At 75.1% G+C, this 57,671-nt stretch carries 37 protein-coding genes (1 of these 37 running past the window's edge); 20 read left to right on the top strand and 17 right to left on the bottom strand.

What is annotated here, in order from left to right; translation table 11 throughout:
* The 5 genes from ACFXHB_RS20835 to sigK all read right to left on the bottom strand — a co-directional run.
* Window positions 1–948 carry the 5' portion of a class I SAM-dependent methyltransferase gene (locus tag ACFXHB_RS20835; RefSeq protein WP_380576068.1) on the bottom strand. Its footprint begins 477 nt before the window's first position, so 948 of the gene's 1,425 nt are visible here — the first part of the coding sequence; the start codon lies at window positions 946–948; its stop codon lies beyond the left edge, outside the window.
* Window positions 945–1,751 carry a DUF1365 domain-containing protein gene (locus ACFXHB_RS20830; protein WP_380576105.1) on the bottom strand — a complete coding sequence of 269 codons (807 nt, stop codon included), beginning with the start codon at window positions 1,749–1,751 and terminating at the stop codon, window positions 945–947. Before ACFXHB_RS20830 ends, ACFXHB_RS20835 begins: the two co-directional genes overlap by 4 nt.
* Window positions 1,752–1,807: 56 nt before the next feature.
* Window positions 1,808–3,070 (bottom strand): NAD(P)/FAD-dependent oxidoreductase, encoded by a 1,263-nt coding sequence (locus ACFXHB_RS20825; RefSeq protein ID WP_380576104.1) that lies wholly within the window; start codon window positions 3,068–3,070, stop codon window positions 1,808–1,810.
* 250 nt (window positions 3,071–3,320) lie between these two features.
* On the bottom strand, window positions 3,321–4,076 hold the full coding sequence (locus tag ACFXHB_RS20820; protein WP_380576067.1) for an anti-sigma factor domain-containing protein: 756 nt from the start codon (window positions 4,074–4,076) through the stop codon (window positions 3,321–3,323).
* Window positions 4,073–4,657: an ECF RNA polymerase sigma factor SigK gene (sigK, locus tag ACFXHB_RS20815; protein WP_380576066.1), complete on the bottom strand. Its 585-nt coding sequence runs from the start codon at window positions 4,655–4,657 to the stop codon at window positions 4,073–4,075. The genes ACFXHB_RS20820 and sigK overlap by 4 nt, the downstream gene beginning before the upstream one ends.
* A 515-nt stretch (window positions 4,658–5,172) precedes the next feature.
* Between sigK and ACFXHB_RS20810 the strand changes: the two genes are divergently transcribed.
* The gene (locus tag ACFXHB_RS20810) at window positions 5,173–6,705 is read left to right on the top strand and encodes an SDR family oxidoreductase (protein ID WP_380576065.1); all 1,533 of its coding nucleotides are present in this window, start codon (window positions 5,173–5,175) and stop codon (window positions 6,703–6,705) included.
* Between the two features lie 52 nt (window positions 6,706–6,757).
* A complete protein-coding gene (locus ACFXHB_RS20805) occupies window positions 6,758–8,779 on the top strand; it encodes a hypothetical protein (protein ID WP_380576064.1) in 2,022 nt (673 codons plus the stop codon).
* A gap of 142 nt (window positions 8,780–8,921) precedes the next feature.
* Here the strand turns inward: ACFXHB_RS20805 and ACFXHB_RS20800 are convergent, their stop codons facing one another.
* Window positions 8,922–9,713, bottom strand: a complete 792-nt coding sequence (locus tag ACFXHB_RS20800) for an arylmalonate decarboxylase (protein ID WP_380576063.1) — start codon at window positions 9,711–9,713, stop codon at window positions 8,922–8,924.
* A 256-nt stretch (window positions 9,714–9,969) separates the two neighbouring features.
* Between ACFXHB_RS20800 and ACFXHB_RS20795 the strand changes: the two genes are divergently transcribed.
* Together ACFXHB_RS20795 and ACFXHB_RS20790 are read left to right on the top strand one after the other, a co-directional pair.
* Window positions 9,970–11,340, top strand: a complete 1,371-nt coding sequence (locus tag ACFXHB_RS20795) for an NtaA/DmoA family FMN-dependent monooxygenase (protein ID WP_380576062.1) — start codon at window positions 9,970–9,972, stop codon at window positions 11,338–11,340.
* Entirely contained in the window at window positions 11,337–12,557 is a 1,221-nt protein-coding gene (locus tag ACFXHB_RS20790; protein ID WP_380576061.1) for an LLM class flavin-dependent oxidoreductase, read from the top strand. The genes ACFXHB_RS20795 and ACFXHB_RS20790 overlap by 4 nt, the downstream gene beginning before the upstream one ends.
* A gap of 132 nt (window positions 12,558–12,689) precedes the next feature.
* On the opposite strand, the gene ACFXHB_RS20785 is transcribed toward ACFXHB_RS20790, so the two are convergent.
* Window positions 12,690–16,250: a BTAD domain-containing putative transcriptional regulator gene (locus ACFXHB_RS20785; protein ID WP_380576060.1), complete on the bottom strand. Its 3,561-nt coding sequence runs from the start codon at window positions 16,248–16,250 to the stop codon at window positions 12,690–12,692.
* A gap of 166 nt (window positions 16,251–16,416) precedes the next feature.
* On the opposite strand from ACFXHB_RS20785, the gene ACFXHB_RS20780 reads away from it, so the two are divergent.
* The 3 genes from ACFXHB_RS20780 (at window position 16,417) to ACFXHB_RS20770 (ending at window position 19,696) form a co-directional block, all read left to right on the top strand.
* Window positions 16,417–16,953, top strand: a complete 537-nt coding sequence (locus ACFXHB_RS20780) for an SDR family oxidoreductase (protein WP_380576059.1) — start codon at window positions 16,417–16,419, stop codon at window positions 16,951–16,953.
* 104 nt (window positions 16,954–17,057) lie between these two features.
* Window positions 17,058–18,302, top strand: a complete 1,245-nt coding sequence (locus tag ACFXHB_RS20775; protein WP_380576058.1) for an MFS transporter — start codon at window positions 17,058–17,060, stop codon at window positions 18,300–18,302.
* 539 nt (window positions 18,303–18,841) lie between these two features.
* Window positions 18,842–19,696: a winged helix-turn-helix domain-containing protein gene (locus ACFXHB_RS20770; protein WP_380576057.1), complete on the top strand. Its 855-nt coding sequence runs from the start codon at window positions 18,842–18,844 to the stop codon at window positions 19,694–19,696.
* Here the strand turns inward: ACFXHB_RS20770 and ACFXHB_RS20765 are convergent.
* Window positions 19,606–20,856 carry an FAD-dependent monooxygenase gene (locus tag ACFXHB_RS20765; protein ID WP_380576056.1) on the bottom strand — a complete coding sequence of 417 codons (1,251 nt, stop codon included), beginning with the start codon at window positions 20,854–20,856 and terminating at the stop codon, window positions 19,606–19,608. The genes ACFXHB_RS20770 and ACFXHB_RS20765 overlap by 91 nt on opposite strands.
* Before the next feature lie 125 nt (window positions 20,857–20,981).
* On the opposite strand from ACFXHB_RS20765, the gene ACFXHB_RS20760 reads away from it, so the two are divergent.
* Window positions 20,982–21,794, top strand: coding sequence for a TetR/AcrR family transcriptional regulator (locus tag ACFXHB_RS20760; protein ID WP_380576055.1), 813 nt, complete (start codon window positions 20,982–20,984; stop codon window positions 21,792–21,794).
* Between the two features lie 135 nt (window positions 21,795–21,929).
* Here the strand turns inward: ACFXHB_RS20760 and ACFXHB_RS20755 are convergent, their stop codons facing one another.
* The 4 genes from ACFXHB_RS20755 to ACFXHB_RS20740 all read right to left on the bottom strand — a co-directional run bounded on the left by ACFXHB_RS20755 (window position 21,930) and on the right by ACFXHB_RS20740 (window position 26,142).
* Window positions 21,930–22,472 carry a MarR family transcriptional regulator gene (locus ACFXHB_RS20755; protein WP_380576054.1) on the bottom strand — a complete coding sequence of 181 codons (543 nt, stop codon included), beginning with the start codon at window positions 22,470–22,472 and terminating at the stop codon, window positions 21,930–21,932.
* Between the two features lie 64 nt (window positions 22,473–22,536).
* Window positions 22,537–24,666 carry an MMPL family transporter gene (locus ACFXHB_RS20750; protein ID WP_380576053.1) on the bottom strand — a complete coding sequence of 710 codons (2,130 nt, stop codon included), beginning with the start codon at window positions 24,664–24,666 and terminating at the stop codon, window positions 22,537–22,539.
* 113 nt (window positions 24,667–24,779) lie between these two features.
* On the bottom strand, window positions 24,780–25,169 hold the full coding sequence (locus ACFXHB_RS20745; RefSeq protein ID WP_380576052.1) for a hypothetical protein: 390 nt from the start codon (window positions 25,167–25,169) through the stop codon (window positions 24,780–24,782).
* Between the two features lie 199 nt (window positions 25,170–25,368).
* The gene (locus tag ACFXHB_RS20740; protein ID WP_380576051.1) at window positions 25,369–26,142 is read right to left on the bottom strand and encodes a DUF2306 domain-containing protein; all 774 of its coding nucleotides are present in this window, start codon (window positions 26,140–26,142) and stop codon (window positions 25,369–25,371) included.
* Between the two features lie 317 nt (window positions 26,143–26,459).
* Here ACFXHB_RS20740 and ACFXHB_RS20735 point away from each other — a divergent pair, with 317 nt between their 5' ends.
* Both ACFXHB_RS20735 and ACFXHB_RS20730 read left to right on the top strand, forming a co-directional pair.
* A complete protein-coding gene (locus tag ACFXHB_RS20735; protein ID WP_380576050.1) occupies window positions 26,460–27,584 on the top strand; it encodes a sensor histidine kinase in 1,125 nt (374 codons plus the stop codon).
* Between the two features lie 230 nt (window positions 27,585–27,814).
* The gene (locus ACFXHB_RS20730; RefSeq protein WP_380576103.1) at window positions 27,815–28,462 is read left to right on the top strand and encodes a response regulator; all 648 of its coding nucleotides are present in this window, start codon (window positions 27,815–27,817) and stop codon (window positions 28,460–28,462) included.
* 190 nt (window positions 28,463–28,652) lie between these two features.
* On the opposite strand, the gene ACFXHB_RS20725 is transcribed toward ACFXHB_RS20730, so the two are convergent.
* A complete protein-coding gene (locus ACFXHB_RS20725; protein WP_380576049.1) occupies window positions 28,653–31,775 on the bottom strand; it encodes a phosphocholine-specific phospholipase C in 3,123 nt (1,040 codons plus the stop codon).
* Window positions 31,776–32,348: 573 nt separating this feature from the next.
* Between ACFXHB_RS20725 and ACFXHB_RS20720 the strand changes: the two genes are divergently transcribed.
* The 3 genes from ACFXHB_RS20720 (at window position 32,349) to ACFXHB_RS20710 (ending at window position 44,629) form a co-directional block, all read left to right on the top strand.
* Window positions 32,349–35,645 carry an amino acid adenylation domain-containing protein gene (locus tag ACFXHB_RS20720; protein ID WP_380576048.1) on the top strand — a complete coding sequence of 1,099 codons (3,297 nt, stop codon included), beginning with the start codon at window positions 32,349–32,351 and terminating at the stop codon, window positions 35,643–35,645.
* Window positions 35,646–35,744: 99 nt separating this feature from the next.
* Complete coding sequence (locus tag ACFXHB_RS20715) at window positions 35,745–41,456, top strand: amino acid adenylation domain-containing protein (protein WP_380576047.1); 5,712 nt, start codon at window positions 35,745–35,747, stop codon at window positions 41,454–41,456.
* Window positions 41,453–44,629, top strand: a complete 3,177-nt coding sequence (locus ACFXHB_RS20710; protein ID WP_380576046.1) for an amino acid adenylation domain-containing protein — start codon at window positions 41,453–41,455, stop codon at window positions 44,627–44,629. Before ACFXHB_RS20715 ends, ACFXHB_RS20710 begins: the two co-directional genes overlap by 4 nt.
* A gap of 94 nt (window positions 44,630–44,723) precedes the next feature.
* On the opposite strand, the gene ACFXHB_RS20705 is transcribed toward ACFXHB_RS20710, so the two are convergent.
* Both ACFXHB_RS20705 and ACFXHB_RS20700 read right to left on the bottom strand, forming a co-directional pair.
* Window positions 44,724–45,431 (bottom strand): DUF3152 domain-containing protein, encoded by a 708-nt coding sequence (locus tag ACFXHB_RS20705; RefSeq protein ID WP_380576045.1) that lies wholly within the window; start codon window positions 45,429–45,431, stop codon window positions 44,724–44,726.
* 423 nt (window positions 45,432–45,854) lie between these two features.
* Entirely contained in the window at window positions 45,855–49,088 is a 3,234-nt protein-coding gene (locus ACFXHB_RS20700) for an AMP-binding protein (RefSeq protein ID WP_380576044.1), read from the bottom strand.
* A gap of 107 nt (window positions 49,089–49,195) precedes the next feature.
* On the opposite strand from ACFXHB_RS20700, the gene ACFXHB_RS20695 reads away from it, so the two are divergent.
* From ACFXHB_RS20695 to ACFXHB_RS20665, 7 genes are all read left to right on the top strand, one after another.
* Window positions 49,196–50,464 (top strand): ABC transporter substrate-binding protein, encoded by a 1,269-nt coding sequence (locus ACFXHB_RS20695; RefSeq protein WP_380576043.1) that lies wholly within the window; start codon window positions 49,196–49,198, stop codon window positions 50,462–50,464.
* Complete coding sequence (locus ACFXHB_RS20690) at window positions 50,461–51,384, top strand: carbohydrate ABC transporter permease (RefSeq protein WP_380576042.1); 924 nt, start codon at window positions 50,461–50,463, stop codon at window positions 51,382–51,384. Before ACFXHB_RS20695 ends, ACFXHB_RS20690 begins: the two co-directional genes overlap by 4 nt.
* The gene (locus ACFXHB_RS20685) at window positions 51,381–52,214 is read left to right on the top strand and encodes a carbohydrate ABC transporter permease (protein ID WP_380576041.1); all 834 of its coding nucleotides are present in this window, start codon (window positions 51,381–51,383) and stop codon (window positions 52,212–52,214) included. The genes ACFXHB_RS20690 and ACFXHB_RS20685 overlap by 4 nt, the downstream gene beginning before the upstream one ends.
* Window positions 52,215–52,263: 49 nt before the next feature.
* Window positions 52,264–53,436 carry an ABC transporter ATP-binding protein gene (locus tag ACFXHB_RS20680; RefSeq protein WP_380576040.1) on the top strand — a complete coding sequence of 391 codons (1,173 nt, stop codon included), beginning with the start codon at window positions 52,264–52,266 and terminating at the stop codon, window positions 53,434–53,436.
* A 125-nt stretch (window positions 53,437–53,561) separates the two neighbouring features.
* On the top strand, window positions 53,562–53,831 hold the full coding sequence (locus ACFXHB_RS20675) for a GlsB/YeaQ/YmgE family stress response membrane protein (RefSeq protein WP_380576039.1): 270 nt from the start codon (window positions 53,562–53,564) through the stop codon (window positions 53,829–53,831).
* Window positions 53,832–54,000: 169 nt separating this feature from the next.
* A complete protein-coding gene (locus ACFXHB_RS20670) occupies window positions 54,001–54,741 on the top strand; it encodes a polyprenol monophosphomannose synthase (RefSeq protein ID WP_380576038.1) in 741 nt (246 codons plus the stop codon).
* 95 nt (window positions 54,742–54,836) lie between these two features.
* Complete coding sequence (locus ACFXHB_RS20665; protein ID WP_380576037.1) at window positions 54,837–56,093, top strand: aromatic acid exporter family protein; 1,257 nt, start codon at window positions 54,837–54,839, stop codon at window positions 56,091–56,093.
* 38 nt (window positions 56,094–56,131) lie between these two features.
* Here the strand turns inward: ACFXHB_RS20665 and ACFXHB_RS20660 are convergent, their stop codons facing one another.
* Together ACFXHB_RS20660 and ACFXHB_RS20655 are read right to left on the bottom strand one after the other, a co-directional pair.
* A complete protein-coding gene (locus ACFXHB_RS20660; protein WP_380576036.1) occupies window positions 56,132–56,605 on the bottom strand; it encodes a VOC family protein in 474 nt (157 codons plus the stop codon).
* 121 nt (window positions 56,606–56,726) lie between these two features.
* Window positions 56,727–57,671: phospholipase domain-containing protein (locus tag ACFXHB_RS20655; protein ID WP_380576035.1), on the bottom strand; the 945-nt coding region annotated here is incomplete at its 5' end.

The following is a 57,671-nucleotide window of genomic DNA, read 5'->3' as shown; positions in this document are numbered from 1 at the left end:
CTGCCCGACCGCCTCGATCATCTCGACGCTGACCACGGCGTCGTACTGACCCCGGACCTGCCGGTAGTCGCAGAGCCGGACGTCGACCGCCCCGGCGTGGCCGGCGTCGGCGATCCGGCGGCGGGCGAGGGCCAGTTGCTCCTCGGACAGGGTGAGGCTGACAACGGTCGCGCCCCGGTCGGCGGCCCGCAGCGCCAGTTCGCCCCAGCCGGTGCCGATCTCCAGCACCCGGCTGCCGGGGCCGACCGCGGCCAGGTCGAGCAGCCGGTCGATCTTGCGGCGCTGCGCGGTGGCGAGGGTGGACCACTCGGCCTGCGGCGAGCCGTCCGGGCCGAGCGGGAAGATCGCCGAGGAGTAGGTCATGGTCGGGTCGAGGAAGAGTCCGAAGAGCTCGTTGGACAGGTCGTAGTGCCGCCGGATGTTGCGCTGCGCGTTCTCGACGGTGCCCAGGTCGGTGGCGGGGGGCCTGCGGAGGAGCAGCGGGCGCAGCCGGGCCGTGCCCGCCGGGACGAGCGTCTGGGGTGCGGTGGCGAGCGCCGTCAGCAGCCCCACGAGGTCGGGCGCGTCCCAGTCGCCGGCCTGGTAGGCCTCGCCGAAGCCGATCAGGCCGCCGGCGCCGACCCGGTGCCGGAAGGCGTCCGGCCGGTGCAGCCGCAGGACCGGCGCGTCCGTGACCGGGCCCTCCGTGACCGGCGCGTCGGGCAGGCCGCCGTCGGACAGGTGGCCGTCGGGCCGGCCGTCGCCCGGGAGGCGACTGTCGGGCCGCTCGACCCGCAGGCCGCGCTGCCGCGCCGCACGACGCAGCAGCAGACCGGCGGCGGCCGCCCGGACCGGCACGCGCGGCACCGCGGCCACGTCCGGCCAGCGCACCGGGTCGACCTCGGGTACGGCCGGTACCACGGGTACGACGGGTGACGCGGTGACGGGGGTTCGGGTGGGTGCGGTCACGGCTGGTGGACCTCTCTCCGGGAACGGGGACGGCCGAAGCGGAGCAGGCCGAGGGGGTGGCGGCCGCGGCGGGGCCGGACCGGACGGACGTGGCCTGCGCGGGGCTGGACGGGCAGCCCGCGCAGCAGCAGCCGGATGCCCTGGTAGCGGATGTGCGCGCTGACCGCGAGCGTGGAGAACGGGTGGCGCAGCACCGCGCGCAGCAGGCCGAGCGCCGAGGCCGGCGCGCGCACCCCGTGCACGGTGGCGGTGAACTCCCGCCCGCCCGTGCGCTCCAGTCCGACGGTCAGGTCGAGCCGGTCGCCGGGCTCGGGCAGCGTCATCCGGTACTCGCCGTCCACCGGGAAGAACGGCGAGACGTAGAACTCCTTGGCGGTGCGCGCCCGGCCCCGGTGGTCCGGGAGCAGCAGGTAGCGGTGGTCACCGCCGTAGGTGTTGTGCACCTCGGCGACCGTGCAGACCGGGCGGCCCGCCCGGTCGTGGCACCAGTAGACGGTGAGCGGGTTGAACACGTGGCCGAACGAGCGGGCCTGGGTCAGCATCAGGACCCGGCCTCCGTCGAGGTCGACGCCGTGTCCGCGGAGGTAGGCATCGAGGTTGCCGCGCAGCCCGGCCCCGGGAGCCCCGGGGTGGTCGGCCGCGCGGAACCGGGCCAGCGGGCGCAACGGACGGGGCAGGCGGGGCAGGTGGTCGAGGTCGACCAGCCACAGGTAGCCGCGGTGCTCGAAGGTGTGCCGGAGCGGGACGGTCCGGACGTGGGTGATCCGGCACTCGTACAGCGCGGCGCCCCATGGCCCGGGCAGCTCGCCCGCGCCCGGGGCGCGGGCCGCGTCGTTCGGTACGGCCGGCGCGGTCCCGGTCACGACGCCCTCGCCCCGAGCAGGGTCCGGGCGGCGGCCAGCCCGGAGCGGCAACCGTCCTCGTGGAACCCCCAGCCCTGGTAGGCCCCCGCGTAGGCGGTCCGTCCGGTGGCGAGTTCGGGCAGCCGGCGTTGGGCGGCCACCGCCTCCAGGGTGTAGACCGGGTGCTCGTAGACCGTGCGGGAGACCACCTGTGCCTCGGGCACCGGCCGGTGCCGGTCCTCGTTGAGGGTGACGACGTAGTCCTCGCGGGTGCCGAGGCCGAGCAGCCGGTTGAGGTGGTAGCTGACCCGGACGCCTTCGGCGGCGCCGTGGCAGTCGGTCATCCGGTAGTTCCAGGACGCGCGGGCCCAGACGGCGCTCGGGAGGTGCCCGGCGTCGTGATGGAGCACGGTGGGGTTGCGCGAGTAGGTGAACGCGCCGAGGATCTCGCGTTCGGCCGGCGTCGGGTCGGCGAGCAGGCGCAACGCCTGGTCGGCGTGGGTCGCGACGACCACCGCCTCGGCCCGGTGGCGCTGCCCGTCCTCGGTGATCACCGTGACACCGTCGGGGTGACGGCGCACCGCCCGGACCGGCGCGGCGCGGTGCACCACGGCGATCCGCTCGGCGATCCGCTCCACGTAGGTGCGGGAGCCGCCGACCACGGTGCGCCAGGTCGGTGAGCCGGTGACGCTGAGCAGGCCGTGGTTGTTCAGGAAGGCGAACAGGTGGCGGGCCGGGTACTCCCCGGCGAGGTCCGGGGCGCAGGACCAGACGGCGGAGACCAGCGGGGTCATGAAGTGACCGATGAAGTACGCGGTGAACCCGCCCTCCCGCAGGAACTCGCCCAGGGTCTGGTCACGGCCCGACGGGTCGGCGAGCAGTCGGCGGGCCCGGCGGTGGAACAGCGGGATCTCCGCCAGCATCCGCAGGTAGGGGCCGCGCAGCAGGCTGCCCGGTCTGGCGAGCAGCCCGGCCGGACCGCGCGAGCCGGCGTACTCCAGCCCGCAGCCCTCGCAGCTCACCGACATGCTCATGTCGCTCTCCCGGGTCTCGACACCGAGCTCGGCGAACAACCGGGTCAGTTCCGGGTAGGTGCGCCGGTTGTGGACCAGGAATCCGGTGTCGAGCGGGACGGTCCGACCGTCGGAGGCGGTGACCACCTGGGTGTGCGCGTGGCCGCCGAGCCGGGCGTCGGCCTCGAACAGCTCGACGTGGGCGCCTGCCCGGGTCAGCTCGTGGGCGGCCGTCAGGCCGGCGACCCCGGCCCCCACCACGGCGATCCGCCGGCCGCCGTCGGCCGGCCGCCTCGGACGGCCGACCGCCGCCGCGGTGGAGACTGCGCTGGACGTGTCCACAGGTCTTCCCCTCCAGGTCGCGCGCCCGGCCGGGTGCCGGACGTCGCTCGCGTGCACTGGTGGTTCGTAGCCACCGGCGGAGCGGATTGGACCTTCGGACGGAGTCGTGGACGGCGCGGTCGGGGCCCGCCGTCCGGGCGGCGTGGTGCCGTCCGGGCGGCGGGCCGCGGGCCGGTCAGGTGAACGGCAGCAGCAGCACGGGCGTGCCGCTGGGGTGCGGAGAGCCGCCGGCCGGTTCCACGGTGACCCCGATGCCCGCGGCGCCGTCGAGCGGGCCGTCGAGCAGCAGCGAACCGTGGGTGCCCGGCATCAGCCCGGCCGGGCGCATCGTCCCGGCGTCGTTGAACCAGATCTCGTAGGTCTTGCCGGCCGGCAGTGCCGGCATCCCGGCGGCCAGGAACCCGGCCTGCCCCTTGCTCTCCGACCAGACCACGGTGCCGACCCCGGAGCCGGCGGTGGTCTTCGCGGTGGCGGTCCTGGCGTCGGGGGCGGTGAGCAGCGTCCCGAGGTCGGCCTGCTGCTGTTGCAGTCGGGCGGCCTGCGAACGCGCCTGCTCGGCCCGGTCGTGCTGCTGGACGGCGAGACCGCCGAGCGCCGCGGCGACGGCGACCGAGGCCGCGAGGGCGAACTTCGGCCAGCGGCGCCGCCACCGCCCCGGCCGCCCGGGGTCGCCGTCCGGCTCGGCGCCGGCCTGCGGTGCGAGCTGACGGACGGAGGCGATGCCGCCCAGCACGCGCGCGCGCAGCTCGGGGGGCGGGGTGACGGTCTCGGCGGCGCCGAGCCGGGCCAGCGTGGCGGCGAACTCGGCCACCTCCTGGGCGCAGGCCGGGCACTGGGCGAGGTGGCGCTCGAACGCCTCCCGCTCGGCCGCGGGCAGGGCGTGGGCCGCGTACGCGCCGGTGAGCGTGTGCAGGTCCGCCGCGACGGTCATGACGCCACCCCCAGGCAGTCGCGCAGCCGGATGAGGCCGTCCCTCATCCGGGTCTTGATCGTGCCGAGCGGGGTGGCGAGCAGGTCCGCCACCTCCGGGTAGGAGAAACCCCGGTAGTACGCGAGCGTGACCGACTCCCGCTGCAGCTCGGTGAGCATCCGCAGGCACCGCCTGACCTGCTCCCGCTCCAGCCGGCCCTCGACCTGCTCGGCGACCTCGTCGAAGACCGGGGCGTAGGCCTTGGCCGCGGCCCGCTGGTCGCGGTCGGCCGCGGCCTGCGCGGCCCGGACCCGGTCCACGGCCCGCCGGTGGGCCATGGTCAGCACCCAGGCCAGCACCTCGCCGCGGTCCGGCCGGTACCGCGCGGCGGTGCGCCAGACCTCCAGCATGACCTCCTGGGTGACCTCCTCCGACTGCGCCGGGTCGCGCAGCACCCGCCGGACCAGGCCGAGCACCTGCCCCGCCACGGCGTCGTAGAGGGCGGCGAAGGCGTCCTGGTCACCGAACGCCGTCCTGGCCATCAGTTCCTTGAGATCCGGTCGGCGCCGCTGCGGGCCGGCCAGGTGTACGACGGTACTCACCTGGTCACCTTCCCACGGTGGTCGGCGCGGGCGACCGGCCCGGAAGGACGGGCGGGTGGCCTGCCCGGCGGGCAGTTCCTTGGCATACGGGTCCTCCGGTGCCCGGCGCGATCGGTCCGCGGCGGGCTGTCGTACGGGTGTCGGCATCGTCTGTTCGGAGCGGACGGGCCGGCGGATTGCCGCGATCCGCGGACTGCCGCGGATCCGTGCGGACCTCCGCTCCCGGGGGCGGCCGGTGCGGGACGGCGCTGCCGGGCGCGGACCGGTGCTGCCGGTGCGGGACGGCGCCGCCGGGGTGGACGGCGCGGGACGGCGCCGCCGCGAGACCGGGTGCTGTGGCGACCCGGGCGGCGGGCGGCCAAGCTGACGGAGAGGGCGGCGACGGCGGGACCGGCGGAGACCGCGACCGGCCGGCCGCCCCGGCCGGTGACACCCGGACCGGGCCCCGGGGCCGTGACCTCCCCGGGCGGTGGCGCCGAGCCCCGCGACCGCACCCGACGCTCCCTGGAGGCGCCATGGCCGGACCGAGCACCCCCGAATCCCCGCTGCGCTGCCTGGTCACGGGCGCCACCGGCTACATCGGCGGCCGGCTCGTCCCGGAGCTGCTGGCCGCCGGGCACTCCGTCCGCTGCCTGGTCCGCGACCCGGGGCGGCTGCGCGACCACCCCTGGCGGCCCGAGGTCGAGGCCACCGCCGGGGACGTCACCCGGCCCGACTCGCTGGCCGGGGCGTTCGCCGGCATCGACGTCGCCTACTACCTGGTCCACTCGCTGGGCACCGGCCCCGACTTCGAGGCGACCGACCGGGCCGCCGCGCGGGCCTTCGGCGAAGCGGCGGCCCGCGAGGGCGTGCGCCGGATCGTCTACCTGGGCGGCATCAACCCGGCCGGGGTCCCGGCCGCCGAGCTCTCCCCGCACCTGCGCTCCCGCGCCGAGGTCGGCCGGCAGCTGCGGGCGGGCGGGGTGCCGACCGCCGAACTGCGGGCGGCGGTGATCATCGGATCCGGGTCCGCCTCCTTCGAGATGCTCCGCTACCTCACCGAACGGCTGCCCGTGATGGTCACGCCGAACTGGGTCGGCACCAGGATCCAGCCGATCGCCGTCCGGGACGTGCTGCACTACCTCACCGCGGCGGCGCGGCTGCCGCCGGACGTGGACCGGGCCTTCGACATCGGCGGCCCCGACATCCTCACCTACCGCGAGATGATGGAGCGCTACGCCGCCGTCGCCGAACTGCCGCGCCGCCTGATCGTGGCCGTGCCGGTGCTCACCCCCCGGCTCTCCAGCCACTGGGTGGGCCTGGTGACGCCCGTCCCCAACCCGCTCGCCCGCCCGCTGGTGGAGTCACTGCGGCACGAGGTGGTCTGCGGCGAGCACGACCTCGCCCGGTACGTGCCCGACCCACCCGGCGGCCTGACCGGCTTCGACCGGGCGGTGCGCCTGGCGCTGCGGCGGATCAGGGACGCCGAGGTGGCCACCCGCTGGTCCTCCGCCAGCCTGCCCGGCGCGCCGAGCGACCCGCTGCCCACCGACCCGGACTGGGCCGGCGGCAGCCTCTACCAGGATGTCCGGGAGCGCCGGGTGGCCGCGCCGCCGGAGGCGCTCTGGCAGGTGGTGGAGGGCATCGGCGGCGAGAACGGCTGGTACTCCTTCCCGCTCGCCTGGGCCCTGCGCGGCCGGCTCGACCGGCTGGCCGGCGGCGTCGGACTGCGCCGGGGCCGACGCGACCCGGCGAGGCTGCGGGTCGGCGACTCGCTGGACTTCTGGCGGGTGGAGGAGATCGAGCCCGGACGGCTGCTGCGGCTGCGCGCCGAGATGCGGCTGCCCGGTCTGGCCTGGCTGGAGCTGTCGGTCACCCCGGACGGCCTCGGCGGCAGCCGCTACCGGCAGCGGGCACTGTTCCACCCGCACGGGCTGGCCGGCCACGCGTACTGGTGGTCGGTGGCGCCGTTCCACGCCTTCGTCTTCGGCGGGATGGTCCGCCGGATCACCGAGCGCGCCGCCGCCGAATCGCGGAACTCCGCCCCGAACGGCGCAACCATCACATGATCGACTCGTTGGACCGTCCGCCACCACACACAGCCGGCTCCGGGAGGACTCGTTGGCAGGACGGATAGACGGCGGAGCACCGCCCCGGGGCGCGACGGCGCGCCCGGTGGCCCGCGCCGAGGCGACCCTGGTGCGCCACTACCGGCGACTGGTCCGGCTGGCCTACCTGGCCCTGCCGGCCGACCGGGACCGGCACAGCCGGGTGCTCGCCGCGCACGCCGCCGTCCAGCGCGCCCTGCCGTCCCGCTGGACCCGGCGGGAGGAGCCGGCGGGCGTCGACGAGGACCCGCTGTACGCCGCCCTGCGGCTGCGGGTGCTGCGGACCGCCCTGCACCCCCGGCCCGCCGACCGGCTGCTGACACCCCGGGTCTGGGGACTGCGGCTGTTCACCCCCGGCGGTGGTGAACGGGACGCGGCGCTGGACCGGGAACTGACCGCCCTGGACCCGGCCACCCGGTCGGCGTTCGCCCTGCTGGCCGTGGAGGAACTGACGCCCGGACAGGCCGCCGACGTGCTGCGGCAGGCCGGTGTGACCGCGCCCGACCGGGCCGTCACCGAGGCCGCGAAGCTCTCCGTCGGGCCCGAGCCGGGCCTGCCCGCCTTCGACCCGTGCGCGGTGCGCGTCCAGCCGACCGACCTGTTGCGCCGCCGCCGGGCCTTCGGCGCCTCGCTCGTGGTGGCCGCCCTCGCGCTCACCACGACGGCCGCCGTGCTGGCCGGTTCGGGCGCTCCGGCCCCGGCCGGGGCGCCCACCCGTCCGCTCGCCGCCCCGCCCAGCGGGACGGCGCCCGACCCGGCCGGGCTGCTCCGGGCGGCCCCGGACCAGTGGCAGCACACCGCCCGGATCGACTTCCTCGCCTGGCCCGCCCGGGGCGACCGGCGCGACGACACCGCCCTGCTCGGCCGGGCGCTCGCCGCCTGGGCCCGCCCCGGTCCGCGGACAGCGGCCGAACCCGGCACCGGAACGACCCCGCCGCAGAGCCCGGCCCACCTGCTGTTCGCGGGCACGGTCGACGGCGCGGCCGTGGTGGTGCTGTACGACGGCGCGAGGCTCGCCCGCTGGACCGACGGGCCCGGCGGCGGGCTGGACCTCGCCCGCGCCGACGACTCCTCCGTCACCACCGCCGGCGCGGTGGTCCTGCACCGCCAGGGGGCCACCGCCCGCTATCTGCTCGCGCCCTGGATCGACGCGGCCGAGACGCGTCGGCTCGACCAGCCCGACGCGCCCGCGAAACCCCTGGACCGGGTGGACGGCGTGACGGCCCCGACACCGGGTGCGGCGCCGGGTGCCGGCCCGTTGGGCTCCCCGGGCTCCGGTTCGCCCGGTACGCCCGGTTCGCGCTTGCCCGGTACGAGTCCGCCCACTACGAGTCCGCCCGGCACGAGTTCACCAGGTACGAGTCCGCCCGCTTCGAACTTCCCGGGCGCGTTCGCGGACTGCCAGGGCGCCACGGTGCTCCAGTTGCGCTCCTCCCCCGCCATCGCGGAGAAGCACGCCTTCCTGCTGGCCGACCTCGGCGGGCTCGTCCCCGCCCACCTCAGCTACACGCCACCCCCGGACCGCACCCAGCCGGCCCGGCAGCCCCGCGAGGCGGTCGGCCCGGACGCGCTGGCGGCCTGGGCACGCGCCGGCTGCGCGGTGCCGGACGGCAGCCCCGGCGTCAAGCAGCTCAACCTCTGGGCCTTCGCCGTCCAGCAGTTGCCGCAGAACGCGGGCGCGGCGTCCTGGGTGTGCCTGCGCGCCGACCGCTGGAACGGCGAGGGCAGCGCCGCGACCGCCGTGCTGCTGCCGAACGCCCGGGGCCCGCAGCGCACGGGCGGCGGTCCGGGCCGGGCGTGCAGCCGGTTCGAGCAGGACACGGTGGGGTGGACGTGGTGGCGCTCGCCGCAGGGCACGGAGTTCCTGCTGGCGGCGGGGAGTCGGCGGGTCGCCCGGATCGCCGTCAAGGGACCGGACTGGACGGCCGACCGGCCCACGCCCGACCACACCCTGGCCGTCGAGCGGCCCACCCGGGCCGCCGTCGCGCTGGAGGCGGTGCTGGACGGCGGGGCCCGGATCACTCCGCTGCGGTGACGGCGGGGCGGGGGCCAGGGGAGGACAGCCGGAGGAGACGGCCCGGTGGGGACGCCCGGGTGGTGAGCACCGCCCCGGGCCGCCCGGCACGGCGTGGACGGCCCGGGGCGTGACGGGGGGGTCAGGCCGTCTCCCTCGCCGGTCAGGCCGCCCAGCGGCCCCGGACGTCCAGGCGCCGCAGCAGCGGATGCACCTCACCGGTGGGCCCTGGACCGGTCCGCTGACCCGTCACCCGCCGCGCCCACCAGGCGGACGCCAGGTTCGAGGAGAGCAGCGGGCGGCCGCTGCTGTCCTCCCGCGCGAGCTCGGCGAGTGCGGCGAGCGTGCCCATGCCGGTACCGGTGAACAGCAGCGCGGAGTCGTCGGGCAGGCGGTACTCCTGCTGGTAGACGCGTATTCGCTCCCTGATCCGGCCGGGGGTCACCTCGTACGGGTCGAAGTGGTCGGCCCCGTCCGGGGTCTGCCCGGCCGGGACGAGGACGACGCCGTCCACGGTGAGCCCGGCGCGCTCCCAGAAGGCCCGGGAGGTGTCGGTGAGCCACCGCTGGTAGGGCGAGACAAGGGTGAGCCGGCTGACCCCGAGCTCCTCGCAGGCGGCCAGGATCGCCTGGGTCGAGGAGGTGACGGGAAAGCCGAAGCGGTTCGACATCTCCTCGCACAGCGCGAGGTCGCCCTCCGGGTCGAGCAGGTAGTGCGAGGCGCTGCAGGCCACCACGGCCGCGTCCAGGCGCATCGCGCCGAAGCCCTCGATGGTGTCGGGCAGGACCCGGTTGTAGGTCTCCAGCATCTCCCTCAGTCCCACACCCGGGGTGGTGGGGAAGCGGGAGGTGTACACGTGGGTGGCGGCACCGATCAGCCGGTTGAACTCCGGCTCCGCCGTGGGGTTCTCCGGGGGGACGACAACTCCGAGTCTGGGCAGTGAGAAGAGATCCATGGCCGCACAGTAGGCCGAGCTCCGTGACGGGGGACAGATCCGCCGACATGAAGAGACAGAGCACTCACAGATGCTTTGCACACTGTTCCCTTTGTTGACACTCCTTGACACTCCCCCACAGATCCCTGACCCGAATCCCCTTGTTTCCCCTAGGGGTTCGGTGAAGTCTGGTGATCAAATCCGCCCCGTGGACCGGACCGCAGACGCGTGGCCACGCGGCCGACCTCCCCTGGTTTCCCCTGAAGGAGCGCGCTCCGTGCCCGCAGCCGCAGAACACGCCGGAAAGAAGCAGGTGCACCTCGCCGTGCAGCTGCCGGCCATCCACAACGTCACCGTCTGGACGGACCCCCGCTCCGAGAGCCAGATCGCGATCGACTCGTTCATCCGGCTCGCCCGGACAGCGGAACGCGGCAAGTTCGACTTCTTCTTCCTCGCCGAAGGACTCCGGCTGCGCGAACACAAGGGCCAGGTATACGACTTGGACGTGGTCGGCCGCCCGGAGAACCTGACCGTGCTCGCCGCGCTCGCCGCGGTCACCGACCGGATCGGCCTCGCCGCCACCCTCAACACCACCTTCAACGAGCCCTACGAGGTGGCCCGCCGGCTGGCGAGCCTGGACCTGCTCAGCGGCGGGCGGTCGGCCTGGAACGTGGTCACCAGCTACGACGCGTTCACCGGGGAGAACTTCCGCCGCGGCGGCTTCCTCGCCGAGGCCGACCGCTACACCCGAGCGGCCGAATTCCTGCAGACCACACGCGAGTTGTGGGACAGCTGGGCCGAGGGCGACGTGCGCGCCGACGCGGCCGACGGCCAGTTCGTCCGCCCCGGTGCCGGGACCTTCGCCCACCGGGGTACGCATTTCGACATCGCGGGCCGGTTCACCACCCCGCGGGGCCCGCAGGGGCATCCGGTCATCATCCAGGCCGGGGAGTCGGACGTGGGCCGGGAGTTCGCCGCCTCCGACGCGGAGATCATCTTCAGCAAGTACAACCAGCCCGAGGACGCCCGGGCCTTCTACCGGGACGTCAAGTCCCGGCTGGCCAAGTACGGCCGCCGTCCGGAGGACCTGAAGATCCTGCCCACCGCGACGGCGGTGGTGGCCGACACGGACGAGGAGGCCACCGCGTACGCCGACGAGATCACCCGCGCCCAGGTCAGCCCGCAGACCGCGATCGCCCACCTGGAGGGCGTGTGGGGCCGGGACCTCTCCGCCTACGACCCGGACGGACCGCTGCCCGACATCGACCCGGAGCCCGAGGCACACCTGCTGAAGGGGCACTCGGTGTTCCGCAAGGGTCGCGAGGAGACCGCGCGGCGGTGGCGCAGGATCGCCGAGGAACGGAACCTGAGCATCCGTGAGTTGATGATCCACGTCCACGGCGGACAGAACTTCGTCGGCAGCCCGCGCACCGTCGCCGACACCATCGACCGCTTCGTGCAGGAGGACGCGGCCGACGGCTTCATCCTGGTACCGCTGCTGACACCCGACGGCCTGGACGACTTCGTGGACCGGGTGGTCCCGATCCTCCAGGAGAAGGGCGTGTTCCGCGAGGACTACACCGGGACGACGCTCCGCGACCACCTGGGCCTCACCCTGGGCCCCGGCTCCCCGAAGGAGACCTCGTGACCGCCACCCCTTCCGACGCCCCGCTGCACCTGGCCGTCGCCCTCGACGGCGCGGGCTGGCACCCGGCCGCCTGGCGGGCCCCGGACGCCCGTCCGTCGGAGCTGTTCACGCCCGACTACTGGGCGGACCTGGTGACCGAGGCCGAGCGCGGCCTGCTCGACTTCGTCACCCTGGAGGACGGCCTCGGCCTGCAGTCCGCCCCCTTCCACCGGCCGGACGAGCGCACCGACCAGGTCCGGGGCAGCATCGACGCCGTCCTGCTGGCCGCCCGGCTCGCGCCGCTGACCGAGCGCGTCGGCCTGGTGCCGACCACGAACGTCACCCACACCGAGCCGTTCCACCTCGCGATCGGCATCGCGACCCTCGACTACGCCGCCCGGGGCCGGGCCGGCTGGCGGCCGCAGATCGCCTCCCGCGCCGCCGACGCCGACCACTTCGGCCGCCGCAAGACCCCCCAACTCACCGACGACGACATCCGCGACCCCGAGCTGATCGCCAAGCGGCTCCGCCCGCTCTTCGCCGAGGCCGCCGACGTGGTCGAGGTGGCGCGGCGACTGTGGGACAGCTGGGAGGACGACGCGGAGATCCGGGACGCGGCCACCGGCCGGTTCATCGACCGCGACAAGCTGCACCACATCGACTTCGAGGGACCGCACTTCAGCGTCCGGGGACCGTCGATCACCCCGCGCCCGCCGCAGGGCCAGCCGCTGGTGGCCAGCCTGGCCCACGCCTCGACGCCGTACGAGTTCGCGGCCCGCGCCTCCGACCTCGTCTTCGTCACCCCGCACGACCGGCCCGGTGTCGAGCGGATCCTGGCCCAGGTCGACGAGGCCGTCGTCGCCACCGGCCGCGACCTGCGGGCCCGGCCGCTCAGGCGGTTCGCCGACCTGATCGTCCTGCTCGACGACAGCCCGGCCGCCGCCGCCGACCGCAAGGCCCGCCTGGACGACCTCGCCGGCGCCGAACTCGCCTCGGACGCGGCCGTCTTCGTCGGCACCGCGGCCGGTCTGGCCGACCTGCTGCTCGACTGGCGCTCCGCCGGCCTCGACGGTTTCCGGCTCCGCCCGGCCGCCCTGCCGCACGACCTGAACGCGATCACCCGCGCCCTGGTCCCCGAGTTGCAGCGTCGCGGCGCCTTCCGCACCGCGTACACGGCGACGACGCTGCGCGGGCACCTGGGGCTGGAGCGACCCGCGAACCGGTACGCGCGGGCCTGAGCAGGCCGGGCGCCCGCCCTTGCCCGGTCCGGGCGCCCGGCCGTACGACCGCACGCGGTCGCGTTCGACCTGATCACCCTCGACCGCTCGGCGGCTTCTCGCCCGGCCGGCCGGCGGCGCGTGGCACCGATGTCACCCACCGCCGGCCGGCCGAGGACCTGCCGGTTGAGGACCTGCCGGTTGAGGACCCGCCAGGTGAGGACCCGCCGGTCCGGAGTCCACCGGCCGCGTTCCCGCCGGTGAAGGGATCTGCCGGCCGAGGACCCGGCCCGCGCGGTGCACCGCCTCCGTCGCGGTGAGCCGCCCGCCCCGCTCGAACGCGTCCGTGAAGCGGGCCTCCCCCAGGGCCGCCCGGGCCGCCGCCGCGATCCGGTCCGTGTCTCCGCGCTCGGCCGCCGGCAACGGCGCGCCCACCCCTCGACGCGCCGCGTCCGCCGCGCCGAGCAGCAGCGCCCCGCACTCGGCGCCGGCCCGCCCGACACTCCCCCGGCCAGCGACGACGGCCGCGCCGGCCAGACCCTCCAGCGAGAGGGCCAGCGCACGCGGCTCGTCGAGGGAGCAGGCGACCGCCCAACCGCGCAGCTGGCGATCGGCCGCCAGCTCGGCGTCACCCCGGAGTTCGGCGACGAAGCCGAGTTCCGCGAGCAGCAGATGGTCACCCGCCTCCGAGGACACCTCGGCGTAGCCGTCGCGGATGTGCAGCAGGTGGGCCTCGGCGGCGTCCAGGTCGCCGGAGCGGCGCGCGCCGAGCGCGAGGCCCATCTCGGAGTGGATCTCCCCGTACTTGTAGCCCTGTTCGGCCGCGATCCGGCGGGCCCGCTCGTGCAGATCGCGGCCCCGGTCCCAGTCATGGGCCAGCAGGGCGAGCCGGCCGAGCCCGGACAGCCGCGCCGACACCTCGGCCTCCAGCCCCAACTCCCGCGCGATGTTCAGCCCTTCACGTTGACGGCGGGCCGCCTCCGCGTACTCCCCCTTGATCTCCGCGAGCGCGGCCAGCGGCGAGACCGTCTGCAACTCTCCCCATCCGTCGCCCAGTTCACGGAAGAGGGTGGCGCTGCGCAGGCCGTCACGGCCGAGTCCGGCGAGATCGCCGCGCACCAGGGCGAGCGTGGCCCGGAGACCGAGCGCGGCGGCGGTGCCCCACTGGTCGCCCTCCTCGGCGAAGACCGCCAGGGCGCGGGTGTTCAACTCCTCGCCCTCGGCCGCCTCGCCCGCGCTGAACAAGCCGTACGCGCAGAGCCACAGCGCGCGGGCCCGGCGCACCGGGTCGGGTACCGCGCCGGCCGACGCCACCGTGCGGGCCAGCGCCCGCGCCTCCGCAGGGTCGCCGGTGAGGAGCGCGAACGCCCCGTGCAGGAGGGCGAGTTCGGAGGTGGGCCGGGGCGCGGCGGCGAGCGCCGCGGCCAGACTGCGACGCCCCTCGGTGAGCCGGCCGCGCAGCAGCCACCACCAGGCCAGGGCGGTGGCCAGGCGCACCGCCTCACCGCCGTCCCCCTCCGGTGTCCGGCGGACCGCCTCGTCGAGGGCCGCGCGGAGGTTGCCCGCCTCGGCGTCCAGCCGGGCGAGCCAGGACCGCTGGCCCGCACCGCGCAGTTGGGGCTCGGCGCGTTCGGCGAGGGCGAGGTAGTAGCGCAGATGACGGCCGCGAACGGCGGCCAGGTCCGCCATCTCGTGCAGCCGCTCGGTGGCGTACACGGCGACGGACTCCAGGAGGCGGTAGCGCCGGCCGGTGGGCTGGTCCACCACGACCACGAGGGACCGGTCGACCAGCCGCGTCACCAGGTCGAGGACCTCGTCGCGGGTCACACCGTCGCCCGCGCAGGTGGCCTCCGCGGCGTCCAGGTCGCAGCCGTCGCTGTGCACCGCCAGCCGGCGCAGCACGATCCGCTCGGGTGCGCTGAGCAGCTCCCAGCTCCAGTCGATCACGGCGCGCAGGGTCTGCTGACGGGCGGGCGCGCCGCGCCGGCGGGAGCTCAGCAACCGGAACCGGTCGCCCAGTCGCATCGCCAACTCCCGTACTCCCAGCGTGCGTACACGGGTGGCGGCGAGTTCGAGGGCGAGCGGGATGCCGTCGAGCCGGCGGCAGATCTCGGCGACGGCCGCTCGGTCGGCGAGGTCGCCCCGGCCCGGGTCCCGGGGGAAGCCGGGATCGTGGGCGGCGGCGCGCTCGTTGAACAGCCGCACGGCGTCGTCGGTCGCCAGCGGCTCGACCAGGAAGACGGCCTCGCCGGTCAGTCCCAGCGGCTCCTGGCTGGTGGCCAGCACCCGCAGGCCGGGTGCGGTCCGCAGCAGCAACGCGGCGAGGTCCGCGGCCGCGTCGACGACGTGCTCGCAGTTGTCCAGGACCAGCAGGGTACGGCGCTCCCGCAGCGCGGCGGCGAGCCGGTGGGCGGGCGAGGCCGCGCCCGCGCCACCGCCCGTGCCCGGTGGTGCGGCGGGGGCGTCGTCCCGGATGCCGAGCGTGCCGGCGACGACCTGGGCCAGGTCGGCGGCGGTGCCACCGCGGACTCCCGCGAACTCCACGAGCCTGATCCCGTCGGGCCGGCCGCCGGCCGGGCCGCGCTCCGCCATCGCCGTGGCGGCCGCCACGGCCAGCCGCGTCTTGCCGACGCCGCCGGCGCCCGCGAGGGTCACCAGGCGGTTATCGTCCAGGAGCCCGGACACCCGGGTGACGGCCTGGTCCCGGCCGATGAGGCGGGTCAGCGGTACGGGCAGGTTCGAGTACTCGCCGGCACCCGGGGGGACGGCCGTACTGTCCGCGGCACCGCCGGAGGGCAGCCCGGGGCGCGGGGCGACGGGGGTCGACGGGGCGGCAGGGACCGGCCGGCTCGGAGCCTCCCCGGGCGCGGGGGGTGCGGCGAGGCCGGCGGGCTCGGCGGGCGTGGCGGGCTCGGCGGGCACGATCCGGGCCGGTGCGGCGGTGCGAGCGGAACCGAGGCCGTCGCCCAGGCCGTCGCCCAGGCCGGGATCCTGGCGCAGGACGGCCCGGTGCAGGGCGGTCAGGGCGGGCGCGGGGTCGACCCCCAGCTCCTCGGCGAGCCGGGAGCGGAGGTCCTCGTAGCCGGCGAGGGCCTCGCTCTGGCGGCCCGCGAGGTAGAGGGCCCGCATCTGGACCGCGCGCAGCCGCTCGCGCAGCGGGTGCCTGGCGACGAGGGCGGCCAGTTCCCCGGCCAGGAGCGCGTGGTCACCGGCGAGGAGCCGCGCCTCCGCCTGCTCCTCCAGGACGGCGAGCCGCTGCTCGGCGAGGCCGCACGCCGCCGCCCGGACGAACTCCTCGTCGGCGAAGTCCGCGTACGCCGGCCCCCGCCACAGGTCGAGGGCCTCGGTGAGGAGCGCCGCGCGGGCACCCGGGTCGCCGACGGCGCCGGCCCCGGCCACCAGGCCGCCGAAACGGTCGGCGTCCACCTCGTGGGCGGCCCGGTCCAGCCGCAGGCGGTACCCCGCGCCCTGGCGCAGCACGCGGTCCCGGCCGAGCACCCGCCGCAGCTGGGAGACCTTGCCCTGGAGCGCGCCCTCGGGCCTGCCGGGCGGTTCGTCGCCCCACAGGTCCTGGATGAGGCGGTCGGTGGAGACCGGGCCGCCGCCGTGCGCCAGCAGGTCCGCGAGCAGAGCCCGGACCTTGACCTCGGGGACGGTGATCTCCTCGCCGTCGTCGCCCCACACCACGAGTGGTCCCAGTACCCCAAACCGCATGTCGGCCACCGTATCGCGCCCCGGGGGCGCGGGCCCGGCCCGGGGGATCTTCGACGGGCCGTCAGCCGACCCTCAGCGGACCGGCAGCGGATCCGCAGTGCCCCGGAAGCGCCCTCGGGCACTGTCGGAACCACCGAATCGCCGAGCGGCGGAAGGAGTGACCGGCATGACCAGGTACGCGGGCCGCAGGGCCGTCGTCCTCGGCCAGGACCCCGACATCGGCCTGGCCATCGCCAAACGGCTGGTGGAGGGCGGAGCGCTCGTCCTGCTGGCCGCCCGGACCGCCGGGGAACGCGCCCGGGCCAGGACCGAGCTGGGCTCCACCGCCACCGTCGTCGAGCGCGCCGAGGACGGCGCTACCGGCATCGACGACACCGACCTGCTGTTCGCCGACGCCGTGGCCGGGGTCCGCCCGCTGCTCCCGTACCTCCGGGACGGCGGCGCGGTGGTGCTCACCGCGCCGGCGCCGTCCGCCGCCGCCGTGCGCACGCTCGCCGCCGAGCTGGTCCCGCGCGGCATCCGGGTCAACGCGGTGGCGCCCGGCTGTATCGAGGCGGTGCCCGCGGGCACCGCGCCGCTGCCGCCGCTCGGCCGGCTCGGCTCCGCCGAGGAGGTGGCCCGCGCCGCGCTCTTCCTGGCCACCGAGGCGACGTTCACGACCGGCGCCCGGCTCCCCGTCGACGGCGGTCTGGCCCACTCCTGACCGCCGCGCCCGAACCCACCGGGCCCGGCCGACCCCCGGGGCCGTCCACCGGCCACCGCTTCGCACCACCCGTCCCTTCCCCTGGAACCTCCGGAGCACGCCCCATGAGCACCTCACCCGACATCACCGACGCTCCCGGCTCGGAGACCCGCTCCTCGCCGCCCGCGGCGGCGGGTGGCGAGGAACCGCAGAAGCTTCCGCTGCTCGCCCTGATCGCCCTCGCCACCGCCGTCTTCATCACCAGCCTCACCGAGACCCTGCCTGCCGGCCTGCTGCCCTCGATGAGCTCGGACCTCCGGGTGAGCGAGTCCGCGACCGGCCAGACGGTCACGATCTACGCGATCGGTACCGCCCTGACCGCGATCCCACTGGCCTCGGCCACCGCCGGCTGGCGGCGCAAGCGCCTGCTCCTGACGTCCATGGCCGGCTTCGCCGTGGCCAACACCGTCACGGCGGTGTCGTCGGTCTACGGTCTGACCATGGTCGCGCGGTTCGTCGCGGGTGTCGCCGCCGGTCTGGCCTGGGCCCTGCTCGCCGGCTACGCCCGGCGGATGGCTCCCCCCGCGCTCCAGGGCAAGGCGATCGCCATCGCGATGGCCGGCATCCCGGTCGCCCTCTCGCTCGGTGTGCCCGCCGGGACCTTCCTGGGCACCCAGACCGACTGGCGGGTGCCGTTCTTCGCGATGACCGGGCTGACCGTCCTGCTGCTGGTCTGGATCTCCGCGACCGTGCCGGACTACCCCGGCCAGCAGGCGGGCGAGCGGCCGAAGATGCTGCGGGCGCTGAGCGTGCCCGGCGTGACGCCGGTGCTGTTCGTGACGCTGGTCTTCGTCCTGGCGCACACCGTCCTGTACGCCTACATCGCCTCCTTCCTCGACGACCACGGCCTGGGTGACAGCACCGACCTGGTACTGCTCGTCTTCGGGGCGGCCTCGCTCGCGAGCATCTGGATCGTCGGCTCGCAGATCCACGCCAAGCTGCGCTCCCTCACGGTCGCCAGCACGCTGCTCGTCGCCGCGGCGGCGCTGCTGCTCGCGGTGCTCGCCGACAGCACGGCCCTGGTGTACGTCGCGTCCGCCCTGTGGGGCCTGGGCTGGGGCGGCATTCCGACCCTGCTCCAGACGGCGGTGGCCGACGCGGGCGGTGACCAGGCCGACGCGGCCCAGACCATGCTGGTGACGCTGTGGAACGTGGCGATGGCCGCGGGCGGCGTCATCGGCGGTGTCCTGCTCGACGTGAGCGGGAGCGACTCCTTCCCCTGGACGGTGCTCCTTCTCCTGCTGCCGGTGCTCGTGGTGGTCCTGACCTCCCGTAGCCACGGCTTCCCCGCCAAGCGCCCCACGGCGTAACGCGGTTCGGGTTGGTGACGGACCGTCACCAACCCCCCGGAACGGCCACCGAAGGCAACCTGACCCCCGGGCCTTCGGTGGCCTCCCGGCGTTCTCCGCCGTGTTGTCCCCCGGTGCTTTCCCCGCCGCGTTCTCCCCCGGCGTTCCCCGGCCCGGATCCCTGCCGCGCAGTCCGCATGTCGGACGGCGCGGCAGAGTTCATGAAGTGTTGACACGGGTGCCGGAACGCCCGTCCGCACCCGCCCCGCGCTGCCACCCCCACCGGCGACGGCAGCGCTCTGACCTGCGGCCGAAGGCTCCGAGGACCCGATCGGACCGTTCGGAGCCGCACAGCCGGCCAGCGCCGGCGGATCCATGGCGAGAGCGTTTCCGGAGGATGTCTTCGCAGGTCGGAACCGGAATCCGGCCGACCGGCCCGATCCGGTGACGTTCTCACCGGAAGCGGTACTTTGACATTCGAACGGCGCCCGGGTGCGGCTCGGGGGGCGAGCGGGGGGTGGGCACGGAGGGGCTTGGCGTCCGGAGGAGGGAGCTCGGAAATGAGAAACGTACTCGTGGTGGAGCGGGAGATCACCTTTGCCGAGTCGATGGTGCGCGATCTGCGCCGACAGGGGTTCGTCGCGCGCAGCGTCGGCACCGGGGCGCAGGCCCTGCGCACGTACCGTGAGGCCGATCTGGTGCTGCTCTCGCTGGAACTGCCCGATGTCGACGGCATCGAGGTGTGCCGGAGCCTGCGGACCGAGAGCGACGTCCCGCTGATCGCGTTCACCCGCCGGGACGACGAGTTGGAGCGGGTGCTCGCGCTGAAGGCGGGGGCCGACGACTGCGTCGCGCGGACCTGGGGCTTCCGGGAGATGGGGGCGCGCATCGACGCGGTGCTCCGCCGGTCCTCCCGCCGCCCCGGACCGGCCACCCCCGAAGCCATCTCGCTGCTCCCGCTGCACATCGATCCGCGGACCCGGGAGGTGCGGCTGCGGGACCGGCTGATCGACGTGACGTCCAAGGAGTTCGAGTTGCTCTACATCCTCGCCGCCAACCCCGAGACCGTGGTGTCGCGGAAGGAGCTGATGGCCAAGGTGTGGGGCAGCGACTGGGGACAGACGAGTCGCACCATCGACACCCATGTGAGCACGCTGCGGGCCAAGCTCGGCTGCAGCCGCTGGATCATCACCGTCCGCGGGATCGGCTACCGGATGGGGCACGCCGCGCGGTCGAGGCAGGCGGCGCCCGCCGGCCCGGCCACCGACCACGCCACCGATGCGGCCGTCCACCGCGCCACTGTCCCGGCCGCCGACCCGGCCGTCTACCGCGCCGCCGACCCGGCCGCCGACCTGTTCGTCGCCGCGCACGACGGGACTCCCGAGGACCGGCGGGCGGCGAACTCCGCCTGGTAGTCGGGCAGGACGACCGTGCTGCTGACCCTCCGACCCAGCTCCAGCATCCGGTTCAGGATCCACCGCCGTCCCAACAGCCCGTTCCTCAGCCGGAGTCCGGCCGCCGTGCCCGGGGCCAGGAACGGCCCGGTCCGGTCTCCGCCCTGCTGGCAGCCCTCGGCATAGCCGCGCACGGTGTCCTCGTACCGGGTGAAGGCGGTGCGGTGGTCGCCCCGGGCGCGGGCGAGTTCACCGGCCAGGACGTACGCGGCCACCACCGCGGTGCCCGTCCCCATACCGCCGATGGTGGCCCCGCAGGCGGCGTCCCCGACCAGGGCGATCCGGCCGGTGGACCAGGCCGGGACGTCCGCCCGGCTGATCGAGTCGAAGTAGAGCTCCGGGGCTTCGCGCAGGCTCTCCAGCAGGCGCGGCACCTCCCAGCCGAGGTCGGCGAACGCGTCCGCGACCAGCGCCTTCTGCTGTTCGCGGTCGTGCCGGTCGTAGCGCAGCTCGGGTGCGGCGAAGAGGAAGAAGGCTCCCGCCCGGGCCGGGTCACGGTGGTCCGCGCCGACGGCGGCGAGCCGGCCCGGCACGTTGAGGCCGACCGAACCGGGCCGCAGGCCGGAGTAGTTGGGCAGCTGCCAGGTGGCCGCGTAGTAGCCGAGGTGCCGGACGTAACGCTCCTCGGGACCGAAGGCGAGCCGGCGGACGGTGGAGTGCAGGCCGTCCGCGCCGATCACCAGGTCGAACGTGCGCGGGGCACCGTGGCGGAACTCCACCCGGACCCCGGTGGGCGTCTCCTCCAGCGCGGTGACCGAGTCCCCGAAGACGTACTCGGTGGACGGCAGGCTGTGCCGGTGGAGCAGCTGGGCCAGTTCGCCGCGCGGCACCTCGATGTCACCCCCGGCGAAGTCGGCCGGCAGGTGGAGCCTTCGGCGACCGCGCGGGTCGACGAAGTCCATCGGGCTGCCGCCGGTGTCGAGCCGGCGCAACTCGTCGAGCAGGCCCATCCGTTCCAGCACGGTCAGGTGGGTGTCGCCGCGGAAGTCGACGGCCTGGCCGCCGCCGCGCAGGGCCGGGGCCAGCTCGACGACGGTGGGCTCGAAGCCGTACCGCCCGAGCCAGTGGGCCAGGGCCGGGCCGGCGATGCTCGCACCCGAGATGAGGACTTTCGCACCCATGTGAACCACTCCGTCCGGGAGAACCAGGAAACTGTGTCCAGCAGACACTGATTGCTGCTGTGTACGGTAGACACAGTTGGGTCGGTGCGCAAGGCACCGGCGCGGAGCTGGGCGGGAGCGGGGATTTGAGCAGCACATCCGGCGGCGGAGCGGGAGACACGGTGAGGCTGCTCTGGGGCCCCCACCAGAAGCCGAGCCGGGGGCCCAAGCCGGCGCTCAGTCTGGAGCGGATCGCCCGGGCGGGCATCGAGATCGCGGACGCGGAGGGGATCGGCGCCGTCTCCATGCAGCGGGTCGCCGGGCTGCTCGACTACACCAAGATGTCGCTCTACCGCTACGTGCCGGGCAAGGCCGAACTGGTGGCCCTGATGGTCGAGGCCGCGATCGGAGAACAGGCCCCGGCAGGGCCGGGAACCGCTCCGGACGGCGGGACACCGAGCCCTCGGACCGGCGGGACAGCGATCCCTCGGACCAGCGGGACAGCGGAGGGCACGCCGGAGGCCGCGCCGCCCGCCTGGCGCACCGAACTCCACGCCTGGGCCCGGCAGGTGGCCGAGACCTTCGGCGCGCACCCCTGGCTGCTGGACGCCACCGTCGGCCCCCGGGTACCGGGCCCGAGGGAACTCGCCTGGCTGGAACAGGTGGTGGCCTGCCTGGACGGCACCGGGCTGACCGGGCCGGAGCGGATGGACACCGCCGTCCTGCTGGCCGGTCACGTCCGCGGCATCAGCGAACAGGTCCGAGCAGCCGGGCCGGCCGGCCGGCCGGAGTCGGAAATGCTCGCCGTCCTCGGCGGGCTGGTCCAGGAACACGCCGAGCGGTTCCCCGCGCTCGCGGTCGCGATGACGGAGCGGGACGGCCGTGACCAGGCGATGGAGTTCGGCCTGGAGCGCATCCTGGACGGCCTGGCGGCCCTGATCGCGCGCCGGTCGGGCTGACGGCTCCGACGAGGCCGATCCGCGGCGGGGGTCCGTGCCGGGGGTCGGGATCGGGGGTCGGGATCGGGGTCAGGTGGGTGCGGCTGCGGGCCGTGCGGCAGTGCGGCACTGCGGCGGTTCAGCGGGGCCGGCCGGTCAGCGCGAGTGGCGCAGGTCCTCCAGCTCACCGGTCATCCGGCCGAGGAAGCGCGCCACCGCCGCCAGCTCCGCCGGGGTGAACTCGCCGCGGACCGTCTCGGTGCGCCGGGCCACCGGCGCGAACCACTCGGCGGCCATCCGCCCGGCGCCGGGCAGGTACCGCACCAGCACCTGACGACGGTCGGCCGCATCCCGGGTACGGCGGACGTGCCCGGCCCGCTCCAAGCGGTCCAGTACCGCCGTGACCGCCCCCGAGGTGAGGGCCAGCTCCTCGCCCAGCCGGCCGGGGGTGATCCCGCCCTGGCCACCGGCCGGGCCGGGCGCCGCCCGCATCACCGCGAGCAGCGCCTGGACGTCGGTGGCGTGCAGACCGCTGGCGGCGGCGAAGCCGTGCCCGAGCAGGTGCATCTCGGCGGCGAGGTCCTGCAACAGCCGCCCGAGCGCCAGGGTGTCGGACGGCACCGGCGCGGCCGGCGGCGGAGCGTCGGACGGTCCCGGGGCGGGGGGTGGCGTGCTCGGGTCCTGCTCCGACAAGGTCATCCGCTCCGGTCGCGTACGGCGTTCCTACCGCTGTTACCCGTTCAGCCTAACCGGCCCGACCGTCTCAGACGTGCTCGCCGACCGGCTCGGGCACCGCCGCACCGATCGCCGAGCGGGCCGGCCGAGCCGGCCACCAGACCCGCTCCCCGAGATCCCGGACCAGCGCCGGCACCAGCAGCGACCGCACCAACAGGGTGTCCAGCAGCACCCCGAAGGCGACGATGAAGGCGATCTGGGCGAGGAAGGCCAGCGGGATCACTCCGAGCGCGGCGAAGGTCGCGGCCAACACCACCCCGGCCGAGGTGATCACCCCACCGGTGGCCGTCAGCCCGCGCAGCACCCCCTCCCGGGTGCCGACCCGCAGCGCCTCCTCCCGGACCCGGGTCATCAGGAAGATGTTGTAGTCCACACCCAGCGCGACCAGGAACACGTACCCGTACAGCGGCACCGAGGGGTCGACGGCGCTGAAGCCGAAGACGTGCTCGAAGACGAGCGCGCTGACGCCGAGCGTGGCCAGGTAGGAGAGCGCGACGGTGGCGGCGAGCAGCAGCGGGGCGAGCAGCGAGCGCAGCAGCAGCACGAGCACCACGAGGATGCAGAGCAGCACGACCGGCATGATCAACCCCCGGTCCCGCTCCGCCGTGATCCGGGTGTCGTACTGCTGCGCGGTGTACCCGCCGACCAGTGCGTCCCCTCCCGGCACCGCGTGCACGGCATCCCGCAGGCGTCGCACGGTGGCGATGGCCGCGTCGCTGTCGGCCGGGTCGGCGAGCGTGACGTCCAGCCGGACGCGCCCGTCCACCGTCTCGGGAGCGCCGCCGGGCGCCCCGCCGGTGTACGGGCGGACGCCGGACACCCCGGGAACGGCGGCCGCCGCCGCGACCGCCTCGGCCCGCCCGGCGGCGGCGATCACCACGGCCGGGTTGCCCGCGCCGCCGGGGAAGTGCCGCGAGAGCAGGGCCTGCCCGGCCGCCGAGGGCTGGGCCTTGATGAAGAGTTCGCTCTGCGGGACGCCGCCCGAGTCCAGGGTCGGCGCGAAGGCGGCGAGTGCGGCGAGCACGGCCAGGCTCGCCGCCCAGGTGCCGCGCGGCCGGCGTCCGACCAGTGCGGCCACCCGCTGCCAGACGGCGTTCACCGGGGCCCGCCCGTCGGCGGCCGGTCGGGCCGGCCAGTAGGCGGCGCGGCCCAGCAGAACGAGCGCGGCCGGCAGGAAGGTCAGCGCGGAGAGGACCGCACAGCCGATCCCGATCGCGCCGACCGGGCCGAGCGCCCGGTTGTTGGTGAGGTCGGAGAGCAGCAGGACGAGCAGACCGAGCGCGACCGTCGTCCCGGAGGCCGCGATCGGCTCGACGGACTGCCGCCACGCGACACGCATCGCCGCGAACCGGTCGCCGTGCAGGTGCAGTTCCTCACGGAACCGGGCGGACAGCAGCAGTCCGTAGTCCGTGGCCGCGCCGATCACCAGGATCGACAGCAGCCCCTGCACCTGGCCGTCCACCCGGACCAGACCGTGATCGGCGAGCAGATAGACCAGCGCGCAGGAGATCCCGAGGGCGAAGACCGCGCCGAGGATCACCAGCAACGGCAACAGCAGGCTCCGGTAGACCGCGAGCAGGATCAGCAGCACCACGCCGAGGGCGACACCGAGCAGCAGGCCGTCGATTCCGGCGAAGGCGCCGCCGAGGTCGGCCGCGATCGCCGCCGGGCCGGCCAGACCCACGGTGGTGTCCGGCACCTGGGCGGCGAGGTCGCGGACGGCCCGGACGCTGTCACCGGTCTGCCGACCGAGGTCGGAACGGAACTGGACGACGCCCTGCAGGGCGCGGCCGTCCTCGGCGGGCACGACGGGCGACACCCGCCCGGTGGCGCCGGGAACGGCAGCGGCCGCTTGCAGGGCCCGGGTGGCGGCGGCGCGCTGGGCATCGTCGACCGCTCCGGCGCGGCTCTCCCAGACCACGATCACCGGCAGGGTGGCGGCTGTCCGGAAGTCCTCCCCGAGCCGGGCCACCTCGGTGGATTCGGCGCTGCGGGGCAGGAAGGCGGCCCGGTCGTTGGTGGCGACCTCGGAGAGCTTCCCGGCGTAGGAACCGAAGGCGCCGCCGAGGCCGAGCCAGACGACCAGCAGGGCGAGCGGGACCAGCAGCCGGGTTCGGCGCCGGGCGGTGGAGTGGGGAGCAGCTGGACCGGTGCGCATCGCGGAGCGCCCTTCGGGCAGGGGCGGGTGACGGACAGCGGGAATCATATCTCTCAATGGTCGAGAGACTTGACCATCAAGAGGCCTGGTCGCCAGACGGCCTGCTCCCCCGATCAGGTGCTGCCGCCCCGCGGTCGGCGACCACCCCCGAGCAGACCGGCCACCGAGAGCGCACCCCAGCCGACGGAGACGGCCACCGCCATCACCCGGTGCCGGCGCTCCGGCAGCGCGGTGGCCAGCAGCGCGGCGTCGCCCAGGTCCGAGGCGATCCGCACCAGGGTCGCCGCTCGGAGCGCGGACTCGTCGGGCGCGAAGGCCATCGCCAGACCGCAGGCAGCGTCCCGGAAGGCGAGCGGGCGCAAGCAGGCGGCGGTGGAGTCGGGCAGCGAGCCGTCGGTGGCGGTCAGCCCGGACGGAGCCGCCAGCAGTACGGGCCACCGGGCGACGGCGAGGCCGTAGACGGCGGTGGCGGCGCCGGTCAGCCGCAGCAGGCGAGAGTTCATGGCACAGGTCTCCCGGGGTCGGTGGGGCAGCGTGGATGAGGCAGCGTGGGTGGGCAGGGTCGGTGGGGGCAGGGTCCGTGGGGGCAGAGCTGATGGACGGCCGGGACTGCGGTCGCCCGGGTGGTTCGGCGCGGCGGGCCGTCCGGACGGGTCGCCGGCGGACCGTTCACCCGGCCGTTCGCCCGGCCGGCGCGCCGCCTCATCCTCTACGACGCGTCGCCTCCGCCGGGGCCGACACGTCCGGGCCGTCGCGTCCGGTGGCGGAGCCGCGTCGGACCTCCACGCGCCCGTCCGCCGCTCCCGGTCGGGCGATCACGAACTCGGCGACGAGCAGATTGATGAGCCAGGACGCCCAGGCCGCGCTGCCGTAGGCCAGGTCGAAGGAGAGGCCGAGCGCCTCGAAACCCAGCAGCCACAGTCGAAGGGTGACGGCCGCCAGGATCAGCGCGTACGACCTGGTCGCCCAGATCCGGTGGCGGGCGAACTCCCGCCGCCGGGCGGTGGCGTACGCGGCGGCGGAAGCCCCCAGGAGCAGGGCGGCCAGCAGCGCGAAGCCGATCGGGGCGATCGGCGCGACCAGCGCCCGCGGTGCCAGTGACAGACCGCCGATCCCGGCCACCACCGCACTCACCAGGTAGGCGCGCCCGACGAACCGGTGCACGGCCGGGCGCCGGGTGCGCAGTCGGGGGAGGAACTGCCAGGGCCCGAGCAGCAGCGCCAGGACGCCGCCGCCGATGTGGAGCAGCAGCGGGGCCAGATGGGCGAGGTAGACAGCCCGCTGCTCCGGGAGGAAGGTGTTCGGATCGAGTGAGAAGTAGCGGGCGCCGAGCAGGGCGGTCGCTGCGGCCAGGACGGTCGTCACGGCCCAGCCGACGCGACGCAGCCCGGCGCGACGCCGCCCGCGGGGCGGCGTCATCGGCCCGCCCGGGGGGCCGTCGCCACGATGGGTGGCCTGGGTGGCAAGTGGTTTCATGACCGGAAAAGCTACGGACCGGACGGGCCTGGCCGCGTCCCCCTGACGGAGCGAAAGCGAGTACTTCGGCCGGGGTGATCGGGGCCGGCCGCGGGGCTCCGCGTACTCCTGGGGGAGCACCGCGTCATACCCCCGCAGGGCGATGCGAGCGACCGGCCGACATCGCTAGCGTTCCTCCCGACGAAGCGACCTGCCTCCGCACCACACCGCACCGCACGCACCACACCGCACCACACCGCACCCACCACACCCCACCGCACCACACCCCACCGCACCGCTGTACGGAACCACCGACCACCGAACCCACCAGGACTGCGATGAACCGAACGGCCTCGGCTCTACCCCGCGTCACCGACCTCGCCCTCGCCTCGGCGTGCTTGTGCGCCCTGCTCGTCGAGCGCGCCGGGGCGGCGGCGGAACTCGGCGCGCGGCTGGGCCCGGCCGTCGCCCTGAGCGTCGTCGTCGCCGGCGCGCTCGCCACCCGCCGAACGGCACCACTGGCCTCCTACCTGGCCGGGTCGACGGCGCTGGCGACGGAGGCACTGCTCGACCTGGGCAGCGCCGTCTCGCCCTACGCCAATCTGATCGGCCTCTACTCGCTCGGCCTCCACGCGTCGCGCGACCGGGCGCGGCTCGGGCCGTTCGTGGCACTGGTCGCCATGGCCGCCTACTTCAGCGGCCCGGGCGGCGGCGGCACCTACCCCGCGATACCCGCCGGGGTGCTGTTCGTCTGGCTGCTCGGCTGGGCGCTGGGCTACGGCACCGCGCGGCGGCTGGAGGAGCGGGACACCGCCCGGTTGCTGCTGCGCCGGCAGGCCGTCACCCAGGAGCGCACCCGGATGGCGCGCGAGCTGCACGATCTGGTCGGCCACACCGTCAATGTGATGCTGGTCCAGGCCGGCGCGGCCCGGCGGCTGCTCGACCGCGACCCGCGGCGCACCCGCGAGGTCCTGACGGAACTGGAGCACACCGGCAGGGAGGCGCTCGACGAGTTGGACCGGGTGCTCGGCCTGCTGCGGCGCGCCCCGGACCCGGCCGACCTGCCGCCCGACGAACCCGTCCTCCAGCCCGGTCTGGCCGACCTGCCCCGGCTGACCGGCCGGATCGGCCAGGCGGGGATCCGGGTGCGCGTCAGCATCGACCCGGGTGTGAGCGCGCTGCCGCGCAGCATCGACGTCTCGGCCTACCGGATCGTCCAGGAGGCACTGACCAACACGGTGAAGCACGCCCGGGCACGATCCGCCGACGTCACCGTCCGCCGGCTCGGCGATGTGCTCGACATCGAGGTCAGCGACGACGGACGCGGCGCCGCCGTCGGGTACTCTCCCGGGCGGGGGCTGCTCGGCATCACCGAGCGGGTCTCGATGCTCGGCGGCCGGGTGGAGCACGAGCGCGGCGCGCTGGGCGGCTTCCGGCTGCACGCCGCGCTGCCGATCCCATGAGCCTCCCACCGCCGAACGGGCGGACCGCGACCACCGGCACGGGCGCGCCCACCGCGCCGGGCCCCAGCCCCACCAGCCCCAGCCCCGCCTACCCCAGCCCCGCCAACCCCGCCGACTCCGCCAACCCCGCCGACCCTGCCGACCCCAGCCCCGCCGACCCCAGCCTCACACCATCCGAAGACCCCGCACCACCCGCCCACGGCTCCACCGGTCCCGCCGTCGTCCGGGTCGTGGTCGCCGACGACGACGCCCTGCTGCGCGCCGGGGTGGCCCTGGTGCTCAGCACGGCCGACGGCATCGAGGTGGTCGGCCAGGCCGCCGACGGTCTGCAGGCGGTCGCCCGCTGCCGCGATCTCTCCCCCGACGTCGTCCTGATGGACGTCCGGATGCCCGGGATCGACGGGATCGAGGCGACCCGCCGGATCGTCGCGGCCGGCCTGCCCACCCGGGTCCTCGTCCTCACCGTCTTCCACCACGACGACTACGTGTGGGGCGCCCTCCGCGCCGGCGCCGACGGCTTCCTGCTCAAGCGCACCTCCCCCGAGCGCCTCATCGACGCCGTACAGGCGCTCGCCGCCGGGGAGGTGCTGCTCGACCCGGCCGTCACCCGCGGCCTGGTTGCCCGGGTCGTCGACCGGGCCCCGGGCCGCTCGGCCGCCGAGCCCGAGGACCCTCGGCTGGGCCAACTGACCGCCCGGGAGCGGCAGGTCCTTCGGCTGGCCGCCGAGGGCCGCTCCAACGCGGAGATCGCCGGCCTGCTCGTCCTCGCGGAGTCCACCGTGAAGACCCATATGAAGCGCGTCCTCGCCAAGCTCGACGCGCGCGACCGGGCCCAGGCCGTAGCCATCTCCTATCGCGGCGGTCTGATGTCCTTCTGACGCCGTCGCACCCACCACCGCAGGCTCCGCACACCCACCCGACAGCCCCCGCACACCCACCGCACAGCCCCCGCTCACCCACCCCGGCCCCGCCCGACAGGCCCCCACCCGACAGGCCCCCGCCCGAACGGCGCGGCCCGCGCGCCCCGGGGAAGGGGGTGCGCGGGCCGCCGGTACGGTCCTGCCGGGCTCAGCCGGTGATCGGCTTGGTGTCGAGGCGGATGTGGTCTACCGCCCAGAACCAGTTGTTGCCGGCGTCGTACATCCGGAACTTCAGGGTCACCGCGCGGGCGCCCGCCGGAACGGCGAACTGCTTGGTGACGAAGGCGTTCTGGACGTCCTTGCCGGCGTTGTCGTTGCCGGTCGCGTCGCTGCTGTAGGAGAGCAGCCGGGTCTCGGTCCCGTTGTCGAAGACAGCGGTGACGGAGGCCTTCTGCGGCGCCTCCTGCCGGTAGTGCGAGTCGAAGCCCAGGTACAGGGTGCTCGCCCCGGCCGGGAGCTGGACGGCGGGCGAGACCAGGGTCGAGTCGAACTTGCCCTTGCCCGACGGCGCGCCGGTGTCGTCCCAGTCGTCCGGGTCGGCGACGGCGAGGATGCCCAGGCCGCGGCTGAAGTTCCCCCGGTCCTGCCCGGCCGGGGTGGACCAGGCGCGCTTGGTGTGGAAGGTCCAGCCCTGGAGGCGGACGGTTCCCTGCGGCATGCCGGGGGCGTTGGCCACCGACCAGCCCTGCGGGGCCTGCGGCGTCCAGCCGAGGACGCCGCCGAGCGGCTGCAGCGCACCGGCCAGCGACTCGAAGTCCTCGCCGAGCAGGTGACCGGCCATCACCGGGGCGGTGCGGGCCGCGATCTCGCCGTCGGCGAGGGCGAACCGGTCGCCGGCCAGCGCCCGGGCGGTGACCAGGATCCGGTGGGTGGCACCGTCCGGCAGCACGGCGGGCGGGGTGACGTCCCACTCGGCGGTCGCGGTGGCTCCGGCGGCGAGCGCGGCCGGCGGCGCGGTCACGGCGGCGACCGTCCAGCCGGCCGGCACGACCGGCTGAACCTCGATCGCGGTCAGCGCGGCGGTCGAGGTGAACCGGGCGGTGACCCTGGACGGGCGGCCGGGCAGCAGGATCGCCTCGTCGATGGTGGTGGACGCGGCCTTGAGCGTGACGTCCAGGGCGAGCGGGTCGGCGAGGCCCATCGCCGGGTCGGTCACCAGGTGGTCGCCGTCCCAGGGGAAGCGCCCGGCGATCCGGCGGCGGAAGCCGAGCTCCCCGCGGACGCCCACCGCGACGTCGTACCAGCCCTCCGGGCCGACCTTGACGTTGACGGTCTTGTCGTCCCCGGCCGCGACCCGCACCTCACGCAGCCCGTCGCCGTAGGCGAGGTCGCCGACCAGGAAGGTCTGGGCGGTGCGCGAGCGGTTGATCACGTCCACCTCCAGCACCTTGCCGTTCTGCTCCTCGGAGAGCGAGATCTCGTACACCGAGGCGGTGTCCCCGCGCAGGTGCCAGAGCGCGCCGTTGGGGCCGTGCACCCGCAGGTCGTAGCCCTCGGGGCCGACCGTCCAGACGTCGGAGGTCCGGCTCTTGGCGCCGACGGTGTAGTGGCGCGGCGCGGCGCCGGGTGCCGGGTAGACGGCGAAGACGGCGCCCTGGCGGCCCTTGTTGATGAAGTCGACGGTCAGTTCGCCGCCCTTGAGCTTCGGCTTGACCAGCAGGTCGTACGGGCTGATCCGGGCGGTGCGGGTGCCACGCTGCTGCTGCGGGAACGCCTGCGGGTTGGGCACGGTGGGCGCGGGCAGCTTGCCGGTGTCGACGACCTTCTGCCGGTTGCCGCTGGTGTCGGGCAGCTGGGGCCAGACCGGGTTGCGGCCGGAGAAGTCGAAGACGTTGGTGAGGTCACCGGTGACGGCGCGCCGCCACGGGCTGATGTTGGGCTCCTCGACGCCGAAGCGCTGCTCCAGCAGGCGCAGCACCGAGGTGTGGTCGTAGACCGTGGAGTCGACCACGCCGCCGCGGGTCCACGGCGAGACCACGATCATCGGGACGCGCACGCCCAGGCCCATCGGGTACGGGCCGGAGACCAGGGTCTCGCCCGCGGGCAGGGTGTCGGACCAGGTGAGCGAGCCGTCGGCGGCCTTCACCCGGTACTTGCCGTCCTGGCTGACCACCCGGTGGTAGGTCGAGCCGCCCTTGGAGACCCGGACCACGACCTCGCCGTCGACCGGGACGGTCGACTTGCCGCGCCCGGTGGCCAGCGGCGGGACGGGCGGCAGCTGGTGGTCGAAGAAGCCGCCGTGCTCGTCGTAGTTGAGGATGAAGACGGTCTTCTCCCACACCTCCGGCTTGGCGGCCAGCGCGGCGAGCAGCCGGGCCGTCAGGTGCTCGCCGTTCGGCGGCGCGTAGTTGGCGTGCTCGGAGAGCGCGGCGGGGGCGATCAGCCAGGAGACCTGCGGCAACTGGTCGGCCTGGATGTCGGCGGTGAACGCCTCGACCAGGGCGTCACCCATCGCGAAGGGGTCGTTCTTCTTCGCCGGGTCGCCGACCGCGCGCATGCCGCGCTCGTAGAGCGGTTCGCCCGGCTTGGCCTTGACGAAGGGGGTGAACCAGGCGAGCGCGTTGTCGTCGAAGTTGTCCAGCGCCTGGTAGGTCTTCCAGCTGACCCCGGCCTTCTGCAGCCGCTCGGCGTAGGTGGTCCACTCGTAGCCGCCGGGGATCTCGGTGTTGTCGGTCACCGGGGTGTCCCGCACCGTGCCGCCGCTGGTCCCGGTCATCAGGTGCTCGCGGTTGGTGTTGGTGTTGCACTGGACCGACGCGTAGTAGGCGTCACAGGCCGTGAAGACCGAGGCGAGCGCGTTGTAGAAGGGCATGTCGGCGGGCTCGTAGTAGCCCTGGCCGAGCCAGCCGCCGGAGCGGCGGGTGACGGAACCGTCGGCGCGGCCGTCGTTCCAGGCGTTCATCGAGTCGACGAAGCCGAAGGCCGGGGCGCCCTGCTGGTAGGCGTTGGTGTGCGCGGCGTTCATCGGGAACGGCAGCAGGTGGCCCTCCTTGCGCCCCGGGTCGGGCTGGTGGAACACCGAGCGCCCGTTGATCCCGCGCACCGCCGTCCGGTCGCCGAAGCCGCGCACGCCGGGCAGCGTGCCGAAGTAGTGGTCGAACGCGCGGTTCTCCTGCATGAACACCACAACGTGCTGGATGTCCGCCAGCTTGCCGGGGCGGGCCGGCGCGGCCAGCGCCTCGCGCACGCTCAGCGGGAGGGCGGACAGGACGGCGGCCGCCGCCGCGCCACCGAGCAGGGTGCGGCGCGACAGTTCGGGCATCGGAATCATCGGGGGACGGCTCCTTGATCACGGGTGCTGGGCTTCCGTTCGGCCCAGACCCGTTATGTGTAAGCGCCCGAGATGGACGGAAGTGGGCCGGTTCGATGGCGCTTCGATGACAGCCAGTGAACTCCGAGCTGTACAGACAACTTGGGCCAACCTGTCGCCGGTCCCGCCACCGCCCCCCGCGCCGTACCGCCGGCCGACCGCCGCCGGCCCCGGCCCCGTCCGAGCCGATTCACCCCCACCGCCCAGCCGCCCGGAAGGAGAAGATAGTTGACGAACCGTCGGGCCGCCCGCACCGGGTCGTGGACAACCCTTGACGAGGCATGTGGTCTGTGGAAATCTCTCGGCAGGTCCAGTCCAATGATCTTTCCGCGGGGGAGAAGATCGGACCGCTCGACGTATCAGGGGGGAACCTGGGAGTCGGGTCGGCCTTGCTCAAGCGGCCTGCCGACCGGCCCGAGGGGCGGGCCGGGCCTTGTACGGCGGCCGCGCCGTCCGCCGGGCCGCAACGTCGCGGCAGAACCGCTCGGACGGGTGCCCCACAGCCCCGCCTCCGTCTCCCGAATCGAGCTCGCCATGTCCCACTCCCCCGCCGTTTCCGGCCCGTCCTCCGGCGTGTCCGGCCCGTCCTCCGGTCCGCAGGAGCCCGCGAGAGCGGCGCACACCCCCGACCGGCCCGGGCACCCCGAGGCCCCCGGCCCGTCCGGGCGCCCCGCCTCCCCCGCCCAGCACGGGATCTGGCTGACCGCCCGGCGCAACCCCGTGCCCGAGGCCTTCCACCTCGCCCTGCGGTTCGCCTTCGACCGGATCGACACCGAGGCCCTGGCCCGCGCCGTCGACGCCACCGTCATCCGTCACCCCGCGCTCGCGGCGGCCCTCGTCGAACGGGACGGCCTCGTCCGCCAGGTCCCGGCCGGGCGGCCGCCCGCCCTGACCGTCGTCGACGCGACGGCCGACACCGGTGAGGCCTCGGCCAAGCGGCTGGCCGAGGAACTCGCCCTCCCCTTCGACCTCGTGGCCGGACCGCTCGCCCGCTTCACCCTGTACCAGCGGCCCGACGGGACCGACGACCTGCTGGTGGTCGCCCACCACGCCGTCTTCGACGGCCAGTCCAAGGACGTGCTGGCCGCCGACCTCGCCGCCGCCTACACTGCCGCGCTCGCGGGCGAACGCCCCGACTCCGCCACGGCCCAGGACGCCCGGCCGGCCCACCCCGGAGCCGAAGCCGTCCCCGGCTCCGACGCCGCCCCCGACCCCGAGGCCGTCCGCCGGGCGGCCGCGTTCCACGGCCCCCGCTGGGCCGCGGCCACCGACCCGGTCCTGCCGCACGGCCCCCGGGCCACCACCGACGCAGGCCGGGGCGAGGCCGTCGGCTGGCGGCTCGACGGCCCCGGACACGCCGCCCTGACGGACGCCGCGCGCGACTGCGGGGTCACCGTCTTCGAGTTCCTGCTCGCCGGCCTGCACGGGCTGTTGCGACGCTACGGCGGCGAAGCGGTGCCGGTCGCCGTCCCCTTCTCCACCCGCCGCCCGGAGCAGCGCCACGAGATCGGCCTCTTCGTCAACGAGTCGCCGGTGCACGCCCCGGCCGGCGCCGACGAGGAGAGCTCCTTCGCCGAGTACGCGCGGGCCGTCCGGGCCGAGGCCCGGTCGGCCTCGGCCCACCGCGCCGTCCCGTTCGGCGCGGCCGTACCCGGGCTCACTCCCCGGGCCGGTCTGGCCCCGGTCTCCTTCGGCTACCGCCGCCGCACCACCGCCGACCCGGTCTTCCCGGGCACCGGCGCCCGGGTCGACTGGACGGTCTCCCAGCACACCTCCCGCAACACGCTGCACCTCCAGGCGGTCGAGGACGCCGGGGCCGTCGGCTTCTCCCTCCAGTACGACCCGGCCGTCCTCGCGCCGTCCACCGCGCACCGGATCGCCGGACACCTCACCGCTCTGCTCGCCGCCGCGACGGCCGACCCCGGTACGGCCCTGGCCGACCTGCCGCTGCTCGACGAGGCCGAGTCGCGTCTGCTCACGACCACCTGGAACGCCACCGCCCACGGCTACCCCGCCGACCGGACCGTGCTCGACCTGGTCCGCGAGCGTGCCGACGCCACGCCGGAGGCGCTCGCCGTGGTGGCCGGCCAGGAGCGCCTGACGTACCGCGACCTGCTGCGGCGCGCCGACCGGCTGGCCGAGGCGCTCGCGGCGGCCGGGGTCGGCCGGGACGACCTGGTCGGCCTGCACCTGAGCCGCACCGCCGACCTGCCGGCCGCCCTGCTCGCCGTGCACGCCCTGGGCGCGGGCTACCTGCCGCTCGACCCCGGCTACCCGGCCGAGCGGCTCGCCCTCGTCCTCGCGGACTCCGGCGCCGCCCTGCTGCTGGCCGACCGCGAACCGGCGCCCGAGGTGGCCGCCGCGGCCCCGACGCTGCTCCGGCTCGCCGAGGCACTGGGCACCACGCCGACGACCGCGGTCACCGCACCCCAGACCGGCCCGACCACGCCCGCCACGGCGACGACCGGCCCGACCACGACCGGCCCGGCGACGGACCGCCCCGCCGCCCCCGGCCGGCTCGCCTACGTGCTCTACACCTCCGGCTCCACCGGCCGCCCCAAGGGCGTCGAGATCGGCCACCGCGCCCTGGTCAACCTGCTCTCGGGTTTCGCCGACCGGCTCGGCTCCGGCCACCGGGACGTCTGGCTCGGCCTCACCTCGCTCTCGTTCGACATCTCCGCGCTCGAACTGCTGCTCCCCCTGGTCACCGGCGGGCGGCTGGTCCTGGCCCCCGACGGCCTCGCCGTGGACGGCCCGGGCCTGCGGGCCCTGGTCGAACGCGAGGGCGTCACCCACGTCCAGGCCACCCCCTCGGGCTGGCGGGTCCTGCTGGGCGCCGGGCCGCTGCCGTCCGGCCTGACCGCCCTGGTCGGCGGGGAGGCCCTGCCGCTGCCGCTGGCCCGGGAGCTGCGGACCGGCACCGACCGCCTGTTCAACGTCTACGGGCCGACCGAGACCACCATCTGGTCCACCTGCTCCGAGATCCCGGCCGCGCCGGAGGCCGTCCGGATCGGCCGGCCGATCGCCAACACCCGTGCCTACGTGCTGGACCGGCGGCGCCGGCCGCTCCCGGTCGGCGTTCCCGGCGAGCTGTACCTCGGCGGCGACGGGGTGGCCGAGGGCTACCTGGACCGCCCCGGGCTGACCGCCGAACGCTTCGTCGAGGACCCCTTCGGCGCACCCGGTGAGCGGCTGTACCGCACCGGCGACCTCGTGGCCTGGAGCGCCGACGGCGAACTGGAGTTCCTCGGCCGGCTCGACGACCAGGTCAAGATCCGCGGCCACCGGATCGAACTCGGCGAGATCGAGTCGGCGCTGCTGGCCCACCCGGCGGTCGCCGAGGCGGCCGCCGCCGTCCACCGGGAGGACGAGGCCGAGCCGTTCGTGGCCGGTTACCTCGTCCCCCCGCCCGGGGCCGCCGCGCCGGACGCCGCCGAGCTGCGCGCCTTCCTCCAGCGCGTGCTGCCCGCCGCCGCACTGCCGCAGCGCTACGCGGTGCTCGACCGACTGCCCCTGACGCCCAACGGCAAGCTGGACCGCCGGGCGCTGCCCCTCCCGCCGCGACCGGTCGAGGCCGCCACCGCGACCGGGCAGCCGGCGCCGGAGCACGACGAGGTGCTCACCGCCGTGCTCGGGGTCTGGGCCGAGGTGCTCGGGCTGCCCGCCCTCGGCCCCGAGGACGATCTCTTCGAACTCGGCGGACACTCCCTGACGATCATCCAGATCACGGCCCGGATCCGCGACCTGCTCGGCGTCGAGCTCGACTTCGACGTCTTCTTCGCGACCCCGACCCCGCTCGGCATCGCCGCGGCCGTCCGCGACCTGCGCTGACCTCCCGGGCGGCGCGCTGCACCGCGCCGCCCGCCCGCCCCGCGGCGGATCCGCCCCGAGGGCACCGCCACCTCCGACGTGCGCCGAAATGGACCACCAATGACCGACATCCAGGACCCCACGGCCGGGCTGTCCGCGACCAAGCGCGCCCTGCTCGCCCAGCGGCTGCGCACGGCCTCCGCCCCCGCCAGAACCGTGCCCGCCCGGCCCCCCGGGGCCGTCCCGCCGCTCTCCAGCGGCCAGGAACGGCTCTGGTTCATGGACCAGTTCGCCCCCGGCTCGACCGCCTTCACCCTCGCCCCCGCCCGCCGGTTGCGCGGGCCGCTGGACCGCGCGGCGCTGGACGCCGCGCTGACCGACCTGGTCGCGCGGCACGAGGCGCTGCGGATGACCTTCCCGAGCACTCCCGAGGGCACCGCGGAGGTCCGGGTCGCCGAGGCCGCCCCGTGCACCGCCCGGTTCGTCGACGCCGTCGCCGACCCCGACCCCGCCGGGCGGGCCGCGGCCGAGCTCGGCGCCCTGGTGGCCGAGCCGTTCGACCTGACCGCCGGACCGCTGCTGCGCGCCCTGCTGGTCCGCACCGCACCCGACGAGCACGTGCTGGCGCTGGTGATGCACCACATCGTCAGCGACGGCTGGTCCCTGGACATCCTCAACCGCGAGCTGGACGCGCTCTACGCCCGGCACGCCGACGGCACCCCGGACGGCCTGACCGCCCCCGCCGTCCGGTTCGGGGACTACGCGCACTGGCAGCGCGAGCGGCTGACCGGCGGCGCGCTGGCAGCCTCCCGCGCGTACTGGCGGACCGAACTGCAGGGCGTCCCCGCCCTCGAACTGCCCACCGACCGACCTCGGCCACCGGTGCTGACCTTCGACGGCGCCGCGCTGGAGTTCCACTGGGGCGCGGAACTCGGCAGCGGCGTCAACGCGTTGGCGCGCTCCGCCAACGCCTCCGCGTACATGGTGCTGATGGCCGCGCTGCAGACGCTGCTCGGCCGGCACGCCGGCGCGCGGGACTTCGTGGTGGGCTCGGCCGTCGCCGGCCGGCTCCACCGCGAACTGGAGGACGTCGTCGGCCTGTTCGTCAACATGCTGCCGATCCGGGCCCGACTGGAGGGCGATCCGACCTTCACCGAGCTGCTCGGCCGGGTCCGCGAGACCACCCTCGACGCGTACACCCACCAGGAGGTGCCCTTCGAGCAGATGGTGGCCGACCTGGAGATCGAGCGCGACGTCAGCCGGTCGGCCGTCTTCCAGGTCAGCTTCGCCTTCCAGAACTACGGCGACCGCACCGCCGGGAGCGGCACCGGCGGCGGGCTCGGCGGCGAGAGCTTCGGCCACGAGGCCGCCACCACCCGGACCGACCTCGCGCTCTACCTGCGGGAGAAGTCCGACGGCGGCCTGTACGGGCTGCTCACCTACCGCACCGACCTCTTCGACGCCGCGACCGTCCGGCGGCTGGTCGAGCGCTTCGAGCTGCTGGTGACCGCGGCCGTGGCCGACCCGGCGCGCCCCGTCTCCCGGCTGCCGCTGCTCACCCCCGGCGAACGGCGGGACGTCCTGGAGACCTGGGCCGCCGGACCGCCGCTGCCCGACGAGGCGGCCGGGCCGGGCACCCTGACGGCGCTGCTCGCCGCCACCGCGCGGGCCCACCCGGAGCGTCCGGCCGTGGTCTTCGAGGACCGCACGGTCGAGTACCGCGAGCTGGAGCGGCGGGCCACCGGCCTGGCCCGCCGGTTGCGCGCGCTCGGCGTGCGGCCCGACGACCGGGTCGCGGTCTGCCTGGAGCAGTCCCCCGAGCTGGCGGTGGCCCTGGTCGGCGTGCTGAAGTCGGGCGGCGCCTACCTGCCGCTGGACCCGGAACAGCCGCCCGCCCGGCTCGCCCGGCTGGTGGCCGACGCCGAGGTCCGGGTGCTGATCACCGACACGGTCCTGCGGGAGCGGTTCCCCGGCTACGCCGGCACCGAGCTGCTCACCGACGGCGACACCGACCCGCTCGCGGCCGGCCCACTCGCGGCCGACCCGCTCGACGCCGACCCGCTCGACGCCGACGCCGAGCCGTTGGACGAGGTCTCCGGCCCGGACCACCTGGCGTACGTGATCTACACCTCGGGCTCCACCGGCGCACCGAAGGGCGTCGCCGTCCAGCACCGGCAGGTCCTCAACTACCTGGCCGGGGTGCGGGAACGCCTGCGGATCGAACCGGGCGCCGGCTACGGCCTGCTGCAGTCGTTGTCCTTCGACTTCAGCATCACGATGCTCTACCTCGCGCTGAGCACCGGCGGCCGGGTCCACCTCCTGCCGCGCCGGATCGCCGGCGCCGAACTCGCCGAGCGGGTCGAGGCGCTGGAGCTCGACTACCTCAAGATGACCCCCTCCCACCTGGCCGCCCTGAGCGCCGACGCGCCCCTGGAGCGGCTGCTGCCGCGCCGGGCGCTGGTCCTCGGCGGTGAGGCCTCGGCCTGGCCGTGGGCCGCCGAGCTGGCCGCCCTGGGCCGCTGCGCCGTGTTCAACCACTACGGCCCGACCGAGGCGACCGTGGGCGTCACCGTCCACGAGGTCACCGCCGACGCCGCAGGCCCGGGAAGCACCCCCATCGGCACCCCGCTCGCCGGCGCCCGCTGCCACGTCCTCGACGAGGCGCTGCAGCCGGTGCCGCCGGGCGTCACCGGTGAGCTCTACCTGGGCGGCGACCGGCTCGCCCGCGGCTACCTGGGGCGCCCGGACCTGACGGCCGAGCGCTTCGTCGACGACCCCTTCGGCGCACCCGGCGACCGGCTCTACCGCACCGGCGACCTCGCCCGCTGGCGGCCCGACGGCACGCTCGACTACCTGGGGCGCGGCGACGACCAGATCAAGGTGCGCGGCTACCGGGTGGAGCCCGGCGAGATCGAGGCCGCCCTCACCGCCCTGCCCGGGATCACCCAGGCCGTCGTCCTGGCCCGCGGCGAGGGGCTGCGGCAGGCCCTGGTCGGTTACCTCGAACACCCGGGCGGCGGCCCCGCGCCGGCGCCCGCCGAGCTGCGCGACACCCTCGCCGAGTCGCTGCCCGACTACATGGTGCCGTCCCGCTTCGTCGTGCTCGACCGGCTGCCCCTGCTGGCCCACGGCAAGGTCGACCGCCGGTCGCTGCCCGAGCCCGAGGAACCCGCCGCGACCGGCGAGTACGTCGAACCGCAGGGCGACGCCGAGCGGTTCCTCGCCGAGCTCTGGACCGAACTGCTCGCCGTCCCCCGGGTCGGCGCCCTGGACGACTTCTTCGAACTCGGCGGACACTCCCTGCTCGCCACCCAGGTGGTCGCCCGGCTGCGCCGCGCCTTCCCCGAACTCCCCACGCCCGTCGGGGTGATGGACCTCTTCAAGTACCCCACCGTCCGGCGGCTGGCCGCCCTGCTCAGCGACCCGGACGCCGACCGGGGCCCCCGCCGGCTGCTCCACCGGCTCACCCCGGCCGGCCGGCGAACCACCGCCAGCATCGTCTGCACCCCCTACGGCGGCGGCAGCGCGCTGATCTACAAGCCGCTCGCCGACGCGCTGCCCACCGACTGGGCCCTGCACTCGCTCGCCGTCCCCGGCCACGAGCTGGGCGAGGAGGCGATGGACCTCGACGAGGTGGCCGCCCTCTGCGCGCAGGAGATCGTGGACACCGTCGAGGGGCGGATCGTCCTGTACGGGCACTGCGGCGTCGGGGTCCGGCTGGCCGTGGAGATCGCCCGCCGGGTCGAGGCGGCCGGGCGGGAGATCGAGGCCGTCCACCTCGGCGGCATCTTCCCGTTCGCCCGGCCGCGCGGGCGCGGCGCCGCCGTCGGCGAGCGTTGGGCGCGGATCGCCGACCGTCTGCGCAGCGACCAGGGCATGGTCAACGCGCTGGCGGCGGCCGGTCTGGACACCGACGAGGTGGGCGCCGAGCAGTTGCGCCTGATGGTCAAGAACCGCCGCACCGGTACCAAGGAGGCCGAGCAGTACTTCACCCGGCTCTTCGAGAGCACGGACGGCCGGATCCAGGCACCGGTGATCGCGGTCTGCGGCGACCGGGACCCGGCGACCGAGTTCTACCAGGAGCGGTATCGCGAGTGGCACCGGCTCAGCGACACCACCGGCGTGGTGGTACTCGACGAGGCCGGCCACTTCTACCTCAAGTACCGGGCCGCCGAACTCGCCGACATCCTGACCACCGTGCACCGCTCGGTGGCGGCCGGACAGGAGGAGCGCCACCGGCCCGCCGAGGGCGCCACCTGGTGGCTCGCGGGCCTCTCCCGGGACGGCGCGGAGCAGCCCGCCGACACCCCGGCGGCGGCTGCCCGGGCGACGGCCCGGCCGACCATGCGGCGTTTCCTCGGGGTCGCCGCCGGTCAGCAGATCTCCATGATCGGCTCGGCGCTCACCGAGTTCGCCCTGCCGGTCTGGATCTACCTGACCACCGGATCGCTCGCCCAGTTCGGCCTGCTGGCCGCCTGCGGTCTGGTGCCCGGCATCCTGGCCGCCCCGATCGCCGGCGCCGTCGTGGACCGCGGCGACCGACGCCGGATCATGCTGTACGGCGATGTCGCGGCCGGTCTGACCCAGGCGGTGATGCTGCTGCTGTACCTGACCAGCGGCCTGGAGGTCTGGCACGCGTACGTGCTGATCGCGGTGCTCTCGACAGCGCTCACCTTCCAGCGGCTGGCCTGGAACTCGGCCGTCCCGCAGCTGGTACCGAAGCGTTTCCTCGGACGCGCCAACGGCGTGGTCCAGATGGCCTTCGGGCTGGCCCAGTTCCTGGTGCCGCTCTTCGCGGTCGGTCTGCTCTCCGCGCTCGGCCTCGGCGGCATCCTCGCCCTCGACGTGGCCAGCTACGTGGTGGCCACCGGGGTGACGCTGGCCGTGCGCTTCCCGGACGTGATGGCCGGCCAGCGGCGGGAGAGCGTCGCCGCCGAGATCCGGGCCGGGTTCCGGCGCGCGCTCGGCAGCCGGCACTTCCGCGCGATGCTGCTGTTCTTCGCCGTCCTCAACATCTTCCTCTCGCCGCTGTTCCTGCTCACCACCCCGCTGGTGCTCTCCTTCGCCCCGCTCGCGGCCGCCGGATGGGTCGCCGTCGCGGCCGGTCTGGGCGCCGTCCTGGGCGGCCTGACGCTGCTCGTCTGGGGCGGGCCCCGGCGGCTGCGGCTGCGCGGTGTCCTGTTCGCCACCCTCGGACTGGCCGCCGCCTGCCTGGTGACCGGTCTGCGCCCCTCGGTGCTCCCGGTCGCGCTCGGCGCCTTCGGGATGGCCTACGCACTGGCCCTGGTCAACGGTGTCTACGCGACGATCGTGCAGACCAAGGTCCCGCTGCGCTTCCACGGCCGGGTGATCGCGGTGAACACCATGGTCGCCTGGTCCACCCTGCCGGTCGGCTTCGCCGTGGTGGCGCCACTCGGCCCGCGTCTGGTCCAGCCGCTGGTCGACGAGGGCGGCCCGCTCGCCGGCACCGTCGGGCAGCTGATCGGGACCGGCGAGGGGCGCGGCATCGGCCTGCTCTACCTGCTGTTCGGCCTGGCCATGGCCCTGCTCGTGGTGATCTGCCTGGCCGTCCCCGCCCTGCGCCACTTCGACCGCGACGTCCCCGACGCCGAACCCGACGACCTGGTCGGCCTCGCCGCCCTGACCGACCGCGCCTCCACCACCGCCACCACCGCCGTCCCCGCCGTCCCCGCCGCACCGACGACCGCCCCGCCCGCGCCGGCCACCACCGCACCCATCACCACCGCACCCATCACCACCGCGCCGGCCACCGCCGCACCCGCCGCCACCCCGCCCACGCGCCGTACCGGAACCGAGGCCGCCGTCCGATGACCACCACTCCGCCCACCGGATCCGCCGGGCCCGCCGAGGCCACCCACCCGCTCACCGAGGAGCAGCGGCGCCTCTGGTTCCTCCAGCAGCTGAACCCCGCCGACGCCGGCTTCACCATGTACCTCTGCCGTCGCTGGAGCGGACCGCTCGACCGGGCCGCGCTGCGCAGGGCGCTCGACCGGCTGACGGCCCGCCACGAGACCCTGCGGACCCGCTTCGCCCTGGCCGGTGAGGCACCCGTCCAGCTGGTCGAGCCGCCCGCGCCGGTCCCGCTCGACCTGGTCGAGCTGGCGCCGGGCGCGAGCGAGCGCGCGTTCACCGAGGCCTGCCGCCCGGCGGTCAACGCGCCGTTCGACCTGGCCGCGCGCCCGCCGCTGCGTGCCGTCCTGATCTCCTCCGGGCCGGACGAGCACGCGCTGGCCGTGGTGGTGCACCACATCGTCTCGGACGGCTGGTCGTTCCGGATCCTCTGGCGCGAGCTGCTCGCCCTGTACCGGGAGGAGACCGGCGAGGCCCCGGCCGATCTGGCTCCGCTCGCCCTGCGGTACGGGGACGTCGCCCGGGCCGAGCAGGATCGCGCGGCGGCCGGCGGCGCCGAGGAGGCGTTCCGCTACTGGGCCGAGAAGCTGGCCGGCACCGGCCGGCTGCGGCTGCCGCTGGACCACCCCCGGCCGGCCGATCCGCTGCACCCCGCCGGGTTCGCCTCGGTCGACCTCGGCCCCGTGCTCACCGCGGAGCTGGACGCGCTGGCCCGGCGGGAGCGCTGCACCCCGTACATGGTGCTGCTGGCCGCCTACCAGTGCGTGCTGGCCCGCTGGACCGGCACCCGCGACTTCCTGGTGGGCACCCCGCTGGCGGGCCGGACGGTGGCCGCCCAGGAGGCGCTGGTCGGCTACTTCGCCCGCACCGGGGTGATCCGCGCCGACCTCACCGGGGAGCCGGACTTCCGGACCGTCCTGCACCGGGTCCGGACCGCCACCCTGGGGGCGCTGAGCCATCAGGACGTGCCGCTGGAGCGGCTGGCCGCCCATCTCGGCCTGCCCGCCGAGGCCGGCGCGGCGCCGCTCTACCAGGCGGTGTTCGTCCACCAGAGCCAGTACGACCTGGCCGGCGGCGACGGCGGCGCCGAGCTGCCGGCCGGGGTCCGCACCGCCTCGATGGACTCCGGCTTCGAACGGGCCAAGACCGATCTGCTGCTGGACAGTTGGCGGACCGCCGACGGCGGGCTGACGCTGTCCTTCACCTTCGACCGGGAGGTGTTCGACCAGACCACCGTGACGGCGCTCGGCGAGCGGTGCCGGACCCTGCTGGCCACCGTGGTCGAGGATGCCGCGCTGCCGTTGCACGGGGACTGGCTGCTCGGGCCGCTGGAGCGGGCCGAGCTGCTCGCGCTCGGCGCCGGACCGGTGCCCGGCCCGGCGCACCCGGTGCTGCGACGCTTCGCGGAGCGGGTCGCCGCCGCTCCCGGGGCACCGGCCCTGGAATGTGCCGGCCGCACCGTCTCCTACGCCGAACTGGACCGGCTGGCGGATGAGTTGGCCGACCGGCTGGGCCCGGTCGGCGGGCAGCTGGTCGCGGTGCGGATCGCGCCCTCGGTCGACCTGGTGGTCGCGCTGCTGGCGGTCTGGAAGGCCGGGGCGGGCTATCTGCCGCTCGATCCGGCCCACCCCGAGGAGCGGCGGCAGCTGATGCTCCGCGAGTCCGGCGCCGTCCTGCTGCTGACCGACGAGGGCGGCGACGGCCCGCGGATCCTGCCGGGGGCCGCCCCGGCGACCGGCGACGACCGCGCGGGTCTCGCCTACGTCCTCTACACCTCCGGATCCACCGGCGCCCCCAAGGCGGTCGCCGTCGAGCACACGGCCCTCGCCGCCCGGGTCGACTGGATGACGGGCCCGGACGGCTACCGGCTCGCCCCCGGCGACCGGATCGTCCAGTTCGCCTCGATCGGCTTCGACACCCACGCCGAGGAGCTCTGGCCGGCGCTCGCCGTCGGTGCCTGCGTGGTCCTGCTCCCCGACGGCGGCCGCACCCTGCCCGAGCTGCTGCGCGGCCCGCACGGGCCGGCCGTGACCGTCCTCGACCTCCCGACCGCGTACTGGGAGGAGCTGGTCTCGCTGGGCGCGCAGACGCCCTGGCCCGCCGCCCTGCGGCTGGTGGTGCTCGGCGGCTCGGAGGCCCGGGCCGACGCCGTCGCCCGCTGGCGGGAGCGGCACGGTGACACCGTCCGGCTGGTCAACACCTACGGCCCGACCGAGGCCACCGTGATCGTCACCGCCGCCGACCTGGACGCCCCCGACGCCGTCCGGCCCCCGCCGCTCGGCCGGCCGTTGCCCGGGGTGCGGCTGTACGTGCTCGACGAGCGCGGCGCCCTGCTCCCCCGCGGCTCCGAGGGCGAACTGCACATCGGCGGCGCGGGACTGGCCCGCGGCTACCTGGGCCGCCCCGACCTCACGGAAGCGGCCTTCCGGCCCGACCCGTTCGCCGACCCGTTCGCCGGCCCGGGCGACCGGCTCTACCGCACCGGTGACCGGGCCCGCTGGCGCACCGACGGGCAGCTGGAGTACCTGGGCCGCACCGACGAGCAGATCAAGCTGCGCGGCTACCGGATCGAACCGGCCGAGATCGAGGCCGCCCTGACCGGGCATCCGGAGGTGGCGCTGGCGGCGGCGGTCGTCCACGCCGGCCGCCGGCTGATCGGCTACGCCGTGCCCGCCCCCGGCGCCGAGCCCTCGCCCGTCGCACTGCGCGAACACCTCGCCCGCCGGCTGCCCGCCTACCTCGTCCCGGACACCGTGGTGCTGCTCGACCGGCTGCCGCTGACCCTCAACGGCAAGCTGGACGCCGCCGCCCTGCCCGCCCCGGACCCGACGGCCGCGGCCGACTACCTGGCGCCGCGCACCGACGCCGAACAGCTCGTCACCGAGCTCTGGCAGGAGGTGCTGGGCCTGCCCCGGGTCGGCGTCCTCGACGACTTCTTCACGCTCGGCGGGGACTCCCTGCTGGTGACCCGCGTCGTCGCCCGGATCCGCGCCGGCGTCGGCCTGGAGGTGCCGATCCGGGACGCCTTCGAACTCTCCACCGCGGCCGCGCTGGCCGCCCGCATCGAGGAGCTGCTGATCGCCGAGATCGAGGCCCTCAGCGAGGACGAGGCCGCCGACCGGCTGACCGGCTGACCGGCACCGCGAAGGCTTCGGCCCGGACCGCCGAGCGGTCCGGGCCGAAGCCTTGTCCGACGTCACGCACCCGGCGGGACCGACCGGCCGGGAGCTACGGCGCCGGGCTGGCGGGCGGGAGGAGCGGGCCGGTGAGCAGGGTGCCGGTCTCCGAGAACGGCCAGCCGTTGGGCACGCAGCCGTGCAGGCCCTTGATCTGCTGCATCATCACCGGCGCCGGCTCGCCCGGGCCGGGGCAGTCGACGTGGCCGAGGCCGAGGACGTGGCCGACCTCGTGGTTGACGGCGAGCGCGTGGTACTCCTGGGGCCGGCCGGTGTAGAACTCCGTCAGCTCGTTCCAGCGCTTGGCGTTGATGACCACCTGGTGCCCCACCCCGCAGTTCACCGAGCCACCGGTGTCCAGGCCGTACTGGCCGCAGATCCGGTCGGTGGTCTCCGGGGTCGCCAGGTAGACGGTGAAGTCCACCGGGTCGGCGGGCATCCGCTGGAAGGACCGCGTGCCGTCGGCGGCCCAGCCGCGCCGGACGTCGCCGAGGACGGCGTCGACCTCGGCGGCGAACTGCTCGGGGCTCTCCTTGAGCCCCTTCTCGGCACGCACCTTGTAGCGGAGCAGCTGCTCGCCGGTGCCGAGGCGGGCGGAGCCGCCGGCGGCGGTGGTGAACGCCTCCGCGAGCGGCTTCGGGCGGACGGTGGTGGCCGGAGCCCACGGGCGCCACCAGAGCAGTCCGGCGGCCAGCGCGGCGACCACCGCCACCGCGACCACGCCGGTCCGGGACCGCCGGAGCCCGGCGAGGCCGCTCATCGGCCGCCTCCGGGGGTGCGGTGACGGCGCGGCAGGCGGCTCGGCGCCAGGTGGGCCGGCCCGCCGGTCCACGGTTCCGAGGTCCTGGGGCGGACGCTGCCGACCGATCGGGTGCGGGCCGGGGGCTGGGAAAGCATGGTGACGCGGGGCTCCTGTCCGTGAATCGCACGGTTGTGCGGTCACGTAGAGGCTAACCGGCCGCCGCCACCACTCCGTCCGGACGGTCCGCCGGGCGCGGACCCCGGCGGACCGGGCGGCCGCGGCCGGAACCGACCCCACGATCCGTCACCGGCCGGGGCGAACACCGGGGTCCGGGCCCGGGCGGCCGGCGGGCGGCGCACTCCGGCGGGCCCCCGCCCGACCCTCCGGACCCCGCACCCGTGCCCTTTCGGGCAGCGCGCCCCGGGCCTCCCGGGCACCGGCTCAGCCTCCGGCGGCCTCCGCGAGGCGGCGCTCCAGCTCGGCGGCCAGGGCCTCCACCGTCTCCGGGTCGAAGGCGTGCTCGTTGTAGCGCAGCCAGCAGACCAGCGCGCCGTCCGGCTGTTCGACCGCCGCCAGCTCCGGTACGTGCCGGTCCCCGCCCGGCATCGGGTAGGGCACGGTGGCGCTGCGCGGGAGCTCCCAGGCGGTGCAGGCCAGCCCCGGCAGCTGGGCCGGGGCGCTCCACGCCTCGTAGCGGAGCCAGGCGGCGAACGGCGCCCGGGGGCTGAACTCGGCGAAGGGGTAGAGCTGGTGGTCCAGCGCCGCGGTCGAGGCCACCCGGATCCGGGCGAGCAGTTCGGCGAAGCCGGGCGCGCCCGAGGCGTCGATCCGCAGCAGCAGCGACTGGACGAGGCAGCCGACGGCCCGCTCCGCCTCCGGCTCGGTCCGGCCCGGCACCGGGGTCATCAGCACCAGGTCGGTCTGCCCGCTGCGGTCCGCCAACAGACCCAGCCAGAGCGCCGCGAGCGCCTGGAACGGCGTCGCGCCCGCCTCGGCCGCCCGCGCCCGCAGGGCCTCGGCCCGCTCCGGCGCCACGGCCAGCCGGTGGGCCGCGCTCAGCACGACCTCGGTGTCCCGCCGCCCCGGGAAGGGCTCCACCGCCTGCGGCGCGCCCGCCAGGGTGCGGGCGAAGTGGGCCCGGGACTTCGGCCAGTGGGCGTTCGACCAGGCGATGAGCTCCCGGTACTCGCGCCCGGGCCGGGGCGCGGGCGCCGACCGGCCGCGGCGCAGCGCCGAGTAGAGCACGCCCAGTTCGCGCAGCAGCACCCCGACCGACCAGCCGTCGGCGACCATGTGGTGCACCGCGAGCAGCACGGCGTGGTCCTCCGGCCCCCGGGTGACCACGGCCAGCCGGGTCATCGGCCCCTCGGCCACATCGGTCAGCCGGTCCCGGACGCCGACCAGACGGTCGGACACCTCGTCGTCGCTCTCGCCCAGCGCCTCGGCGAGCACGACCTCCGTGTACGGCTCCTCGTCGACCACCGCCCGCCGCACCCCCGGCTGTCCGGCGTCCGGCACCGGGACGAACCGGGTCCGCAGCGCCGGGTGGCGGCGGACCACCTCGTGCAGGGCCTCGGCCAGCAGGTCGGTGCGCAGCGCCTCGGTGACCCGGAACATCACCGCCACCGAGCCGACGTTGCGCCCCTCGGCCTCGGCCGTCCAGCGCAGGAAGTTCTCCTGCTGGGAGGTGAGCGGGACGTCGTGCGGCTGGGCGCGCAGCTCGCGCAGGTAGTCCGAGACCTCCTCCTCGGCGGCCGGGCCGGCCGCCGGTTCGGCCGGCGGCGCCTCCTTGAGCCAGGCGGCCTGGGCGCGCAGCGAGGGCCGTTCGAAGACCAGGGCGGTGCCGGCCGCGACGCCGAACTCGGCGGAGATCGCGGCGGCCAGCTGGACGGCGCGGAAGGAGTCCCCGCCGAGGGCGAAGAACTCGTCCTCCACGGCGTGCACCGGGCGGCCCAGGACGCGGCGCCACAGGGCGGCCAGCGCGACCTCGCGGTCGGTGGCCGGCGGGGTGCCGGGGCCGGCCGGGCGGTCGGCCGCTTCGGCGAACCGGGCCCGCAGTTCGTGCTTGAGGACCTTTCCGCTGGGGTTGCGCGGCAGCCGGTCGGTGACCAGGATCCGGACCGGCAGTTCGCCGCGCCCGAGCCGGCCGCTCAGGAAGAGCCGCAGCTCGTCGAGGTCCAGGCCGTCGGCGGCGGGCACCACGGCGGCGACCGGCACCGCGCCCATCACGGGGTGCGGGACGCCCAGCGCCGCCGCGTCCGCGACCCGCGGGTGGGCGTGCAGGACGTCCTCGATCCGGAGGGTGGAGACCTTCAGCGCACCGGACTTGATGAGGTCGCTCTCCCGGTCCACCAGGTACAGGTAGCCCTCGGCGTCGAGCCGGCCGAGGTCGCCCATCCGTACCCAGCCGTCGCGGAACACCGCGGCCGACTCGGTGGGCCCGGCCACGTAGCCGCGCGGCGGGCCGGGTTGGCGCAGCCAGACCTCGCCGACGGCCCCGGGCTCCACCGGCTGCCCGTCGGCGCCGAGCAGCCGCAGGTCGGCCGGGTTGGTGGGGCGGCCGACCGAGCCCGGGCGGCGGGCGTCCACCACCGCCGATATCTGGGCCGGCGAGGACTCGGCGGAGGTGTAGGTGTTGACCACGGTCGCGGTGGGGAGCGCGGCGGTGAGCGCCGTCGCGACCGGGGCTGGAAGCGCGGCGGCCGAGGAGCTGACCAGCAGCACGCTGCCGAGGTCCCGGCGGCGGGCCACGCCCGAGTTCAGCAGTTCCACGGCCATCGACGGCACCAGGAAGACGGTGCCGACCCGGTGTTCCTCGACGGTCCGGCCGAACTCCTCGGCGTCGAAGCGCGGCAGGCAGATCGTCGCGGGCGCGGCGACCAGCGCGTTGACCAGGACGACCTGGGCCGCGTTGGTGCCGATCGGGAAGGCGTGCACGGCGTGTGCCGAGTGGGCGTACGGCCGCGGCCTCGGGTCGAGCCGCTGGCCCGCGGTGAGGCTGGCGTGCGCGGCCTGGACGCCCTTGGGCGCCCCGGTGGTGCCGGAGGTCCCGATCACCTGGGCCAGGTCCTCGGGGCGGGGGCGGTGCGGGGGCTCGTCAGGGGTGTCGGCCGCCGCCTCCAGTGCGGCGAGCCGCAGGCAGGACAGGCCGGCTCCGGCCGCCCGGGAGTCGTCCGCCGTACCGGCCACGGCCAGCCGGACGGCGCTCGCCGAGGCGAGCCGGGTGGTGTCCTCCCGGCCGAGGTCCTCGCGGACCACCACCCCGGCCGCGCCCGCGTAGTGCACGGCGAGGAAGGCCACCGCGTACTCGTCCCACGCGCGGTTGGGGAACAGCAGCAGGACCCGGTCCCCGGGGCGGACCCCGGCGCGGGTGAGTCCGTGCGCGGCGCGGACGGCGCGCTCGCGCCACCGGCGGTAGTCGAGGGGGGCGCCGCCGGGGACGAGCAGGGCCGTCCGCTCGGGGTGCCGGGCCGCCCGGTCGTCCAGCAGATCGGGCAGCGTGAGCGGAGCACTGACGGTGGATCGGGTGTTGATGACGACTCCCGGAAAGGGCCAGGACAGGGACGACGGCCGATCGGCCGGACGGGTGACTGGTCCAGACCGTAGCGGCTCCGCGGTCCTGCCCGCCAGAGCCGTCCGAGGAGCGTCCCGCGCCGCCCGGGCCGTGGTGTCCACCGCTAGGCCGGTCGGCGGGTATCGGGTGTGTCGCGCCGTCAGCTCCCGTGCGGCGCGGGGCCGCGTCCTAGCGTGACCAGCCGCGGGCCGTCACCGGAGGGAGAGCCGTGCCGAGACCACGCCAACGGACGGCGGTCGTCCAGGTCCTGCTGCTGACGCTCGCCCTCGCCGCCTGTGGCAGCGGTTCCGGCGGCGGCGACGCGGCGGTCACCCTCGACTGGTACAACTTCCCCGATGACTCCGGTGCCCTCCAGCAGGCCGCCGACTCCTGCGGCCGGGCCTCGGGGGGCCGCTACTCGATCCGCTACAACAAGCTGCCGCGCACCGCCGACGGTCAGCGCCAGCAGCTGGTCCGCCGGCTCGCCGCGCACGACACCGGTGTGGACATCATGGGCCTGGACGTCACCTGGGCACCCGAGTTCGCGGAGGCCGGCTGGGTCCGGGAGTGGACCGGCGCGGCGAAGGAGCAGGCCGGCGCCGACACCCTGGCCGCCGCCCTGAAGACCGCCACCTGGAAGGACCGGCTGTACGCCGTCCCCTACAACTCCAACACCCAACTGCTGTGGTACCGCGACGACCTGGTGCCGGCGCCGCCGCGCACCTGGGCCGAGATGCTGGCCGCGGCGGGTGAGCTGGCCAAGGCCGGCAAGCCGCACTTCGTCGAGGTCCAGGGCGCCCAGTACGAGGGCCTGACGGTCTGGTTCAACACGCTGGTGACCAGCGCCGGCGGCTCGGTGCTCACCCCCGACGCCACCGCGCCCTCGCTCGGCGCGCCCGCCGTCACCGCCGCCGGCGTCATCCGGGACCTCGCCCGTTCCCCGGCCGCCGACCCCTCGCTCGCCAACCAGATGGAGGACCAGAACCGGCTGGCGATGGAGTCCGGCACGGCCGCCTTCGAGCTCAACTACCCCTTCGTCTACCCCGCCATGAAGGCCGACCGGCCCGAGCTGTTCCCGCACTTCCGCTGGGCGCCCTACCCCGCCGTCCTCCCGGACCGCCCGGCCAGCGTCACCATCGGCGGGATCGACCTCGCGGTCGGTTCCTACAGCCGGCACCCCGAGCTCGCCCAGGAGGCCACCCTCTGTCTGCGCAACCGCGACAACCAGCTGACCAACGCGCTCAAGGGCGGCCTGCCGCCCTCCCTGCGCAGCCTCTACACCGCCGCCGAACTCACCGACAGCTACCCGTTCGCCGCCGATGTGCTGGCGGCGCTGGACTCCGCCTCCGTCCGGCCGCAGACACCCGCCTACCAGAACGTCTCGATCGCGATCTCGCACGCGCTCTCCCCGCCGTCGGCCGTCCAGCCGGAGCGCACCGTCTCCACGCTGGGCGGCCAACTCAAGGACGCGCTCGGCTCGAAGGGACTGATCCCGTGACCAGGCCGCCCACCCTCCTCGGGACAGCGCCGAAGGGCCGGTCCGAGGGGTCGCGGCAGGAGCGCCGGCTCGGCTGGCTGCTCTGCGCCCCGGCCGTGCTGGTGATGACCGCCGTGACGGCCTATCCGGTCGGCCTCGCCATCTACCTCTCCCTCCAGCGCTACGATCTGCGCTTCCCCCAGCAGGCGGAGTTCGTCTGGTTCGAGAACTACGCCGCCGTCCTCTCCTCGCCCTTCTGGTGGCAGGCGCTCTGGGTGACGGTGCTGATCACCGCCGTCTCGGTGACCGTGGAACTGGCGCTCGGGCTCGCCCTGGCGCTGGTGATGCACCGGGCGGTGTTCGGCCGGGGCGTGGTGCGCACCGCCGTCCTGGTGCCGTACGGGATCGTCACCGTGGTCGCCGCCTACTCCTGGCAGTACGCCTGGACGCCCGGCACCGGCTACCTCGCCGCGCTGCTGCCCGAGGGCAGCGCCCCGCTCACCGACCACTGGCAGGCGATCGGGCTGATCATCCTGGCCGAGGTGTGGAAGACCACGCCCTTCATGGCGCTCCTGCTGCTGGCCGGCCTGGCCCTGGTCCCCGGGGAGACCGTCCGGGCCGCGATGGTGGACGGCGCGACCTTCGGCCAGCGGCTGCGGTGGGTGATCCTGCCGCTGATGAAGCCGGCCGTCCTGGTCGCCCTGCTCTTCCGGACCCTCGACGCGTTCCGGGTCTTCGACAACATCTACGTGCTGACCGGCGGCTCCAACGACACCGGCTCGGTGTCGATCCTCGGGTACGACAACCTCTTCACCGCACTCAACCTGGGCATCGGCTCGGCGATCTCGGTGCTGATCTTCCTCTGTGTGGCGGCGATCGCGCTGGTCTTCGTCAAGGTGTTCGGCGCCGCCGCGCCCGGCGGCGGGACGGAGGGCCGATGACGTCCCGCCGCACCCGCACGGCGACCGGCTGGGGCGTCGTCAACCTGGTGGTGGTGCTCTACGCGCTGTTCCCGGTCTGGTGGATCGCCGCGCTCTCCTTCAAGGACCCGAGCACCCTCGACGACGGCGCGTTCGTCCCGCGCGTCTGGACGCTGGAGAACTACCGCGGCATCTTCCGGACCTCGGACTTCACCCGGGCGCTGCTCAACTCGATCGGCATCGCCGTCATCGCCACCACCGTCGCGGTGCTGCTCGGCACCATGGCGGCCTACGCGGTGGCCCGGCTGCGCTTTCCGGGCAAACGCCTGCTGATCGGGATGTCCCTGCTGATCGCGATGTTCCCGCCGATCTCGCTGGTCTCGCCGCTGTTCGACATCGAGCGGGTGCTGGGCCTCTTCGACACCTGGGCGGGCCTGATCATCCCGTACATGACCTTCTCCCTGCCGCTCGCGATCTACACGCTCTCGGCGTTCTTCCGGGAGATCCCGTGGGACCTGGAGAAGGCCGCGAAGGTGGACGGCGCGACACCCGCGCAGGCGTTCCGGCTGGTGATCGCCCCGCTGGCGGCGCCGGGCGTCTTCACCACCGCGATCCTGGTCTTCATCTTCTGCTGGAACGACTTCCTGTTCGCCATCTCGCTGACCTCCACCAACGCGGCGCGGACCGTCCCGGCCGCGATCGCGTTCTTCACCGGCAGCTCGCAGTTCCAGCAGCCGACCGGCTCGATCGCCGCGGCCGCCGTGGTCATCACGGTGCCGATCGTGGTGTTCGTACTGCTGTTCCAGCGCCGCATCGTGGCCGGCCTCACCGCCGGCGCCGTCAAGGGCTGAGGCCCGGGAGCACCCCGTCCCGAAGACGTCCCAGGAAGGCAGGCAGGGCATGGCCGAGATCGTCCTCGACGGCATCACCAAGCGCTACCCGGACGGCGCGGTCGCCGTCCACGGCATCGATCTGACCGTCGCGGACGGCGAGTTCGTGATCCTGGTCGGCCCCTCGGGCTGCGGGAAGTCCACCACCCTCAACATGATCGCGGGCCTGGAGGACATCACCGAGGGCACCCTGCGGATCGGCGGCCAGGTGGTCAACGACCGCGCGCCCAAGGACCGGGACATCGCCATGGTGTTCCAGAGCTACGCGCTCTACCCGCACATGAGCGTCCGCCAGAACATGGGCTTCGCCCTGCGACTGGCCCGGACCGACAAGGCCGTGATCGCCGCCAAGGTCGAGGAGGCCGCCCGGATCCTCGACCTCACCGAGCACCTGGACCGCCGGCCGGCCAACCTCTCCGGCGGACAGCGCCAGCGGGTCGCGATGGGCCGGGCGATCGTTCGCGACCCCAAGGTCTTCCTGATGGACGAGCCGCTCTCCAACCTGGACGCCAAGCTCCGGGTGCAGATGCGCACCCAGATCTCCCGCCTCCAGCGCCGGCTCGGCACCACCACCGTCTACGTCACGCACGACCAGGTCGAGGCGATGACGCTCGGCGACCGGGTGGTGGTGCTGCGCGGCGGCGTCGTCCAGCAGGTCGGCGCCCCGCAACAGCTCTACGACGAGCCGGCCAACCTCTTCGTCGCCGGGTTCATCGGCTCACCTGGGATGAACGTCCTGGACGCCACCCTGGAGCAGGGCGTGCTGCGCACCGCACTGGCCGACCTACCGGTGAGCGACCGGCTCCGCCGGCGGCTGGCCGAGGCGAACGCCCCGCGCGACGTGGTCGTCGGCCTGCGGCCCGAGCACTTCGAGGACGCCGCGCTTCTGCGCCCGCGGGGCGGGCGGACGGCCACGGTCGACGTCGAGGTGCTGGAGTCGGTCGGCTCGGACGTGTTCGCGCACTTCACGGTGGCGGGCGGGACCCGCGCCCCGGGGGCTCCGGAGGAGCCGGGCGCTCGGCGCCGGGAGACCGCGGCCGACCCGCGCGGACGCGAGCTGGTGGCCCGGATCGGCACCGACACCCGGGCCGCCGAGGGCAGCCCGCTGGAGCTGTGGATCGACACCGACCGGCTGCACGTGTTCGACCCGGTGACCGGGGTCGCCCTCAGCCACGCGGGGTGACGCGGCGCCCGCGACGGAGGTGGCGGGACCACGTGAGCGAGGACGGGGGCGTGGGCCCCCGTCGACGTGCCGGAGCGGGCGATCCGGGTGATCATGGGACAACGCACCTCGAAAGGTGGAATGCGATGTTCCAGCTGCTGTGGATTCTGCTCATCGGTTTCGTGCTGGGTGTCCTGGCCAAACTGATCCTCCGCGGCCCGCAGGCGATCCCCTGGTGGCTGACGATGCTGCTCGGCGCCGCGGGGGCCTGGCTGGGCAACGCGGTGGCCGGCTGGGTCGGCGTACGGCACACCTCCGGCATCGACTGGATCCGCCACATCCTCCAGCTCGCCTTCGCGGTCGGCCTGGTCGCCCTCGTCGCCCCCGCCTGGAGCAGATCGCACCCCAGCCGGTAGTACCCGACCGGCCCCGCCGTCCACCCGCCCGCGCCCGCGGCCGGGTGGACGGTGGGACCGCGCACGGACGACCGCGGCTAGACTCGCCCGACCGAAGTGGACACCTGTCCGGCTCGGGCGCGGGCGCCGGCGGCGCGGTGCCGGCCGGTAATCGCGCGAGGGACAGAACATGGTCGAGGCCGCCCCCAAGGTCGTTGTCGTCGTACCCACGTACAACGAACGGGAGAACCTGCCGGTCCTCGCCGGGCTGCTCGCGGACCTCAAGCTGCCCGGTCTGCACCTGCTGGTGGTCGACGACAACTCCCCGGACGGCACCGGCGAGGTCGCGGACAAGCTCGCGGCGGAGGCTCCCGGCACCGTCGGCGTCCTGCACCGCACCGAGAAGGACGGACTCGGCCGGGCCTACGTCGCGGGCATGACCCGGGCCCTGGCGGAGGGCGCCGACGTGGTGGTCCAGATGGACGCCGACCTGTCGCACCCGGCCTCGGTGCTCCCGGTCATGGTCGAGACGCTGCTCGCCGACGACACCGCCGTGGTACTCGGCTCGCGCTACGTGCCCGGCGGCTCGACCGCCGAGGAGTGGCCGTGGCACCGCAAGGCGCTGTCCGCCTGGGCCAACCTCTACGTCAACACCATCCTCGGCCTCGGGGTCCGGGACGCCACCGCCGGGTTCAAGGCCTGGCGGGCGGAGGCCCTGCGGGCCATCGACCTGCCCTCGGTGCACAGCAACGGGTACTCGTTCCAGGTCGAGCTGAACTACCGCGCCGTCCAGCGCGGGCTGCGGATCCGCGAGGTCCCGATCCGCTTCGAGGAGCGGATCCAGGGCACCTCCAAGATGAGCCTCGGGGTGCAGGTCGAATCGGCGCTCGCGCCGTGGAAGCTGCTGCGCGAGCAGCGCCGCCGTCCCTGACCGGCCCGCCGCGCTGGGCCGGACGAACGGCTCTTTCGAGTGCCGGTGCGACGGATCGACGGTGTGAGCGGCCCCGGCGGGGAAAGAAGGGCGGCATGGCCCTTCTCCCGGAGTCCTTCGCCACCACACTGCGCCGCGGTGCCCGCGAACCCTTCGTCGTCCAGACGGTCCGGGCCACGGTGGCCGCCACCCTCTCGTACGCGGTGGCGACCCAGCTGAGCAGCGAGCCGGCCCCGCTGACCGCGCCGCTGACGGCGCTGCTGGTCGTCCAGGTCACCGTCTACTCGACGCTGACCACCAGCATCCGCCGGGTCAACTCGGTGGTCGTCGGGGTGCTGATCGCGATCGGTTTCAGCTCGGTGGTCGGGCTGTCCTGGTGGAGCCTGGGCCTGATCATCCTCGCCTCGCTGACCATCGGGCGCTTCGTCCGGGTGGACGAGTTCGTCCAGGAGGTGGCGATCAGCGCCATGCTCATCCTGGGCGTCAGCCAGGTGACCTCGCAGGCCTGGGACCGGGTGCTGGAGACCCTGATCGGCGCCACCGTCGGACTGCTGTTCAACCTGGTGTTCGCCCCGCCGGTCTGGGTGGACACGGCCGGCGAGTCGATCGAGGACCTCGCCCGGCGGGCCCGGCACCTGCTGCTCGGCATCGCCGAGGAGCTCGGCGCGCCCACCCCCGTGGAGCGCGCGGCGGAACGGCTGCACGAGGCCCGCCGGCTCGACCAGGCCATCGCGGACGTCGACGGGGCGCTGCGCCAGGCCGAGGACAGCCTGCGGCTCAATCCCCGGATCAGCGAGGGGCTGCTCTCCCGGCTGGTGCTGCGGACCGGCCTGGACACGTTGGAGATCTGCGTGGTGGTGATCCGGGTGCTGGCCCGCTCGCTCACCGACCTGGCCAAACGGCGGGCCCCGGGCGAGCGGCTCTTCCCCCCCGACGTGGCGGTGGCGCTGGAGGAGCTGCTGAGCCACCTCGGCGGGGCCCTGGTGAGCTTCGCGGTGCTGGTCACCACCCAGGTGAGCAGCAATGCCGAGGAGGCCGAGCGGCGGCTGACCGCCGAGCTGGCCGCCGCCTGGGCCGTCCGGGACAACGTCGCCCAGCTGCTGCTGCTCCGGGTGCAGGGACACCCGGAGGCCTGGCAGCTGCACGGGGCGCTGCTGGCCGAGGTGGACCGGATCCTCGACGAGCTCGATCTGGAACACCGCAGCCGACGTCTGATGGAGGAGCTGGACCGGGCCTCGGTGGCGAACCGGGAACGGTTCTCCCGGTTCGCCCGGCTGCGTCGGCTGGCCCGGGGCGAGCGCCTGAACCCGGGCCGGCTGCGCCGTCGGCGACGCGCCCGGCAGCCGGCCTGAGGACCGGGCCGGACCGCCCCGGCGGGGCGGCCGCCGGATCAGCCCCGGGCGGCGTCGAGGAGCGGTTGGATCTCGATCTTCTGCATCCGCAGCATCGCCGCCGTGACCCGGCCGACCCTGGCCGGGTCCGGGTCGGCGATCAGTTCGGTCAGGACGCGGGGGACGATCTGCCAGGAGAGTCCGTAGCGGTCCTTGAGCCAGCCGCACGGGCCGCCCTCGCCGCCGTCGGCGGTGAGCTTCGCCCAGAGATCGTCGACCTCGCGCTGGTCGGCGCAGTCGACCTGGAGCGAGACGGCCTCGGTGAAGTGGAACACCGGACCGCCGTTGAGCGCGACGAAGCCCTGTCCGTCGAGCTCGAAGGTCACGGTCATGACCGTGCCGGCCTCACCGGGGCCGGCCTCGGCGTAGTGGGTGATCCCGGTGATCCGGGAGTTGGCGAAGACCGAGGTGTAGAAGCGGGCGGCCGCCTCGGCCTGGTCGTCGAACCAGAGGAAGGTGGTGATCTTCTGCATGGCGCCGACGCTAGCCGCCGGCCCCGGCCGGGCGGTCGAGCCACGGCCGGAGGTCACCGGTTCGGCGCCCCCGACCGTGCCCGAGCCTGCGCGTCGGCACCCGCCCGGCCCGAACGACGGATCAGTGCACCCAGCCCGCGTACCGCTGGGTGAAGCGCAGGCCGGTGCCGGCCGTCACGACGACGTCGTAGCGGCCCTGCTTGTCCAGCGGCCAGGCCAGGTTGACCTGCTTGCCGGGCTTGACCCAGACCGTCTGCGCGGTACCCGCGAAGTCGTTGGGCACGGCGGTGAAGCCGACGGCGGTCAGCCCGTCGTTGACCAGTTGGAGGGTGAGCCGGGAGGAGTTGCTCAGGTCGGCGGTCACGATCGGCACGCCGATGTCGTTCTGGCCGTCCTGGCCGTCGCGGACGACGGTGCCGGCGAAGCGGCGGACGAAGCCGTCCGGGCCGTGGACGGTGAAGTCGTAGCGGCCGTGGGTGGCGGCGGCGTCCCAGGTGTAGGCGGCGGTGGCACCGGGGGCCACCGTGTAGGGCGTCCCGGCGAACGGGAGGACGATGTTGGGGTAGACGGTGTAGGGGAAGGCGACCGCGCCGTCGTTGCTCAGGGTGCAGGTGACCTTGCCCGTCCTGCGGTCCACCTCGATGTCGGCCCAGGGTTGGTACGGGAGGTGGCGGTGCGGGCGGTCGCCGGGTTCCTGGACGGGCATCGACTGGGTGCCGGCGGCGGGCAGGGCGACGCCGGGGAGTTTGGTGCCGGCGTCGGACTTGGCCATCAGGGCGACGGTGTCGGGCAGTTGGGGGATGGTGTAGTCGGGGGCGGCGAAGTCGAAGCAGCTGGTGAGGTCGCCGCAGACCGCGCGGCGCCAGGCGGAGATGTTCGGCTCGGCGACCTCGGTGACCCGCTCCATGAAGCGCAGGACGGAGGTGTGGTCGAAGACCTGGGAGTTGACGTAGCCGCCGCGCGACCACGGGGAGGCGACCCACAGCGGCACCCGGTTGCCCAGGCCGATCGCGCGGCCCTGGGTGAACTCCTCGGGCGTGCCCGCCTCGGGGGTGGGCGGCACCAT

Origin of the sequence: Kitasatospora sp. NPDC059327 (assembly GCF_042752535.1) — a bacterium.
Classification (GTDB): domain Bacteria; phylum Actinomycetota; class Actinomycetes; order Streptomycetales; family Streptomycetaceae; genus Kitasatospora.
This window is presented reverse-complemented; position numbering and strand designations above follow the sequence as displayed.

What these genes read in the sequence shown, in the direction of transcription:
- ACFXHB_RS20820 (WP_380576067.1), bottom strand. Translation starts at nt 4,076, where the DNA reads ATGACCGTCGCGGCGGACCTGCACACGCTCACCGGCGCGTACGCGGCC.
- ACFXHB_RS20810 (WP_380576065.1), top strand. Translation starts at nt 5,173, where the DNA reads ATGGCCGGACCGAGCACCCCCGAATCCCCGCTGCGCTGCCTGGTCACG.
- ACFXHB_RS20800 (WP_380576063.1), bottom strand. Translation starts at nt 9,713, where the DNA reads ATGGATCTCTTCTCACTGCCCAGACTCGGAGTTGTCGTCCCCCCGGAG.
- ACFXHB_RS20785 (WP_380576060.1), bottom strand. Translation starts at nt 16,250, where the DNA reads ATGCGGTTTGGGGTACTGGGACCACTCGTGGTGTGGGGCGACGACGGC.
- ACFXHB_RS20780 (WP_380576059.1), top strand. Translation starts at nt 16,417, where the DNA reads ATGACCAGGTACGCGGGCCGCAGGGCCGTCGTCCTCGGCCAGGACCCC.
- ACFXHB_RS20775 (WP_380576058.1), top strand. Translation starts at nt 17,058, where the DNA reads ATGAGCACCTCACCCGACATCACCGACGCTCCCGGCTCGGAGACCCGC.
- ACFXHB_RS20770 (WP_380576057.1), top strand. Translation starts at nt 18,842, where the DNA reads ATGAGAAACGTACTCGTGGTGGAGCGGGAGATCACCTTTGCCGAGTCG.
- ACFXHB_RS20765 (WP_380576056.1), bottom strand. Translation starts at nt 20,856, where the DNA reads ATGGGTGCGAAAGTCCTCATCTCGGGTGCGAGCATCGCCGGCCCGGCC.
- ACFXHB_RS20755 (WP_380576054.1), bottom strand. Translation starts at nt 22,472, where the DNA reads ATGACCTTGTCGGAGCAGGACCCGAGCACGCCACCCCCCGCCCCGGGA.
- ACFXHB_RS20750 (WP_380576053.1), bottom strand. Translation starts at nt 24,666, where the DNA reads ATGCGCACCGGTCCAGCTGCTCCCCACTCCACCGCCCGGCGCCGAACC.
- ACFXHB_RS20745 (WP_380576052.1), bottom strand. Translation starts at nt 25,169, where the DNA reads ATGAACTCTCGCCTGCTGCGGCTGACCGGCGCCGCCACCGCCGTCTAC.
- ACFXHB_RS20740 (WP_380576051.1), bottom strand. Translation starts at nt 26,142, where the DNA reads ATGAAACCACTTGCCACCCAGGCCACCCATCGTGGCGACGGCCCCCCG.
- ACFXHB_RS20735 (WP_380576050.1), top strand. Translation starts at nt 26,460, where the DNA reads ATGAACCGAACGGCCTCGGCTCTACCCCGCGTCACCGACCTCGCCCTC.
- ACFXHB_RS20725 (WP_380576049.1), bottom strand. Translation starts at nt 31,775, where the DNA reads ATGATTCCGATGCCCGAACTGTCGCGCCGCACCCTGCTCGGTGGCGCG.
- ACFXHB_RS20720 (WP_380576048.1), top strand. Translation starts at nt 32,349, where the DNA reads ATGTCCCACTCCCCCGCCGTTTCCGGCCCGTCCTCCGGCGTGTCCGGC.
- ACFXHB_RS20715 (WP_380576047.1), top strand. Translation starts at nt 35,745, where the DNA reads ATGACCGACATCCAGGACCCCACGGCCGGGCTGTCCGCGACCAAGCGC.
- ACFXHB_RS20710 (WP_380576046.1), top strand. Translation starts at nt 41,453, where the DNA reads ATGACCACCACTCCGCCCACCGGATCCGCCGGGCCCGCCGAGGCCACC.
- ACFXHB_RS20705 (WP_380576045.1), bottom strand. Translation starts at nt 45,431, where the DNA reads ATGAGCGGCCTCGCCGGGCTCCGGCGGTCCCGGACCGGCGTGGTCGCG.
- ACFXHB_RS20685 (WP_380576041.1), top strand. Translation starts at nt 51,381, where the DNA reads ATGACGTCCCGCCGCACCCGCACGGCGACCGGCTGGGGCGTCGTCAAC.
- ACFXHB_RS20680 (WP_380576040.1), top strand. Translation starts at nt 52,264, where the DNA reads ATGGCCGAGATCGTCCTCGACGGCATCACCAAGCGCTACCCGGACGGC.
- ACFXHB_RS20675 (WP_380576039.1), top strand. Translation starts at nt 53,562, where the DNA reads ATGTTCCAGCTGCTGTGGATTCTGCTCATCGGTTTCGTGCTGGGTGTC.
- ACFXHB_RS20670 (WP_380576038.1), top strand. Translation starts at nt 54,001, where the DNA reads ATGGTCGAGGCCGCCCCCAAGGTCGTTGTCGTCGTACCCACGTACAAC.
- ACFXHB_RS20665 (WP_380576037.1), top strand. Translation starts at nt 54,837, where the DNA reads ATGGCCCTTCTCCCGGAGTCCTTCGCCACCACACTGCGCCGCGGTGCC.
- ACFXHB_RS20660 (WP_380576036.1), bottom strand. Translation starts at nt 56,605, where the DNA reads ATGCAGAAGATCACCACCTTCCTCTGGTTCGACGACCAGGCCGAGGCG.